We start from the raw sequence: 57345 nt of genomic DNA, 5'->3' as shown, positions 1-57345 counted from the left end.
GCAGGTCGCCATCTTCCTGAACAGGCTTTTCTACGTGCCAGTCGATGCCAAGGGCAATAATGGCTGGGACGTGCTGAAGAAGCTGCTGGACGAGGGCAAGGAGCGCGTGCGCGCCTTCTATCTGGCTGTTGCGCCCGGCATTTTCGGCGATATTGCCGACAAGATCCGCGAGCACAAGCTCATCACCCGCTCGACCCGCATCGTCGTTGAAAAGCCGATTGGCCGCGATCTGGCTTCCGCACAGGAACTGAACGACACCATTGGCCACGTCTTCAAGGAAGAGCAGATCTTCCGTATCGACCACTATCTCGGCAAGGAGACGGTGCAGAACCTGATGGCGCTGCGTTTCGCCAATGCGCTCTATGAGCCGCTGTGGAATTCCGCCCATATCGACCACGTTCAGATCACCGTTGCCGAAGCGGTCGGTCTTGAAGGCCGCGCCGGTTATTACGACAAGGCCGGTGCGCTGCGCGACATGGTACAGAACCATATCCTGCAGTTGCTTTGCCTTGTCGCCATGGAGCCGCCGGCATCCATGAATGCGGAAGCCGTGCGTGACGAAAAGCTCAAGGTTCTGCGCTCGCTGAAGCCCATCGACACCAGCAATGTCGAAAAGCAGACGGTTCGCGGCCAGTACCGCGCCGGCGCTTCCGCCGGTGGCCCGGTCAAGGGCTATCTGGAAGAGCTGGAAGGCGGCGTTTCCAACACCGAAACCTTCGTCGCCATCAAGGCTGAAATCGCCAACTGGCGCTGGGCCGGCGTTCCCTTCTACATCCGCACGGGAAAACGCCTCGCGACCCGCGTTTCGGAAATCGTCGTCACCTTCAAGCAGATCCCGCATTCGATCTTCGACGATGCGGCCGGCAAGATCGAAGCCAACAAGCTGGTCATTCGCCTGCAGCCGGATGAGGGCGTCAAGCAGTCTCTGCTTATCAAGGACCCCGGCCCGGGCGGCATGCGCCTGCGTCAGGTCTCGCTGGACATGAGCTTTGCCGAAGCCTTCAACGTGCGCAGCCCCGATGCCTATGAACGGCTGTTGATGGACACCATCCGCTCCAACCAGACGCTGTTCATGCGCCGCGACGAAGTGGAAGCGGCGTGGGACTGGATCGACCCCATTCTCAAGAGCTGGGAAGATCTGGGACAGGGCGTGCAGGGTTACACTGCCGGAACCTGGGGCCCGAGCGGTTCCATCGCGCTGATCGAGCGCGATGGCCGCACCTGGCACGATGCCGATTGAGGGCCTGGCGATGAGCGAAACGATCCACGTCTTCGACACCGCCGCCGAACTGGCAACCGCTCTTTCGGCGGAGGTTGCCAAACGCCTTGATGCGGCAACGAAGGATCGCGGTGCGGCAAGCATTGCCGTCTCCGGCGGTTCGACGCCCAAGCTGTTCTTTCAGGCGCTTTCCAAACACGATCTCGATTGGCCCAATATCAGCGTGACGCTGGTGGACGAGCGTTTCGTGCCGCCGGAAAGCGACCGTTCGAACCACCGCCTCGTTGCCGAGAACCTTTTGCAGGACAAGGCGAAGTCGGCCTATTTCGTGCCGTTGTTCCAGCCGGCGGCCTCGCCGGAAGATGCCGCGACGCTTGCGACCGTCAAGACCGAGGCGATCTGCGATCCCTTCGATGTCGTCATTCTCGGCATGGGAACGGATGGCCACACGGCATCGTTTTTCCCCGGTGGAGACAATCTCTACGAAGCGCTGGACCTCGATGAACCGCGCGGCGTTTTGACCATGGCGGCGGAGAATGCGGGAGAGGAGCGGTTGACCTTCAACTTCTCCAGCCTGCACGATGCCGAGTTTCTGGTGCTGCATATCGAAGGTGCTGCCAAGAAGGCGACGCTGGAGAAGGCACAGTCGGGCGAGGATGAGGATGAAATGCCGATCCGCGCCGTGCTGAACCGGGCAGAAACGCCCGTGGATATATACTGGGCGCCATAAGCCAACGCGGTTGCCGCCTCTGCGGCCCGCGAAAAGCGCCCCGACGACATGAAGACTGAAACACGACAACCGGCCGCTCACCTCCCGGAACGCCGGTTGCCGACCAACGAACAGGATGAACGCCCATGTCCGCCGATTCCCGCATTCAGGCCATCACCGCCCGCATCGTCGAACGTTCCAAGCCTTACCGCGAGACCTATCTCGAGCGGCTGCGGCTGCAGGTCTCAAAAGGCGTTCACCGCTCTGTGCTTTCCTGCGGCAATCTTGCGCATGGATTTGCGGTCTGTTCCCCCGCCGACAAGGACATCCTTGCCGGCGACCGGGTTCCCAATCTCGGCATCGTCACCGCCTATAACGACATGCTCTCGGCGCACCAGCCCTATGAAACCTTCCCCGCGATCATCCGCGATGCTGCCAAGGAAGCGGGCGGCATAGCGCAGGTGGCAGGCGCGGTTCCCGCCATGTGCGACGGCGTGACGCAAGGGCAGCCCGGCATGGAGCTTTCGCTGTTTTCCCGCGACGCCATCGCCATGGCGGCCGGCATCGGCCTGTCGCACAACATGTTCGACGCCGCCGTCTATCTCGGTGTCTGTGACAAGATCGTGCCCGGCCTCGTCATCGCAGCCCTCGCCTTCGGCCATCTGCCCGCCGTCTTCGTTCCCGCCGGCCCGATGACATCCGGCCTGCCGAATGACGAGAAATCCCGCATCCGCCAGCTTTATGCCGAAGGCAAGGTCGGCCGCGCCGAGCTTCTGGAAGCGGAATCGAAATCCTATCACGGCCCCGGCACCTGCACCTTTTACGGCACCGCCAATTCCAACCAGATGCTGATGGAAATCATGGGTTTCCATATGCCCGGCTCCTCCTTCATCAATCCCGGCACGCCGCTGCGTGATGCGCTGACGCGCGAGGCAACGAAGCGGGCGCTGGCGATTACCGCGCAGGGCAACGAATTCACGCCGGCAGGCGAGATGATCGATGAAAGGTCCGTCGTCAACGGCGTCGTCGGCCTGCATGCGACGGGCGGCTCCACCAACCACACCATGCATCTGATCGCCATGGCGCGCGCCGCCGGCATCATCCTCACCTGGCAGGATATTTCCGATCTTTCCGACATTGTGCCGCTGCTCGCCCGCGTTTACCCCAACGGTCTTGCCGATGTGAACCACTTCCACGCCGCCGGCGGCATGGGTTTCCTCATCAAGCAGTTGCTGAAACAAGGCTTCGTGCATGACGATGTGCGTACCGTCTTCGGACAGGGCCTCGAGGCTTACACCGTGGATGCCATGCTTGACGAGAAGGGCGCGGTTGTACGCCAGCCCTCCCCCGAGCAGAGCCACGACCCGAAGGTGCTTTCCAGCATCGAGACCCCGTTCCAGCCGACCGGCGGTCTGAAGATGCTGACCGGCAATCTCGGCAAATCGGTCATCAAGATTTCCGCCGTCAAGCCGGAACGCCACATCATCGAAGCGCCGGCTATCGTGTTCCACGACCAGCAGGAGCTTCAGGACGCGTTCAAGGACGGCAAGCTCAACCGCGACTTCATCGCCGTCGTCCGCTTCCAGGGACCGAAGGCCAATGGCATGCCTGAACTGCACCGCCTGACACCGCCGCTCGGTGTGCTGCAGGATCGCGGTTTCAAGGTGGCGCTGGTGACGGACGGGCGCATGTCCGGCGCTTCCGGCAAGGTGCCGGCCGCCATCCATGTCACGCCGGAAGCCTCCGACTGCGGCCCGATCTCGCTTATCCGCGATGGCGACATCATCCGTCTCGATGCAATCTCAGGCACGCTGGAAGTGCTCGTTTCCGCCGCCGAACTGGCGAAACGCGAACCGGCGCGCGCCGATCTTTCCGGCAATGAATGGGGCATGGGCCGCGAGCTTTTCGCCCCCTTCCGCCGCAATGCCGGTCCGGCCGATCAGGGCGCGAGCGTTCTGTTCCATTGATTTTTGAAGGGCGAAGGCCGGATGCGGCTTTCGCCTTTCAACCCCACTTTGCGGCATCGCCTGAATGCACGCCTCATCACCGAAAGCTGGCGCAGAAACCGCTTTATTTCCCACGTCTTAAACGTCAGACTTGTCATGCGGCTGTGATGATCGCCCTTTAGGGCCTTCTCAGCCGGCCGCGGGACGGCGGCGCAGTTTCGGATGATGGGGCCTGACATGACGATTTTCTCAAGCAAACGCCGCGATGTGCTGAAGCTTATGGCGGGCACCGCCCTGCTGCCGCTGATGGTGGCGGCAACGCCGGCTATGGCGCAGGACGTGGCGCTGCGTGCAATCGTCATCTCCGACCTGCATTCGGCCTATGAGCGCATCGGCCAGCTTCTCGCGGCCATCGAAACGCGCATCGCCGCCGACAAGGCGCCCCATATCATCTTGCTGAACGGCGATCTTTTCGAAATCGGCAATGCCGTGGCCTCCCGTTCGGCCGGCGAAATCGAATGGACCTTCCTGGCGGCGCTCGCAAAGCTCGCCCCCACCGTCGTCAATATCGGCAATCATGAGTCCGATATCGACAACGACCTTTCCAATTTCGTCACCCGCGCGCAGACCCTCGGCATCACCGTGCTTTCCAACATCATCGACAAGCGCAGCGGAAAACCCTATGCGGCGGCCAGCACCGAAGTAAGCGTCGGCGGACGGAAGATCGTTGTGGCGGGTCTCGCCACCAATGCGATCAACACCTATCCGAAGGCCACGCGCGAGATGCTCGATATTCCGCAGCCGGTCGAATGGGCGAAGGCCAATCTGCCTGAGATTGTCAAACCGGATGCGATCAACATCGTTCTCAGCCATGCCGGCGTCGTCGCCGACCGCGATATACTGCCGCTGCTGCCGGACGGCACCCTCTTGGTCGGCGGCCATGACCATCTGAACTTCGTGCATGAACAGGGTGCTACCCGTTATGTCCATACCGGCTCATGGTGCACCTCCATGACGGTGGCGACGATTGCGGCTCCCGGTAAGGCTGCGGCCATCGAGACCGTTACGATCAATCGCAGCGCTCCCAGCTCATCGGCCCTCAAGACCCTGATCGAACAGACGCTCGAAAAGCACCTCACGGCCGAAGAACGGGCCATCGTCGGCAAATCCGCCAGCGCGATGACCGTCGACGAGGCCGGCCGCCGTGTGGCGCAACTCATCGCTGCAAAAACCGGTGCGGATGTCGGCTTCATCGGCCATACTTCGTTTGGTGCCGGCCTGCCCGAGGGCGATATTCGCCGCTACGATTTCAACGCCTCGCTGCGTTTCGACGGCAAGCTGATGGTGGCGGAAGTGAATGGCGAGGCTCTCGCTCAAATCCTCAAGCGCTGCAATCAGGATGGCGACATTCCGCTCGCCGCGCGCACCGGCGACTATCTCTACGCCATGCCGGAAAAGCCGGAAAACAAAGAGCGCTACAAGCTGGTCTGCAACGACTGGTCCGCCACCAACCAGAAATCCTATTTCGGCCGCAGCGACCTTGCGTTCACCGAGGTGCCGGATGTGAAGCTGAAGCAGACGGTTCTGGGCGGGCTTTCTTAAGGTCGCATATGCCGCAAGTGGTGACAGTCCTCCTCAATGTTCCACAGACGACTGATTCTTGGCCGCGCGCGATTGTGCTACGATTTGAGGGTACGGCACGAATTAGGACTGCGGGAAGAGAATGGATTCGTAATCCTGAGCACTATTCAGAATGTGCAAAATCTCCACACGCGTTTGGGTGACGCGATAGAAAACAAGATAGTTTTCATGGGGACGACGGCGAATGCCGCTTTGCTCATAACGGGGTATCAGAGGATAGGCTTGCGGCATTTCCGCCAGTCTTAGACAGCGGTCCAGCAGTTCGGCGATGAATGTTTCCGCCCGTCGCGGATTATCGGCCGCGATAAAATCGCCGATACGCTCCAGGTCTGCCTTGGCTTCGTTGGTCAGAACAACGATCACAGTCCGCGTTCTTCCGCCATCTTCCGGTATTTGGCGCTGAGTTGAGAGGCAACATCGTCTATTGGTGTAGTCCGTCCGGCATCTGCATCGGCGATACCGCGCGCAATCGCTAAATCGAGAGCCGCCAGCCTCTTTTCACGCTCTTCAACCAGCCGAACGCCCTCCCGCAGTACTTCACTGCGCGAGTTGTAGCGTCCCGACTTCACAAGATCGGAAACATAGCCTTCAAGGTGACGGCCGAGATTTGCACTGCTTGCCATGCCGATATCCTCTCTGCCTTCACCTATACCATCCGATGATAATAGTTAGCAACGACAGGAGACGGCCACGACAACGCAAACCGTTAAAACAACCGGTCAGACCATTTTTGCCAATGATCGGGAGGACTTCAGAACGACCGGATATCGAGCTTCCGGTCTCTATGCGCCGGATGCGTGCTGAACACGAAAATGCGGTCCAGCTCCTTCTGCGTCAGCATGCGCAGGAAGCGGACGTGGATGGTGTTGTTGGCGTTGACGCGCAACATCACGCAGCCGATCTTGGTGATGCGGGCGTCGGGAATATCGAGATAGAACTGGTTCGGCAGGTTATATTTCGTCAGCAGCGCCAGCACCGCTTCGGTCTGGGAGATGCGGATGACATCGCAGCGGCGCGCCGCCATGTGCATCACGGCCTTTTCGGTATATTCGATGCGTGCGGCGTTCATGGTATCTTCCATGCGAAACCGGCTTTCGCGATCATACATGAAGGATTCTTCCTTGCTCAGGTAATGGTTCCTGATGACACCCGTACCGCTCTGCACGCCCAGACTCCCATGCTCGATCAATGGATTGAGACTAGGTCATAGTCTTTAACAATTCATATCAGCGCAGGCTTAAACAGACCGGAAGCGGGACATTTCCGACATTTTTCCACAGCGGCAAAAGATCAGGAAAAACCCCGGAACGAGGAGGTTCCGGGGCACGGTTTCGGTATCGGCGGCGACTAGCTGCGATAGGTCTTGCCCTCGGCGTCGAAGAGATGAAGCTTTTCCTGCGGTGCGGCAAAACGCAGGGTTTCGCCCTTGCCGACGGAAACGATGCCCGGCACCTTGACGATGATCGGCTCCTGCCCCTTGGGCGCTTCGAGATAAAGCAGCGTCACTTCACCGAGCGCTTCGACGATCGCGACTTTTCCTTCGAAAAGATAATCTTCCCCGGTGACGATGCTCAAATCTTCCGGCCGGACACCGAAGCTCGCCGCCTTGCCCTTTTCGGTTGCGGGCGTCGGAACATAAACGGCGAGCGTCTTGCCGCCGGCAAGTTCGATGGAGGTCCTCTCACCGGTTCCGGTGACTTTTGCAGCGATGATGTTCATGGCGGGCGAGCCGATGAAGCGCGCCACGAAAAGATTGGCCGGTCTTTCGTAGAGTTCGAGCGGCGCACCCACCTGTTCCACACGGCCCGCATTCAAAACGACGATACGGTCCGCCAGCGTCATCGCCTCCACCTGGTCGTGGGTAACATAGATCATCGTGGTATCGGCCATCTGCTCGTTGAGCTTGGCGATCTCAATGCGGGTAGCAACGCGCAGCGCCGCATCGAGGTTAGACAAGGGCTCATCGAACAGGAAGACTTTCGGATTGCGGCATATGGCGCGGCCGATGGCGACGCGCTGACGCTGGCCGCCGGAGAGCGCCTTGGGCAGCCGCTCCAGATATTGCGTCAGCTGCAGGATTTCGGCAGCGGCGCGAACGCGGCGGTCGATCTCCTGCTTGTTCTCTTTCGCGATCTTCATGCCGAAGGCCATGTTGTCGTAAACCGTCATATGCGGATAAAGCGCATAGGACTGGAACACCATGGCAATACCCCGCCGCGAGGGCGGGATTTCGTTAACGAGCTGGCCGTCAATATACATCTCGCCACCGGTGATTTCCTCCAGACCGGCGATCATGCGCAGCAGCGTCGATTTTCCGCAGCCCGAGGGGCCGACGAAAACGATGAATTCGCCCTGTTCGATCTGCAGATCGATGCCGTGCAGGACCTTCACCTGCCCGTATGATTTGCGGATATCCTTGAGAACGAGACTTGTCATGGGTGTTCCTCCCTCATCTGTCAGGCGTAACGGGCGAAGAATGCGCCCCATGCCGGAAGTTCTACGCTTCTGCCTTCAAGGCCGCCTGCAAAGCCGTGGCCTTCGAGAACCTCCCAGTTCCCTTCCGGCAGCGTCGCCTTTGCGGGTGTCGCGGACAGATTGAAGAGGCAAAGCACGGTTTCGTTGCCGAGCGTGCGGGTGTAGCTCAGCACCTCGCCCTCAACCGGCTGGAATTCGATGCCGCCCTTGGCAAAAGCGGGGTGCTTTTTGCGGAAGCTCAGGAAACGGCGGTAATGTTCCAGCACCGAAGCCTCGTTGCCCTGCTGGGCGCTGACGGCACGCTGCTTGTGCTCGGCCGGAATGGGCAGCCACGTCTTTTCCGACGTCGAGAAGCCCGCCTGTGCATGACCGGCATCCCACACCATCGGCGTGCGGCAACCGTCGCGGCCCTTGAATTCCGGCCAGAACTGGATGCCGTAGGGATCCTGCAAATCTTCAAAAGCGATGTCCGCTTCGGTGAGGCCGAGTTCTTCGCCCTCATAGATGCAGACGGAGCCGCGCTGTGTCATCAAGAGCGCCGAAAGCACCTTGGCGAAGGCGTCCTTGTCCTCGACATGCTCACCCCAGCGGCTGACATGGCGCACGACATCGTGGTTGGAGAAGGCCCAGCAAGCCCAGCCTTCCGGTGCGGCTTTCGCAAAATCCGCCTGCACATCGGCGACGCGCTGCGGGGTGAGCGCGTCGGGCGCGAGGAATTCGAAGGCGTAGCACATCTGCATCTTGTCATCGCCGGATGTATATTCGCCGACGATTTCGAGACCGCGCTGGCTGTCACCCACTTCGCCGACGGCGGCGATATCAGGAAACTCGTCCAGCACCGCGCGGAAGCGCTTCAGGAAGGCGATGTTTTCCGGGCGGTTCTTGTCGTAGAGATGTTCCTGGAAATTATAGGGATTGACCGCCGGGGCGGTGGAGGCATTGCGGCGCTCCGGCGCCAGCGCCGGGTTGTCGCGCAGCTCGAGGTCATGGAAATAGAAGTTGATGGTGTCGAGGCGGAAACCATCGACGCCGCGCTTCAGCCAGAAGCGGGTGATGTTCAGCAGCTCTTCCTGAACTTCCGGATTGTGCAGGTTGAGGTCCGGCTGCGAGGTCAGGAAGTTGTGCATGTAATATTGCATGCGGGTCGGATCCCACTGCCAGGCGGAACCACCGAAGATCGACAGCCAGTTATTGGGCGGCGTGCCGTCCGGCTTGCTATCCGACCAGACATACCAGTTCGATTTCGGATTGCTGCGGCTGGCGCGGCTTTCCACGAACCATGGGTGCTGGTCCGAGGTATGCGACATCACAAGGTCGATCATGACGCGGATGCCAAGGCGATGGGCCTCGGCGATCAGGCCGTCGAAATCGGCAAGCGTACCGAACATCGGATCGACATCGACATAATTCGAGACGTCGTAACCGAAATCCTTCATCGGCGAGGTGAAGAAGGGCGAAATCCAGATCGCGTCGGCACCCAGATTGGCGATATGCGCCAGACGGTCGGTGATGCCCTTGAGGTCGCCAATGCCGTCGCCATTGGAGTCCTGATAGGAGCGCGGGTAGATCTGATAGATAACAGCGCCGCGCCACCAGTCCTTGTTGGGCGTCAAAGCGGAAGTCACCGAAGCGGTCATGGAAGTGTCCTGTCTGGTATGGGCGTTCATGGAATGGTCAGCCTCCCTTGACGGAGCCTGCCAGCAGGCCACGCACGAGATAACGTTGAAGGGCGAAGAAAACGCAGAGCGGCACAACGATGGTGACGAAGGCCGAGGCGGTGAGGATTTCCCAATTGCCGCCGCGCGAACCGAGCAGCGCATTGAGCGCGCCGGTCAGCACCAGCTCGTCCTTCTGCGTGCCGAGGAAGACCATGGCGACAAGCAGGTCGTTCCAGGTCCACAGGAACTGGAAGATGGCGAAGGAGGCGAGCGCCGGAAAAGAGAGCGGCAAGATGATCTTGACGAAGATTTCAAAATCGCTCGCGCCATCCACACGCGCACTTTCGATGATCTCCTTCGGCAGGCCGGAAATATAGTTGCGCAGCAGATAGATGGCGAGCGGCAGGCCGAAGGCGGTATGCGCCAGCCAGATGCCGGCATAGGTCTTGGACGGCACGCCGAAGATGGTGCCGATTTCATTATAGAGCCTGAGAAGCGGGATCAGCGACATCTGCAGCGGCACGACGATCAGGCCCACCACCATGGCAATCAGGAGATTGCGGCCGGAAAAGCTCATCCATGACAGCGCATAGGCAGCAAAGGCGGCAATGAGGATCGGGATGACGGTTGCCGGCACGGCGACGGTCAGCGAGTTGACGAAGGACTGGCCGATGCCTTCCGAGGTCAGAACCGTGCGATAGTTGTCGAGCGTGAAGACGGGCGGCGTCGCGACGGAGATGTAAACGCGCTTGCCGCGAGAGCCTTCAAAGCTGGATGCCTTGCTGTATTCATAGGTGCCGTCCGTATTGACGAGCAATGTTTCGCCGTCACCGATATCGGCCGCCTCGCCGGCTTTGAACGCCGTGGGCTCCTGTACGCGAACGCCGAAGGCCGCAACCTTGCCGCCCTGTCCGTTTTCGAAAACATTGCCTGATATCACATAGCGGCTGCCATCCTGCTTCTGCACGGAAGCATCGGCGAGGCGAACCGCCGAAGTCTGTTCGGAACTGGAGAAGGCCGTCCACCAGCCCGACACGGTGATCTGGTCCTTGTCGCGCAGCGAGCTGACGAGAATGCCGAGCGTTGGCAGGAGCCAGAGCAGCACGACGACCAGAACGCTGGCATGGACGATGAGGCGCGGCAGGCCGACGCGGCGAAGGCGTTTGAAAATATTCATCTCAGCGGCCCTCCATCTCGCGGTTCGCCTGGCGGATGTTCCAGACCATGATCGGGGTGACGGCCGCCATGATGATGAGCGCGATGACCGCACTTCGGCCGCTGTCGCCACCGCCGCGGAACATCCAGTCGAACATGAGATTGGCGAGAACCATGGTGTTCCATTGCCCGTTGGTCATGGTCAGTACGATATCGAAGACCTTGAGCACGAGAATGGTGATCGTCGTCCAGACGACGGCGATGGTGCCCCAGATTTGCGGCACCATGATCTTCCAGAAGATCTGCCAGCCATTGGCCCCGTCGATGACGGCCGCCTCGATGGTCTCTTCCGGAATACCGCGCAGCGCCGCTGACAGGATGACCATGGCAAAACCGGTCTGGATCCAGATGAGGATGATCATCAGGAAGAAATTGTTCCAGAAGGGCATGGAAATCCAGACCTCGGGATTGCCGCCGAAAAACTCGACGATGGCGTTCAAGAGGCCGATCTGTACCTGACCTTCAGCGCGGTATTCATAGATGAATTTCCAGATGACGGAGGCACCGACGAAGGAAATCGCCATCGGCATGAAGACGATGGATTTGGCGATGTTGCCCCACCAGATGCGATCGGTCATGACGGCGATGACGAGGCCGAAAAAGGTGCAGGCGGCCGGCACGACGGCGAGCCAGAGGATATTGTTGAAGATCGACTGGCGGAAACCGGCATCGAAAAACGCCCAGCGATAATTGGCGAGACCGACGAATTCGCTACCGGTCCGGTCATAGAAGGACAGGATCAGCGTGGCGATGACGGGGTAGACCAGATAGACCAGCAGGAGGATCAAAGCCGGGCCGATGAACAGCCAGGGCCGGACCGCCGCGCGGCGATTGAGGTTGCGGGATGCCTGCAGCACGTCTCCCGAGCGGACCGGAAAGATCGCCTGAAGCACCTTGTCGGATAGCCAGTAATAGGCAGCGCAGGCAAAGACCCCCGCCACCATCACGCCGATGGCCGAAACGAGTTGTTGAGCCATGTTCCCTCCCTTGATCCTCTCCGCGCCGCGCTGATTTATGCGGTCGTCGGGCAGCGCCGTTGGTAAGGGCCCGGCAGCAAACCGCCGGGCCTGGTCCGATATCTTTACTTCAGGCCGTCCCAGGCCTTCTGGATATCGCTCGCGACCTGATCGGCGGACTTGCCGCCGACGAAGTCGATCATGCCGGTCCAGAATGCGCCGGCACCGATCTTGCCGGGCATGAGGTCGGAACCATCGAAGCCGAAGCTTGTCGCGGTCGTCAGGATTTCGCCCTGTCGCTTCATCTGCTCATTGGCATAGGCATCGACATTCACACCCTTATAGGGTGTCAGGAAGCTGGACTGAGCCATCCAGACTTCATGGGCGATCGGCGTTTGCAGGAATTCGACAAAAGCCTTGGCAGCCGGCGCTTCCTTGGTGATGGTGACCAGCGTGCCAGCGCCGAGAACCGGCTTGCCGAGGTCAGGCTTGGACGCGTAAGTCGGCATGTAGAAGAAATCCGCATCCGTTCCGACCTTGGTGCCCTCAGGGAAGAAGGACGGAATGAACGACGCCTGATGATGCAGGTAGCACTTCGGCGGAATGTCGAAGAGGCCCTTGGGGCTGTCGCGGAAGTCGGTGGAGGCCACAGCCGCGACGCCGCCGCTCACATATTTTTCGTTCTTGGCGAATTTGCCGAACTCGTTGATCGCCTCGACCACGGCCGGATCGGTGAATTTGACCTCGTTGGTCGTCCATTTCTGGTAGACGTCGAGCGGCTGCGTGCGCAGCATCAGATCTTCCACCCAGTCCGTTGCCGGCCAGCCGGTCGCACCGCCGGAGCCAAGACCGATGCACCAGGGCGTGCCGCCATCGGCAACGATCTGGTCCGTCAGCTTGAGCAGGTCTTCCATGCTCTCGGGCACCTTGTAGCCCGCTTCCTCGAAGTTCTCAGGCACGTACCAGACGAGCGACTTCACGTCCGCCTTGAAGGGGAAGGCGAAATAGGCCTTGTTGCCGTCCTTGCCCTTGTAGCTGCCGAGATCGACCCAGGACTGGCCCGCGCCGTAGTTTTCTTTGACCCAGTCGGCGGTCTTGTCGCCGAGCGGCACGAGGAAGCCCTTGGCGGCCAGATCGGCCAGAAGACCGGGCTGCGGCAGGATGGCGATATTGGGTGGCGAACCCGCCTGCGTATCGATGACGATCTGCTGCTCGTAATTTTCCGACGAGGAATAACGGACGTTCACGCCGGTCGCATCGGCGAAATAGGCGAGCACCGACTGGAACAGGGCCTCGTCTTCACCGCGCCACGGGCCGAAAATCGTCAGCGTCTGGCCTTTCAGGTCGGCATGGGCCGCCTTGAAGTCTTCGTAGCTTTTCCAGTTGAACTTGGCGTCGCCGCCGGGTGCAAACTTCAGGTCGGCGGCAAAGGCCGCACCGGACAGCAAAGCCATGACGGCAGCCGTCGCCAAAAGAGTCTTCTGCATGTGATTTACCTCCCATCACATAAAAGGCTCAAAGCGTCCTCTCCAATCAAAGCGCTTTGGCTGCCTATTCATCTCATTGTCATTAAGACGGAGTCAAGAGGCTCTTTCTGCGGAAACGTTGCAGTGCCTTATGAATAATCATATTTAATTCGGAAGGCGGCTATCCTTTTCGATTGAGAAATACGGTGGAGGCTGGTAAAAATCTAAAGCGCTTTGGGAATTGAGGAGAGGCTTTGCCGTATTCTCGGGCGCGCGCATGGAGGAAATGAGAGACATGAACCTGAAACAGTTGTCGCAACTGCTTGGCATTTCGCAGACGACCATCAGCAGGGCGCTCAACGGCTATCCCGAGGTCAGCGCCGAAACGCGCCGCCGCGTCATGGAGGCTGCCGAAAAGACGGGCTATCGCCCGAATGCCGCGGCACAACGACTGGCGACGGGCAAGGTCGGCTCCATCGGGCTTGTCATGCCGATTGGCGAACACCATCGTTCCGACGTGCATTTCGGCGAATTCCTGAGCGGTCTCGGTGAGGAAGCATCGCGCAGCGGCTTTCATCTCGTCATCATGCCGACAGAGCCGGAAAAGGAACGCGAAGCCCTGCGGGGGCTTGCCGCAAGCGGCAGCGTCGATGGCATCTATCTCGCCTATATGAAAAAGAACGACCCGCGCATCGCCATGATGCAGTCGCTCTCCCTGCCCTTCCTCGTGCATGGCCGCTCCGTCGGCGTGGAGGAAGATTATCCCTATCTCGACGTGGACAACGAGGGCGCCTTCCGTGATGCGACCCAGCTTCTCCTCCAGCTTGGCCATACGCGGATCGGGCTTCTGAACGGCCCGGAAGGCTATGACTTCACCTACCGGCGATGTCTCGGGGTGGAAAAGGCGCTTTCGGCAAATGGCCTGACATTGCATGCGAACAACAAAAGACACAGCAGCATGACCGACGAGGAAGGTTATCTCGGCATGGAAGCCTTGCTGTCACGCCCGGAAAAGCCGACCGCCATCCTCTGCGCCAGTACCGCGCTTGCGCTCGGCGCGATCCGTTCGCTCAACCAGCGCGGCCTGAAACCGGGTAAGGATATTTCGCTGATCGCCCATGACGACGTGCTGCCGCTTTTGAAACCGGATAATTTCTCCGTGCCGCTCACCACCACCCGTTCGTCGCTCCGGGCGGCGGGGGTGCGCGTGGGCCAGCGCCTGATCAACCGGATCAAGCTCAACCAGACGGAACCGCATCAGGAACTCTGGAAGGCGGAACTGGTGGTGCGCGCTTCGACGGGGCCGGCTCCGAAAACGTAAAGGCTGGCCTCCATCCCCCGGCCGTCATACCGGCCTTGAGCCGATATCCAGCCAGCCCAAGTCCTTGGGCTGAAAAGAGTCGTCTCGCCGCGCAGACGCGCGTCGGCTGGATTCCGGCTCAAGGCCGGAATGACGGAAGTGAGCGGGCAGCGCACAAAAATTCCTGTGCCGCGTAGTTCGATTGAACGCGACAGGCTTAAAACTTCGGCGCGGTCAGACCCAGTGCGCGATGAGCAGCGATGACGGTGTTGGCCATCAGCATGGCGATCGTCATCGGGCCAACGCCGCCGGGAACAGGCGTGATGGCGGCGGCGACGGCGCTCGCCTCGTCATAGGCGACATCGCCCACCAGCTTCGACTTGCCTTCGCCCTTTTCCGGCGCGGGAATGCGGTTGATGCCGACATCGATGACCGTCGCGCCGGGTTTTACCCAATCGCCCTTCACCATCGCCGCGCGACCGACCGCCGCGACCAGAATATCCGCCGTCTTGCAGATACCGGCCAGATCCTTGGTGCGGGAATGCGCCATGGTCACCGTGGCATTGGCATTCAGCAGAAGTTGGCCCATCGGCTTGCCGAACAGGTTGGAGCGGCCGATGACCACGGCGTTGAGGCCGGAAAGGTCTTCGCCGTGAATGCCGCGTACCAGAAGCATGGCGCCGGCAGGCGTGCAGGAAATGAGACCGGTTGCGAGATCGCCGGTCGCGAGCTTACCGGCATTCAGCACGCTCAAGCCATCCACATCCTTCTCGGGCAGGATCGACTGGATGATCTCATCGGAATTGAAGTGCTTCGGCAGCGGCAGCTGCACCAGAATGCCATGGATGGAGGCATCGGCGTTCAATTCGCTGACCAGCTTGAGGAGTGCGGCCTGCGTGGTTTCCTCCGGCAGCGTGTGCTGGATGGAGTTGAAACCGCATTGCTTGGCCATCTTGCTCTTGGAGTTCACGTAAGCGTGGCTGGCCGGATCGTTTCCGACGATGACAACCGCGAGACCGGGCTTTACGCCCTTTTCCGCCTCAAGCGCTTCTGCCGATTTGCGGACCGCCTCCGTTACCGAAGCCGCCTTCGCCTTCCCGTCAATCACAACTGCCATGCGTCCTGCTCCTGCTGGGTTACGTAGGCTCCGTATGGTGCCCCCTTCGCAGGAATGCAAGCGAAAATGCGGCGTTTTCAGGCTGTTTTGCGGTAGTCTTCGCGGCGATCGGCGTAATCGGCAAGACGCTCTCTCAGGAACGCCAGTTCGCGCCGCAATTCCATCAGTTCCTCAGCTTCGGCCTGGGCATGGTCGAAGTCTCCGGCGAGGGCTTCGGCCAGAAGCGGTGGAAGTCCGGAAGAGGCCGGATCAGCACTCCTGACCGTGCGGTTGCCCATCAGGACCTGCCGCACGCGCTCGTCCAGCGGCATGTCGTCGTCGTCATTGACGGCCTCGCCGTAATAATCGGCAAAGCCGTCTTTCTCCGGCTCGATGTTGTCCTCTGCGGCAAGATCCGGCAGATCGTCGAACACAGCCGGTTCGATCGGTTCGAATTCGGAAATCTGCAGAGACTGGACCGGCGGCTCGACGGAGGACGGAAGTTGCGCGTCCTCTTCAATGAGCAATGCACCCTCCTCTTCCTCGTCATGGCGACGGTAGCTCAGGAGATAAAGACTGCCCAGCAGGCCGATCAAGGCGCCGCCGCCAGCCAGCATGGCGGCCTGCGTCAAGTCGCGGGTCAACTCGCCGGGTGCGGCCTTCTTCGCCAAACGGGTTTCGACCGCGGGCGTGGCGGAGGCGGAGAGGTCGCGGCGTTCGCTTGCCTCGAGATAGGCGTTTCGCGCCGTTTCAGCTCACCCTGCAATCTGGAGAATTCGCCGGGGGCGAGACCGAGTTCGTTCAGGCGGCCGAGATACTTCTTTCGCTCGCCATTGGCGGTCGCGATCTCCTGAGAGATACGCTTTTCATCCGCCCGCAGACCTTCCAGCAATTGCCGCAATGCTGGGGCGGCAAGCGCCTGTGCGGCATCCACCGCATTCTGGGCGGCGATGCGGCGGGGATGTTTCGGGCCGTAATCGACCGAAACCGCAGCAAGCGCCATGCTGGCGGTCGAATGCTTCTGCCTGATATCCTCAAGCGCCGAAAAACCCACGCCAGCCGGCAGAGGCTTCGCAAAGACATCATTCGGCTTCAGCGCCGAAGCCGCCGTCAGATCGGCCTGAATGGACAGTTGCTGGCGGGTGGTTCGCGCCAGATTGTCGTTTACGTCGCGCAGCTGCTGTTCGAGTTGCTGCGCCTCGGCCATCACGGTGTCACCGTGGCGCATCTGGAAACCGTTCAGCGCCGCTTCCGCCTCATCGAGCCTTGTCCGCGCCCTCTCCGTCTCGCGCATGGCGGGCGTCATGGTGCCGGCCTTGCCATCCGCGATCACGCGCATCGAGAGATAATCGGTCAGCCGCATGGCGGTTTCCGGCGTTGCGGCCTTGCCGGTCACGATCAGCGTATTTTCATCCGGGGTCAGTTCCAGCCGGATCGCTTCGCCCACCGCACCGTTCAGCGCCTCACGCTCAGACAGCGGACGCGCATCCGCGCCGGTCAGAAGGTCAAAAAGCAGGCCAAGCTCGCCCTGATTGCGAACGCCGACCATATCGGCGGACTTCAGCTTGAGATCGGCGGTTATGCGGTCGAGCCCGGAGGATGAAAGCAGGGTACGACGCGCCATCGCCAGAAAGCGGGCGGCGTCGGGGGCATCGTAAGCGGTCTGGGAGACCTCGATCCGGGCCTGCGAAACATAACCGCGAAAGCCCGAATCGACGAGCAGAAGCGGAAGGGCAGCCCCGGCAACGGTGGCGGCGGCGATGCAGCCGGACGTCAGGAGCCGCCGACAATGTCTGCGCCATTGCGATACGGGCGCAGCGACATCATCCTCGTCAGGGCGGATCGCCATCATGTCCGGATTGTCATCAACCATCTGAAGCCGTCTACCGCCCTCGGTGCCGCCCGCAACGGGCGACTGTCAAAACCTTACGAGAGGTTAAAGGATCGTGGCAAACAAATGGTTAACGCAACGCCTGCGAGAACGGCCTCAGCTCTTGCCGAGCGCGATGTGCCAGGGTTCGGCGCAGAGGCTGTAGAGCCAGCTCATATGAAGCTTGCGGAAAATTTCCGGCATGCCGGCCACTTCCGACGACAGAACCTTGAACAGAGGGCCAACCGCGATGGTGACCCGTGCATTCTCACGGCTGACGGTGCGGTGCAGCCATGTCTCCTGGTTTTCCTTCAACATTCCCGCGAGCAGAACATCCACCTTAACGCCCGATGCATCCCGGTTCAGCATGACGAAATCGTGCCAGGGCGCGTGCGCCCGCAACCTGGCGAGAACCTCGCCGATCTGCGCCGCATCATCTCCCGCCACACCGATACGCTTCGGCACGGCCATATAGGTCAGAAGCGCCATGGTGAAGGCGACGCCATCGATGGGCGCAGGCAAAGGCTCACCATTCTCGCTGCGCGCGGCGGCCCTCATTGCCTTGCCCTGCGGCAGAAGCAGGCAGCTTTCCAGAATCTGCCGGTAGGCGTTGTCCTTGAGCGAAAGCTTCGCCTTCTCGATTGTGAGAAAGGACAGCATCGTGTGTCCTTCACAGGCAGACGCCCTGCCGCTGACCAATTCCAGCGCCCCATTCCAGTCGAGATCACAGACGCGCAGTCCGTGGATATTCCGTTGCGATTCCGGCCGCGCGAAACCTGACGCGAAACTCATTACCAACCCCCAAATGTCAAACCCATCGCCACCGATCCGACACATGGTCTGCGGGACGGTGGTTCATGGGTTTGTTATACAGGTGCAGGTTGAATTTAGCTTGAAAGCAATCTCTAGAATGCCTGGGGATACGGCAAGAGACAATTAACCAGAAGGATGCTCCGCATCCCCTGTCCCACCGACGCCCCTCGCCTCCTGATCGTCAGTGGCTTGGCGCCGCTTCTTTCCCGGCTTCGGCCTTCTCGCCCTCGACGAGCTTGACCGAGCGGGGCGTGCCATTGCCGTTCTGCTCGCGGATGTCGGCTTTCGACAGATAATCGAGCTGTTCGATCAGCACGTCCTCGACCACCTCGTCATCGAGCCTCTTGTTCAGCCCCTCGCGGATGCGCTGCTTGAAGGCTTCGGGATCGAAGGTGGAAATATTGGCGATATTGACCATGGAAGAACCCGCAAGCAGCGTGAACAATTCATCGGTCATCAGCTGCGTTGCCGGCAGCTCGATCTTCGCCATCTTGGTCTTGTCGACACGCAGCGAAATACGGCTAAGGAAATAGCCGTTCACCCCGCCATCATTGATGACGGGGATCGTGATGCTTTCGCCCTTGACCAGTTGCAGATTGGCCTTTTTTGCCCCCGCCTCATCCGGCGCGGGCGCCGTCGCCAACTGGACGGAGAAATACACCGCGCCGAGCGTGACGGCGCAAACCCAGACACCGGTGAGAAGAAGCTTCAACATCAGGAGGCTGCGCCGTACATGAACTGTTCCTGCGAATAGGTGCCGTCCGTATCGGCTTCCTGGATGGCGTTCTTCAAGAGGTCCGCGACCGCGCGAACCGCATTCAGATGCGCCTCGACACGGCTGGCATTGGTGGCGAGCTTGGACTTGATGCCCTTGACCTGCTCCATGTAACCGGCGGCGATTTCCTCGCGCGGGGTATCGCGGAACAGCATCGTCAGCTCATAGAGGCAACGGCTCTTGTGGGCGTTGGAGACCTTGAAGTCGAACTGGGGGTCCTTACCGATATTGTCGTTCTCGTTGTCGATGATCATCTCAAGGCGGCCGAGAACGGATTGGATACGGTGGTCGTTCGACATAAGGTCCATGCTTGTCTCCTCGTTAAGGTTTTTCATTCTCAAGCCTCGTCCGTTTTCTCATTGGAAACGCCGAGGACCTGCCGCTCGAACTCCGCCACCATCCGAATTGCAGCATTATTGTCTTTTTCATTCATCGATACGTCGGTAATGCCTTTGCTTTCAGCCTTCCGAAGCGCATCCTTGTAAGCCTGCTCCGCGATGCCGACGCCGCCATTTCTGGAAATCGTGTCGGCAAACTGTTCGGCCATCATGCTCTTCCAGATCTCGCCGGCATTGCCCTTGCCGTAAACTTCCTCGCTATCTTTCGGCAGCATGTTGGCCACGAAGGTCTGGAGAACCGAGGCTTCATATTTGCGGTATGTTTCCGGGATTTCGGTGCGGGCCGCGCGAATATTGGTGTCGCCGAGACCAGCCTTCGAGGAGGCGCCATCCAGCATCTCGACCGCGGCGCCAAAACCCTTGCCGGCATCGGCAAGGCTGGTTGCGGCAAAAGCCGCCTTGTTCGCCTTGAGTTTTTCCTGGGCGACCTGAACTTCCTGGGGGTCCGCAGCGCGAACTACATCCATCACCAGATCACTTATCACCGATATCGCCACGTCCAGATCTCCCGAGCTGACGAATGGGCGGCACAGAAAGCCGGCGCATTCGCTCAATCAAGAAACATCGCCGGAGACGTCCTCAAAAACGCCCGCGATGCAACAATGGGACAGACTATGGATCGCCAACCTTGCTGGAGGCTGGTGTGTGGGAAACATTCGTAATTTCTAACAAATCATAGATTGCATTATCGTCGGCCTCGCGGTCCTCAAGATCGCGCGCAAGGTGCATCCTGTCCTCCAGCCGGTCAGCCTTGGTCTTTTCCTTCAGGACCTTGTTTTCCTGAAATTGCTGAACGCCTTCAAGCTGGCGGTCCTGGACGACGAGACGGCCGTAGCGGTCCGAATAGTGCCGGGAAAATGTCTGGTGCACCGGCTCCATGGAACTCATGGCCTCCAGCACGTTCTCCATGGATTGCGCAACTTCCGCCCGTGTGCGGGTGGTGTCGGCCAGTTCCACCTCGGCCATTTTTTCCATGTGCCGCTGGACGGTTACCAGACGCTTGAGTTTGGCAGAGCGCTTGTCCGAAGCCATCGCATTTCCCCCGATCAAAAGCCGATGAAGACCGGGCCGAAACCATCCACGAATTGGCGGATGAGGGCCGCGACCGACAGGTAAAGCATGAAAAGCCCCCCCGCGAGAACGAAGGGAGTCGAGATAAAGAAGACCGGAATCTGCGGCGCGAGCTTGTTGATGAGGCCGACCGCGACGTTGAACATCAGGCCGTAAATCACGAAGGGGCTGGCGAGCCGAAGCATGATCGAAAAGGAGGCCCTGAGCGTGTCGGTCAGCGTAATCAGCATCTTCTGGCCGCTGATCAGTGCGCCGACCGGCGTGGCGGTGTAGGAATCCACCAGCGCCTTGAGGACGATGTGGTGGAAATCGAATATGAACAGAACCAGCAGGCCGCCGAAGGTGATGAAGTTGGATATCTGGTTTTCCTGCACGTCTTCGATGACATCGGCACCGCCCGGCGCACTGAGACCGATGGAGGCCCCGATGAGCGCACCGGTGAACTGGAAACCGAGCGTGTAGAACCTCGCGATCAGGCCATACATCGAACCGATGACGACCTCGGTAAAGATGAGGCCGACGACCGTGCCCTGGCTTGCGCCGGAAACTTTCGGATAGATCGTGTCCCACAGCACGGGCAGAAGCGCCATGGACACCGCGACGCACAGAAGCATGCGAATCTGCGGCGAAATGCGCGAGCTTGAAAAGCCCGGCATGGTCATGAAGCATGCGCCGATACGGCAGATGGCAAGGAACAATGCAATGATTGTCCCCTGCGGGTCGGTTATCATGAAATGGCGCCCAGAATCTTGATCTCGAGACCCTTGGCCAGTTCCACATGCGAAAGAACCGGCAGGGTCGCAAAGAGTCGCTCGATAATCATGCGCACATAGGACCGCGTTTCCGGCGAGGTTACAAGGACAAAGGGCAGGCCGCGATCCATGAATTCACGGATAACTTTCGACGCCTGCTCGGAAAACTCCTCGAGATGGCGCGGATCGATGTCGAATTCGACGATTTCGCCCTTCTGGTCGCGCTTCAGCGCCTGATGGAAGACCATGTCCCACTTGTTGCCGAGGCGCAGGACGCGCAACACGCCATTGTCGGCAAGATCGCCGCAGAGCTGCTGCGACATGCGCACCCGCACATGTTCGACAATCTGTTCCGTCTTGCGCACATGCGGCGCAAGTTCGGCGACGGCTTCGAGAATGAGATGCAGGTTGCGGATCGATACGCGTTCGGCGAGCAGCAGTTTCAGCACCGCCTGCAGGCCGGAATAGGACATGTGCGACGAGCAAATCTCGTCGGCCAGCTTCTTGTATTCGGGATCGAGCCTGTCGATGAGGATTTTGACATCCTTGTAGGACAGGAGCTGCGGCAGGTTGTTGCGGATGACTTCGCTCAGATGCGTCAGCACCACGGAGACGTTGTCGATCGGGTGGAAGCCTTCACGCTTCAGATCCTCGGTGAAGGTTTCGAGGATCGAGACGGCGGGCATGCCGAAAGCGGGTTCGCGGATTTCGTCGCCGGGAATGCTCGGCTTGCGCCCTGCCCCGGTCACGACAAGAACGTCGCCGACGCGCAGGTTGCTGGAGGCGATGGTCGTGCCGTGAACGCGGATCTGATAGGCTTTTTCCGGGATCATGATATCGTCGGAAACCTTGATCTCGGGTACGACGAAACCGTATTGGGTCGCGAATTTCTTGCGCATCTTGCCGACACGGAAGGCCAGTTCCTGATGCGCCCCGAGAAGGCGGGTGGAAACCTGCTTGCCGAGCGCCAGTTCGATCTCGGCCGTCTTCAGCACCTGCTTGACCGAATCCTTTTCCGCCTCGGTGGTCTGGAGAACCTTGTTCTCCTCTTCCTGACGCCGCAGCGCGCTTTCGGCCTCCGCCTGGCGCGGAATATACCAGCTGCCGAAGGCCATGATGCCGCCGAGGAAGATGAAGGGCAGGAAGGGAAGGCCCGGAATGATGGCGAGCAATCCCATCAGCATGGCCGAGACCATCAGCGCGCGCGGATAACCGCTCAGCTGGTTGACGACCGCCTGGTCCGTCGAGCCGGCGGTGCCGCCGCGCGAGACCAGAAGGCCGGCGGCCAGCGATACGATCAGGGCCGGGATCTGCGAAACGATACCGTCACCGACCGAAAGCTTGACGAAAACGTCGGCCGCTTCGCCAATGGGCATGCCGTGGCGGAAATAACCGATGATGATGCCGCCGAAAATATTGATCGCGGTGATGATGAGGCCGGCAATGGCGTCGCCGCGCACGAATTTCGAGGCGCCGTCCATTGAGCCGAAAAAGGAGCTTTCCTCTTCCAGCTCGCGGCGGCGGCGCTGCGCTTCCTTTTCGTCGATGATGCCGGCGGACAGATCCGCATCGATCGACATCTGCTTGCCGGGAATGGCGTCCAGGGTGAAACGCGCGCCGACTTCGGCGATACGCGTCGCACCTTTGGTGATGACGATGAAGTTGACGGTGATCAGGATCAGGAAGACGATCAGACCGATCACGAAATCGCCGGACATGACGAGGCTGGAGAAGCCCGCAATCACGCCGCCCGCCGCCGTCGGCCCTTCATTGCCGTGGGAAAGGATAACGCGCGTCGTCGCGATGTTCAGCGACAGGCGGATCATCGTCGCGATCAGCAGCACGGTCGGGAAGGACGAGAAATCCAGCGGCCGCTGAATCCAGAGCGCCACCATGAGGATGAGGACCGAAAGCGCAATCGAAAAGGCCAGACCGATATCCACCAGCATGACCGGAATGGGCAGGAAGAGAACGCAGAGGATCGCCACGATGCCCAGTGCGAAACCGATGTCACGCGTGCTCGGACTGACCTTGGGCAAGGAGATGACTGGTGGTTGCGCCATAAATTCGTCCTGTCTCTTCATGAGAAGGGCGACGGAAAAGCCGCCGCACGGTTCCGTAGCAACGGTTTTCGAAAAGCGCACGCAATTCGGCCCGATGCTTTCCGCCTATCCCTAGCGGCTGAAGCTTGCGCGAAGGTGGCATCTGCAGCGGACGGCGTCAGAAGCCGGACTGGATGCGGGAGAAGACGAGATTGGAAAAGAGCGATATCTGCGCGCCCACGAAGGGGGCGGCAACGCCGAGCACGAGCATGATCGTGACGATCTTGGGAACGAAGGTCAGCGTCATTTCCTGAACCTGGGTCAGGGCCTGAATGAAGGCGATGACGACACCGACGATCATGGCGGCGAGAACCGCGGGACCGGCCGCGACGAGAACCGTCCAGACAGCCGCCTGCATGATGTCAAGCGCATCGGCCTCGTTCATCGTCGCATCCTCAATCCGGAAAGGCGGCGTCATGCCGCCTCTTCAATGTCAGGAACCGGTCGCGCTATCCGAATCGGTTCCGCTATCAGATGTACTCGTAATCGGGCCGTTGGAGAAGGTCACGCCGGCCTGCAGCAGCACCTTGTCACCAGCTTCGGTGATGGCGACAACGCCGTCCGAATAGACCTCGACTTCCTTCACCACGCCGGTGACGGTGTCGTCGGCGCTCTTGACCGTCTTGCCGACCAGATCGGAGGCGCGCGTCAGGGCTTCCGCCTGCAGCATGCTCTTCAGATGGGTGTTGGTCTTGATGGTCTGCTCGACCTGCGAGAAGCTTGCGAGCTGCGACATCTGCTCGCCGGCATCCATCGGGCTGGTCGGATCCTGGTTCTTCATCTGGGCGATGAGAAGCTTCAGGAAGCTGTCGTAGTTCAGCGACGCCGCGCTGCTGTCGGAGCTGCTCGCCCCGGCATTGGCCCAGGGATTTGACGCTGCCGAAGTGACTGCATCTACCGCCATGGTGCGATCTCCTTGCGAATCTGTTCGATCGTTGCGGGGGTCATTTCCTGATTGTTGAGGATTTTTTCCTCGATCGGGTAGAGACCGCGAATGGCCTTCAGCGCTTCGAAAGCCTTGCCCGAGGCAACCAGCCCGTCGATCCGCTTGAGTTCCGCCAGAACCTCGTCATGCTGGAAGCAGTTCAGCAGCATGCTGACCGACTTGCGGAACATGTTGGTGGACTGTTCGCGCCCTTCCGGGTTGATGAGGATCATCTGCGCGATGAAATAAAGTTGTCTGAGCGGCGTCGTCGCCTGATCGGGCTGCAGAACGTGGTTTTCAAGCAGGAACGTGACATCGTTCAGGAATTCGAGCGCCACCTTGCGATCCACACGCAGAACCGCGCCGTTGATAAAAATCTTTTCGCCCGATTTCAGCGAAATCCGAAGTGTACTTTTCATTTCAGTCCATCCCTGATGATGGTTGTCACGTCAATTATGCCCTGGAAATTCGTCGACTGACGTTTCCGGATCAGTTCGCACTCTTTCAATATCCAGATCGCGATGGAAATCAGATTCGCCCTGAGCTCCATGGCAAGCTGGTTGTCGGGTTGCTTGAGATCCTCAATGAAGCGGATCCAGACCCGTCGAGTGTAAAAAAGCGCTTCGATCGTGTGGCGCTGCGAAGAGGAATCCCTTGCCTCCACCAGAAGGTCGATCGATTTTGTCAACGCCTGCCGCTCGCGATCCTTCGCGTTGGCGACACCATCCTCCATGATTTCGGCGTAGGAAAACTGGTACATTCATGTATCCTTTATCTGCCGCCACCCCTGTTCATCAGAGGTAGTTCACCAGACTCATTTTTTGCAGACGCGACGTGAGGCTGTATGCGATTTCAATCTGCTGCTGCAGCAGATCGAGGCGGGTCTTCGCCTCGTAGGTATCGATCCCCTCAATATCCAGCAGATGCGTTTCGATGATCTTCTTCTGGGCCGCCAGCGAATCATTGGCCTTCGAAACGCGGCTTTCGGAAAGGCCGAGCTGGCTTTGCTGCTGGTTCAGGCCACTGATGGCGGTGCCGATATTGGTCACCGACTTGGTCGCCACCATTTCGCGAACGCCGCTATCCACCTTTTCGTCGAGGAAGGTCATCGCCGTCATCGCCGTCAGTGCAAAATAACGCATGCCCTGCGAATTGCTGTTGCTGGAGGTTTCCACGACCTCGTTCTGGCTGATGCGGCTCGTCATGTTGGTGTCGCTCGCCTTGGAGCCGAAGGTCGTCCAGAAATCGTAGTTCTGGCCGGCCGTCAGGCTGCTGTGGGGCGGGTTCGTTACCGTCGTGGTGCCGTTGAACACACCTTCGATATGGGTCATGAAGGCTTCGGCCTGGGTCTTGGACAGGCCGGTGATATCGCCAACCGCCGGCGTCTGCGCCGCCATGAATGCGTTCAGCTCGGTCTCATAGGCTTCCTTCAGGGTAGACCCTTCAGCGAAATAGTCATCGACGGGCTTCACATCCGTATTGATGCCGGAGAACAGAAACTCGCCATTGACCGCCGTATTGGCGAAGCTGGTGAAATTGTTGAAGGCATTCGAGATGGTTTTGGCGACCGTCGTCAGCGTCGGCGCTTCGCTGCTGGTATTGGGGACAAGAACCTTCTGAATTTCCTGTGCGGCCTGCGCCATGCCGTCCAGCGCCGTCTGCGAGGATTTGAGACGTTGCGTTGCAATCGAATTGACGCTGACCAGCGAGGTAATGCGGTCGATATCGCGATTGAGATCGAGGCTGCGGGCGGTGTTGGCGCCCAGCGTCACGCCGAGATCGGCATGCTTGCCCGTCGTCAGCTCGGTATTGAGATTGGTCATCTCGAGCTGAGCCTTGAGGATGGTGCTGCGCATGCTGTTCTGCATCGCCAGCGATGAAATGAATGACGTTTTCATCGTTTACCTCACCATGTCCATCAGGGACTTGAGCATTTCGTCAACGGTCGTCACCAGTTTGGTCGCGGCCTTGTAGGATTGCTCGATATCCATGAGCAGCGACAGTTCCTCGTCCAGGCTGACCGCCGTATTGTTCGAATAGGACGTGGCGGAGCGCTCATAAAGCGCGCTTTTCGCTTCGTTCGCAGAAGTCGCGCCGGAACGTTCCTGTTCGAGCCACCCCATCGAGTTGGTGCCGTATTTCAGGATGCTGGTATTCGTATCGATACGTGTCGACGCGGCAAAATTCATGGGCGCGTCGAAAGCAGTAACATAGCTGCGGATCAGCTCGGAGAAACCGGTTCCCCCCGACGCTGCGGTATTGATCACGTAATCGGTACCGTTGATACCGCCGTCACGCAACAATTCCGGATTGCCACCTTTGGAAATAATTAACGCCGGGTTGACGGTAATGCTGGCCGCGAGCCCGGGAGAGACAATCCCGTCTGCCGGAATGGTCGTCGCCGCCGGCGAGCCGTAGGTGAAGAGACCCGGCATATCCGGCAGGCCGCTGGTCGCGTCGGCCGGCTTTTCCGCAAACATGGTGATGAGGCCGCGGGCGATTTCGTCGAGCTGGCTCTGCATCGTGAGCGCCAGATCGTCACGAACCTGCATCAGGCCCTGAAGCGACCCCTCAGACGTCGTGTTGCTGCCGCTTCCTGCCTTCAGCGCTACGCCATCGACATAGATTGCGTTGCCCGTGGTCGTCGCATCAAAGCCCGGCTGCGTCTTGAAGGTGACGCTGCGCGGCACGACTTCGAACAGCGTCGCGCCATCCGTCGTATAAAGCGCCACGTCGTTGTTGGGACGATTGACGACATTGATGCCGATGATGGAGGAAATATCCTTCAGAAGCGTCTCGCGCTGATCGAGAGCGTCGCTTGGATCGCCGCCGATCGCCGTCTGCGCCTTGACCTCGTTATTGGCTTCCTCGAACTTCGCAAGCAGCCCGTTCAGCTTGTCGACCTGAAGGGCGATTTCCTTGTCGGCGCGCAGACGCATCGCCTGCAATTCGTTCGAGGCCTTATTCAGGGAACTGGCGACATCGGTAGCCGAGGTGACGGCCGTTGCGGCCAGAGCGGCATCGCTCGGCTTGGCGGCGTAAGCGTCCAGGCTCTTCAGCAGTTCCTTCATATAGGTGGCCGGCGAACTCTCATAATCGTTGCCGCCGAAAATGCTCTTCATTTCCTCAAGACCGGTCAGAACCGTGCTCTGGCCGGAAGCGAGAGAAGAGCTGGAAATCGTCTGCCTGAGAAGACTTTCATTCTGGGCACGGCCGTTGGAGACGATACTCGCTCCAGCCGTGGTCGTGCCGAGAATGGCGGTTCGCTTGACGTAGTTAGCATTGCCGACATTGGCAATGTTCTTGGAGGTAACGTCCGTCTGCTTACCTGTATTATTGAAAATCGACTGCGCAGTATTCATTGCTGACGTGAGCGACATTCATCTGTCCTCGTGAGAAGTATTATCTCTTCAGATTGATCAGGACGTCCATCAAATCCGATCCAGTCTGGAAGACTTTCGAATTCGCTGTGTAGATACGCTGGGATTCAATCATGTCGGTGAGTTCGCTGGCGATATCGACGTTCGAGCCTTCCAGCGCACCCTTCTGGATGTAACCGAAGCTGCCCGTCTGCGCGAAACCGATGGTGACGACACCCGACTCGTTGCTCGGCAGATAGACGTTACCGTTCTGCGGGCTGAGATTGTCGACACTCGGCACCGTGGCCAGCGCCAGCTGGTAAATGTTGCGGCGACCGCCATCCTGATAGACCGCCGTCACCAGGCCATCCTTGCCGATTTCGACGTCCTTGATCTGGCTTGGGCCGTTGCCGTTCAGGATCGCGTCACCCGGCGTGAACTTCGAGGAGAACTGCGTCATCTGCGACAGGTCGATCTCAATCGCCTGCGCCACGCCGCTGTTGCTGTCGTTAATCGTGATCGAACTATCCGATCCGCTGGTGAGCTTGTTGGTCGCAGGATCGAAGGTCAGGGTGACCGTTTCCTTGACGAGCGTAGCCGGTGCGGTTGCCGTATAGGGGAAGCCGCCATCCGTCGACTGATCCTGACGATAAACCGACACTTCCCACTGCGGATTGCCGGACGCATCGTTGTCAATGCGCGTGTAATAGAAGTCGTAAAGAACCTTGGCACCGCCGCTGTCGAAGGCCGTCAGCGACGTCTTGCTGCCCACCGTCGACGTCGCGACGTTGTCACTTGGACGCGATCCAGCGGCAACGATTGCCTCATCACGGTTAAGGTTGGCCGGGAAGCTGCCCTGTGTCGAGGGCGATGCCGTCAGACCGAAATTGTTGACGTTGATGGCCTCAAGACCGGTAAAGCCGTTAACGACGGCAGCCGGTGGGTTGGACCCATAAGGGTAACCCATCAGCTGGAAGCCCGCTGCGTTTTCCAGATAGCCTTCGGAATTCTTCACGAAGGAACCGGCTCGTGTGAGGTAGGGCGTGCCCGAACCATCCTGAACCACGAAGAAGCCGTTGCCCTGAATGGCGAGGTCGGTGCTCGAGGTGGTGTAGGAGAGGTTGCCCTGCTCCGAAATGCTGTAACGAACGTTGGACTGCACGCCGCCGGACGCATAGCTGCCCGACGAGGAGGGCAGAACGAGCGAGGAGAACGACGTCGATGCGCGCTTGTAGCCGGTGGTGCTTGCGTTGGCGATGTTGTCGCCCACGGTCCCCAGCTTGTTCGCCTGTGCATTCATGCCGGACACACCGGTTCGCATAGTGCCGAAAATACTCATTCAAAAACCCTCGTGGTCATCTTTCAGGGAGAAGGTAAAGCGTTTGGCTTGCGTGAAGCTGTCGGAAATACCGCGTTTGAAAAAGACCACGCGGGTCAATGAAAATCATTGCCAATCAATGCTGTAGCCAAGGAAACGTTTGGAATCGACCGGATCGTAGCCAAGCTTCTTGCGCAGCTTCTTGCGCAGCTTGCTGATGTGGCTTTCAACGACGTTTTCTTCGACGTCATCATCGAAGATGCCGTAGATGGCATTGAAAATCTGCGCCTTGGAAACGCGGCGTCCGCGATTGGCGATCAAATATTCGAGGATGCGGCGCTCACGGCGCGGCAAGGGGAACACTTCACCACCCACTTCCGGGTCGCGGCCATCGGAGAAAACCCGGATCGGTCCAGCATCGGTGAAATTCGAGATAACCTGCAATCGGCGACGGATCGCCGCCGCACGTGCAAGAATTTCACGGGGGTGCACCGGCTTGCGCACGACGTCGTCGACGCCGCTGTCGAAAAGCGCCAGCGTCGATTCCAGCGAGGGCTGGTCGCTGACCGCGATCACCGGGGCCGTCGTGCGATCCCTGATCGCCTTCGGCAAAGAAAAGCTCCGGTCGCCCTGGCCGATCAGGAAGGCTTCCACAGCCGCAAGATCGCTTTCCGCCGCCGTCGAGACCCACTCCCCGAATTCGACCGGATCGAACCCGGTCGAGGGAATGCCCTCACGCCCAAATAGAGATGTATAGCCGTCTTTAACGAGCTCGCGCTCATCAACCACTACGATCATTCGTCCGCCTCCGAATCAGTGTGGTGTTTTCCAATGTGGCATTGGTACGAATCGGGCGATTCAGGGACAACTGTAGGAAATCATCGATAGATATTAATAATTGATTAACCATTTTGTGCCGATTTGATCTATATATAGTGGGTATTAACCATATATGGCACAAAATTTTTGTGTAGAAATTTCAAAATTCCGAAAAAACCGCTTGAAATGCCTTTTTTCGATCAATCTATCGCCACATTTCAAAATACGAGTCCTGCGGCGCCTGAAAGCAATTTCAGGTTGTCAACCGTCGCAGAAATTTTTCGCGTTGGCGGTCCATTTCCCGTAGCCCGTCGCCACCAGATTGGCGATGACACGGCAGACATATTTCTTCTGCGCCGGGTCATTGTTGGGGCCGGCATGATAGCGGGCGACCGCCATGGTCCAGGTTTCATGCCTGTTGTGAAGGTTGCGCAAAAACATGGCGGCATATTCCACATTGCGGCGCGGATCGAACATTTCCCGCGCGGATGCGAAGTTTTCGCCATGGAAATAATGATTTATCTGCATGCATCCGAGGTCGATCAGCTTGGCGCCGTTGCGCTTCGCCGCCTCAAAAGTGGTCAAAGCCTCCTCTGTGGAGGAGGCAAATACCGGTTTTCCCTCGATATTCATGGCGTTGGGGTCGAGACGCCCCTTGCGGCCCGTTTCGGTCAGCCCCACCGAATAGAGAATTCCCTCCGGCACGCCATATTTGCGGGCCGCCGACTGGATCTCTCTTTCACAGACACCTGACGTTGCCGAAGCGGACGCGTTCTCAGAGGTAGACGCCATTGTCAGCAGAAGAGCGGGCAGAGCCAGAAAAGCCATCCATCCCTTCATTATGCACCCCCAAATTATCGCCATTGCCTTGCCGGTCGCCCCGTGCTCCGGACTCGTCACGGTTGCGCCCGGCGGCGGCCTGCTGGCCCTGCTGCTGCGCCTGCTGATTTTGCTGATTGTTGCCTTGTGTGCCCGTTTGGTCACTCTTGTCGGAAGAAGCGATGCTGATGGTGATGTTATCGACCGTCAGACCCTGCGCTTTGAGACCATCGAGGATGCTCTTGCTGTCTTCCTGGAGCTTTTTATAGGCCGCAACACTCTCCACCGTCATGTGAACGGCAAGCTCGTCACCGGCAAGACGCAGCGACATTGTCACCGATCCAAGCTCGATCGGCGTCATGTGCAGCTTCAGCGTATGGACGACCTTGCCGGTGCTGCTCTGGGCGGCCGCATTGGAGAGCGACGAACCGGGCTGCATGGCGCTCACCCATTCCGGATCGTTGACGATCAGGCCGGTCAGGGCCGAAGCGTTGGTCGAGGGCGCCAGGCCGATGAACCGCCGAGAATCGAGAACCGTTATGGTGTCGGCCGCCTTGCCGGTGCTTTCGCGTGCATCGAACTCGACACGGCCTTCACGCTGAACGGTGCTCATATCCAGAGCCCGGGCCACGCCTGAGCGCGGAGACGAAAAACGGAATGCCGAGGCATCGCCCTCGTTTTCCGAAGCCGAGCCCGCCTCATTACCGGCCGGTGCGATCCCTGTCGGCATGTCCTTGACCGAATGCTCGACCTTGCCCCGGACAGGTTCAGCACGGTCTGATTTCACCGTGTCGGCCTTGCCGGCAATCGCCTGTGCAATTTCCTCAAGCGGTGTCTTGGCCGCCGCCATATCGGCAGCATTGGCCGTCACCAGCTGCAGTTCCGCCAGCTTCGGATCGATCGTATCATCCGTCACCTCGGCGTCCTTGTCGGCGTCGTCCTTGAGCTTTTTGCCGGTCTTGCCGTTTTCCGGCGTTGTGCGGGCCGTTTTCACCGCGCTCTGAAACTCGGCCACCGTCTCCTGGGCACGACCTTCGCCGGCATGCTCGTTGACGATCACATTGAGGAATGTTGCGGGCCGCTTGACCGGGACATCCATCTTTTCCGCCTCGCCATCGGGCTGCGCCTGCTGTTCTTCAGCCGGGTTCTCGTCCTGCTGATGCCGCGAATGCAGCGCCTGCGGCGGGCGCTCGTCCCGAACGGTGGAAAGGGCATCGCCGAAACTGCCGCCCTTGGCGTCGTCCCTGACGCTGGCGCTGCCGGCGCGCGGATCGGATGGCGGCGCATTCATTATCGCGTTGATGGTTGCGTCGATCATGGTGCCCCCTCGCCTTTCTTCAACAGGCTGTCGATTTCATCGAGCTTGCTGCGACCGCTCGTCACGAGTTGCCGCACGTTGTCGCCCTCGTCGTCAGCCTTCTGGGTTTCGACCCGCCATATGCTCCTTGCATCGGCAGCGTTCGCTTCGTGTTCGGGCGCATTCCGCCCGGTGTCCTTCGTGGCCGCAGTGTCGGCCTCGACGCCGGACTGCGGGGAAGGAGGACGAACCACCTGCTCGGCAATCGCCCTTGCCGCCTCCCGCAAGGCTCTGTCCCGATCCGAAAGCTGCGCTTCGGGAATCTGCCCTATTGTCTCGATTGCGCTCACCACATCGGGCGTGCCGATGTTGGAAAGGCTTTCATAGAGATTTGCCTGTACTTCCGGCTCACCCGGCAGCGCAGGAGACAGCGCCTTCGCCTTCAAAGCCGCCATGCGCGCCAGCGAATCCTTGCCGCTGATCGCCGCGAGGCGGGAAAGCCGCAGATAGGCTTCCTTCTGCCTCTCTGTATCCATCATGGCGAAGGTTTCCTGTATCGCCTCCTCCCCGATGGAATCGGCGCGCTTGACCACCAGCGAGACCAGAAGGTCCGCAAACTGGCTGGCATAGGGCGAATGCAGGAACCGCCGCGCATAACGCTGCGCATAATCGACGCCGCGTGCCGCATCGCCGTCCTCGACCGCGATGGCGAGCGAACGGCGCAATGCCGCCTCCTCGACGATGGTGCCCGGCGCTTCGAGCCGGGCGATATCGTAAAAACCAAGCGCCGCCAACGGATCGCGCGGGATCGTCACATTGCCGCCGATCAGCGCCAGATAAGCGCCAATCCGCTTGCCGCGATATTCCGGCACCATGGCCGCAATACTCTGCGCGACAAGCGTTCCCTTGCCGGAGAGGTATTTGCGCAGGATATCGGCAACGCGGCTGTCGAAATTGCCATCCACATCGCGCGCGACCAGCAGTTCCAGCGTGGCCGGATTGCCGCCGCTCATCGCATAGATAAGCGCCGCATCGACATTGCGCGGATCCTTGAAGATCGCCGAAGGCGCGCTCTTCAGCCGCTCATCGATGGTCTGGAGTAGAAATCGCTGCATTTCCGAAGCGGAATGGTCGCCCATGGCGACCGAATCCTGCACGAATTGCAGGGAGCGCAGCATGGAATAGGGCATGAGATTGTCTTGCGACTGCGAAAACGCCCGGCCCGACTCGAAGCCGAGACCGCAAAGCGTCGCCGCAAGAAGAAGCCAGCGTTTCGAGGTTTTCGTCACACTCACCCCCGATCGGCCTCAAGCAGAATTTCGATGCGGCGGTTGGCGTCCGCCAGAGGGTCCGCCGGCACCTGCAATCTGCGGTCCGCAAAACCCGAGACCTGCTTTACCCGCTCTTCCGACAGGCCGCCGCGCACCAGCATGTAATAGGCGCTGTGAGCGCGATCCATGGAAAGCCGCCAGTTGTCATTGGCCTCGCCCTTGAACTGCCGTCCGTCGGTATGGCCGCGTATCACAACGCTGCCACCGCGCTCCTGAAGCAGTTTGCCGATTTTCTCCATGGCCAGAACCATTTCACGCCGGGGAACGGCCGATCCGATATTGAACATCGGCGTTTCCGTCTGGTCGGAAATGGTGAGCAGCAATCCGCCTTCGGCCGGCGTCACCACCAGACCTTCGGAAAGCTTGCCGGTAATGCCCGATATCTGCTTCTCGATCTCCTCGCGCAGCGTGTCGGCCTTTTCCCAGTCTGCGTCGCTGGCCTTTTGCTCTGCATCGCTCGCCTGGCGCGGCTCATCCGGCTTTGGCTGCGCGAGCGCAGCCTGCTCGGCCGCATCCGGGCGCTGCTGCGGTACAACGGCGGCGACTTCCATCGGTTTGCCGTCTTCCGCCTTGTCGGCCGGTGTCTCGGACGCCTTGAGCGCGACCGCCTGAGCGTTTTCGGCCGCATCCTCCTGTTTGCTCTCGGCGAGTTGCTGCTGTTCAACCGGTTTCTGCGGCTGATCGGCGCGGGTGATTTTCACCTGCTGGGTCCAGAAATCGGGATCGAACGGATCGCGATAGGCTTCACCGCCGCTAGCGCCCGTCGCCGGGCCGGAATCGGCAGCGCCACCCTCGCCCTTGGCGCTGACATTGGCCTGCTGGCCCACCTGTTGGGCGATTTCCGCCAGCACGGAATAGGGATTTTCGAAAAAGTCCGCTTCGGAGAAGTTCGACTGCTCACCGGTCTGCGAGGTCAGGTCTTCGCCCGTCGCCGCGGCCGAGCCTTTGGTGACCTTTTCCGCCTGGATGTTGGACTGGTCCTTCTTCTGGACGCCCTCTTCCTTGTCCACCGGCTTTTCCAGCCCCTTGGACGAGGGTTTCTCATCGGACAGCTTGATCGGATTGAAATAGCTGGCGACCGAGGCCTTGGTTTCCTCATTGGCGGCATTGACCAGCCACATGACGAGGAAGAACGCCATCATCGCCGTCATGAAGTCGGCATAGGCGATTTTCCACGCACCGCCATGGGCGCCGTCATGACCGCCCTTGTGGCGCTTGACGATGATGATCTCGTTTTTACCGTGGTGGTGATTTTCGCCTTCACTCATTTCATCACCTTGCGAAGACTGGACGCCCAGGCGGACATGCGCGTCACGAACACGCTTTCACCCAACTCGACGGAAAGATCGATATCGGTGGTCTCGGTAAATTTCATCGTTTCTTCTTCAAAGCCCGGCTGCGTCTTCAGCCGCTCGAACAAATCTTTCGGGCCTTTCACGACAAGCGTGATCCCTTCGCCATCCGGCATGGCGCTACGCACCACATCCGCCAGCGCCGAGACCGCCTTGAGCGACAGTTTTTCCGTCAGGAGCGGAGCAAGGATATTGGCGGTCTGTTCGCTGAGATTGGCCGCAATCGCGTCGATACCCTCGCGCAGACCATGGGACAGGGTAGCCGCGATTTCTTCGAGGTGTCCCGAACGCATGGCCTCCAGCTCGGCCGCATGGGCAGCGATCAGCTCTTCCCGCTCCGCCTGCATCTTCTCGGTGATCTCGCGGGTAGCATCTTCGCGGCCGCGGTCATAGGCCGCCTGTTTCTCGCTCTCCACATCGACGGGAGCAAATTCGTCGAAACCGGAAGCGCCGTCGGCAAAACCGGACAGGAAATCTGTGTCGGCCAACGGGTCGCCGAAGGCCTGCGCCGCCGGTTGCGGTTGCGCTTCACCGAAGTCCTTGAGAAACCGTGCAATGGACGCGCTCATGCCTGCCCCCGGCAAAACAGGAGAAAGGGGCCAGACATGTTTCGTTGCCCGCGCGAATCGCAAAAGCCTCGCCGCATTTCCGGACGGAAAACCGGGGTCCACTTTTCCTGGAAATGCTCTAAGCCGTTTGGCGGCACCACCGTCATCCTTGCTACCCTGCCCGTCTCTTCCACGTTTCCCGGCCGGATCACGCCATGCGATCCGCCCCATATTGACCCGACGTTAGGTGTTCAAACTTGTGCGAGGATGAAGGCGGGCTCGATCAGGAAGCCTGCGCCCATTCATCCCCGCGCACCCACGCCGGCCAGGCCCGTTACTTGAAGAGCTGGAGGATATTTTCCGCATTGGCGTTGGCGATGGAGAGCGCCTGGATGCCGAGCTGCTGCTGCGTCTGCAGCGCCTTCAGCCTGGTCGATTCCTCGTTCATGTCGGCATCGACGAGACGGCCGATGCCCTTGTCGATCACATCCATCAGGCTGGAAACGAAGTTATCCTGCATGCTGATGCGGCTCTGCAGCGAACCCAGGCTGGAAGCCGTGCTGGTCATCGCCTCAAGCTGCCCGTCGACGAAGGACATCATCATGTCGATGGCGTCTGCGTCGGTATAGGTCGTTCCGCCGCCGGCAAAACCGCCCATGGCTGCGGCAACGATATCGAGATTGCCGAGATCGAGGGTGGAGACGGAAAAGCCGAGGGAACGATCGGCGGAAGCCGCTCCGCTGCTGATATCGTAAAACCAGTCGTTGCTGCTGGTGTCGCGATAGGCGGGAGAAACGGTGGTGCCGCCGCTCGACGGATCCGTCCCCGTCACCTTGACCCATACATTTTCGGCAAGGCGGAGATAATTGGCGGTGCCGTCGCTGTAGACATTCGGATCCGTATTCGTATCCGTCGTCGCGGCATTCAGCGCGCCGATTTCTGCATCGGTGAGCTTCGGTACGACATAACCCGCCTCCGTCGCCGTGCCGGCGGTCGTTGACGTCTGGGTGACTTCATATTCCGTCTTGCTGACGAAAACGGCGTTTTTGTCGAGAATACCGAGCTTTCCGCCACTGAGGTCGAAAAGCACGGTGCTGCTGTCGAGCGTGTAGTCAACGGTGGTGACCCCGACATTGCCCGAGCCTGTGCGGGTGAAGGATGCAACGACCTTTTTGGTGATCGATTCTTCAACCGGCGGCGTGCCACCGTTGCTGATACTGGCCTGCAGCCAGTTTTCACCCGAGAAGGAAGCCGATTCGGAGATGCTTTTCAGCTGTTCCTGAAGCTGCTTGATTTCATCCTGAATCTTGCTGCGGTCGGCGCCCACGCCATAGGCGGCGACGAGCTTGGCCTTGATCTGCTTGACGACCTCGATCGTGCTTTCAAGCGCGTCATAGGCGGTATCGACCTTGGCCGCACCCAAACCCAAAGCATCCTGCACGGCCGAAAGCGCATTATTGTCGGAGCGCATCGTCGTTGCAATGGACCAGTAGGCCGCGTTGTCCGCCGCAGTCTCGACACGATAGCCGGAGGACACGCGCGCCTGCGTCGTTTCCAGATTCTTGTCGATCATCCGCAGGGTTTGCAGCGCGGCCATTGCCGCCGCATTGGTCAAAATGCTGGTCATGGGGTCCACCCAACTCAAAATTTAAGAAAAAATCCGGCGCTGTGCCGACAACGAGCAGGGGCATCATGCGCATCGGCAATGGTCTGAACCGACCACCGCGACCTGCCGTTCGTTAACAAATCGTTAATGCGATAGGTAACAAACAACGAGACTGATTTGCAAGGCGTTCCTCGCTTTCGCAGCCGGGTTTCGCATAAACCGGCAGGCTTCAGGCAAGCTCGGGTTAAAACGCACCGGAACGAGGCCGTTGCGCCCGCGATTTCGGCGCGCGCAACGGACATGACGGAAATAGGGAGCGGGTGATCCGGTTAAGCCGCTTCGCCCTGACGGGTGGGCACGAATCGGGCAGCCGTCAGGCTTTGACGAAGAAACTCGGTGTTCTCGTCCGGATTTTCGGAAGGGTTCTGAAACGAGACGTGATTGATCTCGATCGCCGCATGTTCGTTGGCGAGCGTCAATCGCGCATAGACCGTGGCGCCCTTCGGCTTCAGTTCGAGATCGAGGACGATCTCCGGCGCGCCTTCCCATTCGAGCTTATATTCGCCGCCGGCGCCGAAATTGATCGTACCGGGATGATAATAAAGCTCCGCAGCCGATGAAACGAGGTCGGCGATACTGCCGTAGCACTCGAATCTAAGCAGCGAAATCAGGTCTGCCGGGTCTAACAATCGAAGTTCGGTGGCGATCGGGTTGATCGCCTCTGCGACGATCATTTCCCGCTGTTCGGAATAGGCGGATTTTTTCATTGGTTTTATTGAACCCGTATTTTCGATGACTTCATGGCGTAAACCCGGTGAACGAGCTCAGCCACAGCCTTGTAAAAGACTGGTGGAATCACACTATCTACCGAGACTTGCGCAAACATGGAGCGTGCAAGCGGCGGGTCTTCAAAAACGGGGATATTGTTTTCTTCCGCAATCTCGCGGATTTTCAATGCGATAAGGTCCTGACCCTTGGCGACGACAACAGGTGCGTCGCCTTCTTCGCGAACATAACGCAGCGCCACCGCAAAGTGTGTCGGGTTGGCGATGACGAGTGTGGCGCGCGGCACATTGTTGATCATGCGGCGGCGCGCGCGGTCGCGGGCGATGGAGCGCTGGCGCGATTTGACCACGGGGTCGCCCTGCGACTGCTTGTATTCTTCCTTCACCTCATGCTTCGTCATTTTCAGCTGGCTGAACCAGTGATGGCGCGTCCACAAAACGTCGACGGCGGCAAGCAGCGCGGTCGAAAGCAGAATCACGACCATCATCTTTTTGACGATCTCGACGACGCGAACGAAAATCACCTGCGGATCGGAGAACATCAGATCGATGAGGCTGTAAAAGTCGCCACGCAAAGCAAGGAACATGATGACCGAGACAATCATGATCTTGAATACGGATTTGCCGAATTCAACGAAACCCTGCTTGCTGTAGATGCGCGTGAAGCCCTTCGCCGGCGAGACGCGCGACCATTGCGGACGCACCCGCTCAAGCACCGGCGACGGCAGGTTCTGGAAAAACGACGAGGCCAGCCCGAAGACGATGAACATGATCATCGCCGGCATGAGCAGATAGGCCATCGAGGTGCCGAGAAAATACAATAGCGACAGGGCATCCGGCCGGGTGCTGAGGTCCCACTGTTCGGGCTGGCCGAACAGGTCCTTCAATGTGACGCCAAGACGACCGGCGCCATCGGGCAGGAAGAAGACCAGGTAACAATAAAAGGCAAGCGACGAGGCAAAGATCGGCACTTCGCGGGAAAAGGGAAGATTGCCCTTTTCCGCCGCATCGCGGAGTTTTTTCTCCGTCGGGGCTTCTGTTTTACTGTCCTTGTCCTGATCGTCTGCCAAGGCACGTCCCCGGGATCAAAAAAAGGCCCGCCGATCCCGGCAGGCCGTCATCCCCGAAACTAGCGTCCGTGACCGGCCATCGCAATGGCCGCTTCCGCCGTAAGGGCGGGTTATCAACCGGCTTCCGCTTAAGCCGCGGCCGGTTGTTCCTCCGCGGAGGCTTCCTTCAGCTGGATCTGGCCGGAATTGGCGAGCCGGATCGCTTCCTGCGCGACGGCGCGGCGTGCAATCGCCACTTCGCGGGTGTTGATCGAGGCCTGCGGCACCGCAAGATCCGATTCGATCATGCGGCGCTGGCGGGGGCTGATGCTGGAGAGCACGCATTCCTTGATTTCCATCGTGGCGCCGCGCAGCGCCATCGTCAGAACATCGGCCGAAACATCGTTGAGCAGCAGGACGCGGCTGCGCTGCGGCATGAACATGAGGTCGTCGAAGAGGAAGATCTTCGGCTTGACCTTGTTTGCGGCTTCCTTGCTGAGCGTCTCGAGCGAGCTGAGCAGCGTATCGACCTGCGGCTTGTCCAGTTCGTTCATCAGATCGGCAACCTTCGTGGAACCGCCGGCATTGCGCTCGGCTTCGATTTCGTTGATGAGGTTGACCACACGCTTCTCGATGATCTGGGCAGCCGTGGGGCTGACTTCCTTCATGTTGACGGTGCGGTTCATGATATCGGCGCGCTGCTCTTCCGGAATGGTCAGGAGAACCTTCGCACCGAAGGACGAGGGCAGCATGGAGAGAATATAAGCGATGGTCTGCGGATGTTCGCGCAGCAGGAACTTGCCGACGAATTCCGGCTCGGCTTCCTGCAGGCGGTCCCAGATCGATGCTTCATAGGCCTGGAAGGCGGCGCGGCGGCCGAGAAGGCTGTCCACCTCTTCAGGGGTGAGGCCCTCTTCGAGAATGCTCTCGATTGCCTTGGCATTGTCCATCAGACCCGTTCCTTCGGTGAACAGGTCCTCGAACTCGGCTACGATCTGGGCAAGCTCATCGGGAGGAATGACGCGCAGGGTCTGGGCCGAGGAAATGATCATCTGCAATTCGTGCTGCGTGAAAAATTTGAGCAGCTTGCCGGCGACGCCCTTGCCCATGGCAAGAAGCACCGCGGCCGCCTTGTCGGCCTGAGACAACGGTTTCCCTGCCAGGGGGTTACCGAAATCCTCGAAGTCCATCATGGTCTTTCCTCTCCGTCCCCACAGGGATCAGGCTTTTCGCGTACTCAGTACTTCAATCAATTTTACGCCGAAGCGCGTATCGTCGTCTTCCAGAACCGTTATTTCACCGCGCGCAATACGGCGGCCATTCACCATGATTTCGACCGGCTCGCCGATCTTGCGGTCGAGTGCGATCGTCGCTCCTTCTTCAAGGCTCATCAGCCCCGAAACGAGCATTCTGCTGGTGCCGAGAACGATCTGGACATCGATCGGGATGTCCATGATCATTTCCATGTTTTCGGACAATCCGCTGCCAAGCGGCGCCTTCACGCCCGCAACCTGCGGGGCGGCGGCAAAATCATCCATCCCGAAATCGGCCGTTCCGCCACCGAAAGCGGAAAGGTCGGTATCCGTCGAAACCTCGTCCGTGCTTCCGAAATCGCCGAAGTCGCCGAAATCGGAGAGCGAACCTTCCGCATCCGTCTTGAGGACGCCACGCAGATCGCCGATAGCCTGGTCGAGGTCGCCGCCGTCTTCAAACGACGGCAGCGCCGCATCATCGGTCACAGGTGTTTTCTTCGTAGCCATGCGCTGATTATTCCCTTTGAAACTTGCGTCAGCCTGCCCAAATCCCCGAAGGCCGGGCAGGATTTTAACCCATCAAATGTCGTAAGATCTCGTCGTCCGTGCTGACATTGTTCTTCACCCGAACCATGTAGCGGTCGCCGGACTTGCCGAATTCGCAATTGTAGAGCTTGGAGCCGTTGGCGCTGACCTCGACGCCGATATCGTCCTGCTTCAGAGACTGGAACGGAATGACGTCGCCGGCCACCAGCTTCGAGATCGTCCGCAGCGTCAGCGTTTCGAGCTTGATGCGCGCCTCGAGCGTGACCTGCGATCGCTTCACCTGCTCCGAAATCATCTCCATCCATTCCTCCTGTTTCTTCAGCGCCTGGGCTGAAGCCTTGGGGGCAACGATGGAGGTCTTGAGCAGGGGTCGCTGCGGCACGATCAGCGAGAATTCCGACGATACCTTGCCGATATCGATCTTCAGGCGGATGGTCACGCCGTAAAGGCCGGCGATCATCTCGTCGAAGGCGCTTTTACCGTTGGAATTGAAGGGCGGATCGATGGCCGCCTCAAAACCGCCCGGCGCGTTGACACCGGAGCGCAGGACACCGGCGATGCGGCCGAGAACCATGGCCGCGAGGTCGAGCTCGATATGGGACAGGCTGCGCTCGTCCGGTTCGCCGATCATGTCCGGCGACGCGCCCAGCATGCGCTCCATGAGCGCGATGACGAAGCCGTTGCCGACCGTCATCATGAAATTGGGGCACCAGTTGCGCAGGGAACAATCGGCAACCGCGACATTGCGTCCGACATTGGCGATGAGGTCGGTCATCAGTCCCGATTCGGAACCGACATATTCGACGTCGATCGCGATGCCGGTCTCGCTGTGGAAGATATCAGGCAGGAATTCGCTGTAGAGATGGCCGATATCGGAACCGATCTTGGCGATCGTCTTGCGGTCGGACAGCCCTCCCGTCAATTTTGCGAGAAGGGCGGTGTCGATGGCGGGTGCTTGTTGCGCTGCAGCTTTTGCCATCGTCATGCCGCCTTGTTTTCGCCGCCGGGGTTCATCATCTCCTGCTCGACGGCGTCAATCGACGGCCGCTCGTAGTTGGAGATGGTCTTGCGGCCGTATTCGAGCGCGACCTGCGGCACCGAGCCGTTCATGTAGGCGATCAGCGTCTGCTTGACGATGATGTAGAGGCGGTGCTGCTTGGTGCGGACGATCTTGACCTGCGACGCCAGCGGGTTGCAGATCGAATAGGACAGGATGATGCCGAGCATGGTGCCGACGAGTGCGGCGCCGATCAGGCCGCCCAGCACTTCCGGCGATTCGTTGATCTTGCCCATGGCCTTGATGACGCCGAGAACCGCCGCGACGATACCGATGGCGGGGAACGAATCGCCCATGGTGGTGATCGCGTGGTAAGGTTTCAGCTTGTCGTTCAGGATGGTCTCGATTTCCTCGTCCATCAGCGCCTCGATTTCGTGGCTGCGGGCGTTGCCGATGATGATGAGGCGGACGTAGTCACAGATGAACGAGGTCAGTTCCTTGTTTTTCAGAACCGAGGGCGCGCTCTGGAAGATCGAGGATTCTTCCGGATTGTCGATATGGGCCTCGATCTCGTTGCGCGATTTCGTGCGCAGATCGCGCATCAGCGAATAAAGCACGCCGAGCACGTCGAGATAGTTTCGCTCCTTCGGGACCGAATGCTTGAAGGCCTCGCCGAGCGCCTTGCCCGAGTCCTTCACGACCTTCATGGGGTTCGCCATGATGAAGCCGCCGAGACCGGCGCCGCCGATGATCATCAATTCGAACGGCTGAATCAGCACGTCCAGATGACCGCCCATCGCCATATAGCCGCCGATGATGCAGCCGAAGGTGATTATAAGTCCAATTACAATATTCATTGATCGACCACGCCCGAACAGTGTTCCATGCCGCCATGTCTAAAAAATGTGGCTTGCGTGAACCTGTCCGCAAAGCCTCTCCCGCGCTGCCGCCTCCAGCCAGTTTCGCACAAGCAAGCCACGGCACTATGCCGGCAAAGGCGGACGTGCGCCTTGAGATCGGGATCAAACGAGAGCGGCGGTTCAGTGACTTCCACCTACACCAGCTACAGACTGATCAGTCAGGATATCGGCAAATCGCTTGAGCGGGTGTCGGAGCAGCCCGACGTGGCGCGCGAGACCGAATATTACCGCGCGAAGATCGGCGATGTGAAATCCATCGACGACTTCATGGCCGATACGCGCCTTTACAATTACGCGCTGAAAGCCCACGGGCTCGAGGATATGGCCTATGCGAAGGCCTTCATCCGCAAGGTGCTGACGGAAGGCACCTCGGACAAGGACGCCTTCGCCAACAAGCTTTCCGACAGCCGCTATGCGGATTTTGCGAAGTCGCTGGATTTTGCCGGCCTGGGGGCCGCGGCAACCTCCACCGACGCCGCCAAATCGGGCGTCATCGGCAAATACACCCGCCAGACGCTGGAACAGGAAGCGGGCGACGACAATAACGGCGTCCGGCTCGCCCTTTATTTCGAACGCAAGGCGTCAACCATTACATCCGGCCTCGACTTTCTGGCGGACGATGCGCTCGCGCAGGTGTTTCGCACGGCCTACAACCTTCCCGACGAGTTTGCCGCCGCCGATGTCGACAAACAGGCGGCGCTCATCGAAAAAACCATCGATATCAAGGATCTGCAGGATCCCGAAAAGGTCGGCAAGCTGCTCGAGCGTTTCACCATCATGTGGGAAATGCAAAACCCCTCGACGACCTATGACCCTCTCGCCGTTTTCGGCTCCTCCAGCGGCTACGGCATTTCCCCCGACCTGCTGATCTCCATCAACTCCCTGAAACTCGGAGGCAAATGATATGCAATCCGGACTATACGTCGCCCTGTCCTCGCAGATCGCGCTGGAGCGCCGTCTCACCACCATTTCCGACAATATGGCGAATGTGAACACGGTCGGCTTTCGCGGCTCCGAAGTGAAATTCGACGAAATGGTCGCCAAGAACCACAATGACATGAATGCCCGGGTGGCCTTCGTTTCGCAGGGCAACGACTATCTTTCCACCCGCCAGGGCGCTTTCGAGCAGACCGGCAATTCTTTCGATTTCGCCATCAAGGGCGACGCCTGGTTTTCACTGGATACGCCCGATGGCCAGATTCTGACCCGTGACGGCCGCTTCACCATGCGTCCGGACGGCGCGCTCATCTCCTCGAACGGTTATCCCGTTCTCGATGCCGGCGGCGGTCCGATCCAGCTCAATCCGAATGGCGGCCCGATCACCGTCGGTCTCGACGGCGCCATCCGGCAGAACGAAAACATCGTCGCTACCCTCGGCATCTTCCAAGCGGATTTCTCGCAAGGGTTCTTGCGTCATCCCAATAGCGGCGTGAAGCCGGTGGCCCAGCCGGTTCCGGTGGTCAACAATCATGAAGTCGGCGTCGTTCAGGGCTATCTCGAACAGTCGAACGTCAACGGCATCTCCCAGATGACCCAGCTCATCCAGGTCAACCGCGCCTTTGAAAGCATCTCCTCGCTGATGCGCGATACCGAATCGACCTTCGGCGAAGGCATCAAGACGCTTGGCGGCGCGCGTTGAGGAACTGAGTAATGACAATGCCGGAATCCATGCTCTCGGCTGATGCCATTTCACCGAAGCTCGCACAGCTCGCCAGCCTTGCCGGGCATTATGCCGATCCGGAGTTTTCGGTGGCGCATGGCGGCCATGTCCGCACCATCGCCGCCGGGCACTATACGGTTTCCGGCCTGTCGCGGCATGTGCGGCTCGGAGAATTCGTCGCCCATCGCAGCGCGACCGGCATTCATCTCGGCGAAGTGGTGCGTGTGGAACCGGACATCTGCTATGTCTGCCCCATCGAGCCCGGCGAGCCGATCGGCATACACGATACCGTCATTCGCAAGGGCGCCTTCCGCGTCTCGCCCGACGATAGCTGGTGCGGACGCACCATCAATGCGCTCGGCGAACCCATCGACGGCCAGGGGCCGCTGGCTTCCGGCATCGAGCGCCGTTCGATTTCCAACAATGCGCCGCCCTCGATGACGCGCAAGCGGGTGGAGACGCCCTTTAAAACCGGTGTGCGGGCAATCGATATCTTCTCGCCGCTTTGCCTCGGCCAGCGCCTCGGCATTTTCGCCGGTTCCGGTGTGGGCAAATCCACGCTGCTGTCGATGCTCGCCAAGGCAGACGCCTTCGACAAGGTGGTGATTGCGCTTGTCGGCGAACGCGGCCGAGAAGTGCGCGAATTCATCGAAGACACGATGGGCGAGAATATGAGCAAGTCCATCGCCGTCGTCGCGACAAGCGATGAAAGCCCGATGCTGCGCAAGATGGCGCCGCTTTCCGCCGTCACCATCGCCGAACATTTTCGCGATCAGGGCGACAATGTCCTTCTCATCATCGACAGCGTGACGCGCTTTGCCCATGCGATCCGCGAAGTGGCGGTCGCTTCGGGCGAGCCGCCGGTGGCGCGCGGCTACCCCGCCTCGGTCTTCACCGAACTGCCGCGCCTTCTCGAGCGGGCGGGACCGGGCGCGGAAGGCACCGGCACCATCACCGCCATCGTCTCCATTCTGGTGGATGGCGACAATCACAACGACCCGATTGCCGATTCGACGCGCGGTATTCTCGATGGCCATATCGTGCTGGACCGCAGCCTTGCCGAAGAAGGCCGTTACCCGCCGATCAATCCGCTCGCCTCGATCTCGCGTCTCGCCAAGAAGGCCTGGACACCGGATCAGGAAAAGCTGGTGTCGCGCCTCAAGGCGCTGGTGCATCGCTTCGAGGAAACGCGCGATCTTCGCCTCATCGGCGGTTATCGGCCCGGCACCGATCCTGATCTCGACATGGCGGTGAAGCAGGTCCCGATCATCTATGAAACGCTGAAACAGCTGCCGAGCGAACCGGCGGCGCAGGATGCCTATGCCGATCTGGCGACCGCATTGCGCGGGGGAGCACAGAATGGCCAGCCCCAGGTAAACCCGAGAATGAGAGGCTGACCCGTGAACAAGAAGCGGAACGACACTAGCCACGATGAAGACGTGCTTCCCAGGCCCGTTTTCTTTACGCCCGACCGTATTCTCGCATGGACGGGCATCGGGCTTGCCGCTGCAGCAGCCTTTTTCCCCTGGTACGTGTTTTTCAACGAAGAAAAATTCGGCATGAAGGTGGCGGGCGGCGACCGCACCCGCGATCTGCCCCATACCGGCCCGCGGGAGGTCTTCAGCGTTTCGCCGATGGCCATGACCAACCGCAACAAGGAAGACACCCCGCCGCCGGCGGATCTGCCCGACATGCTGACGACGGCGACCGTGAACGCAGGCGGCAAGGAAAAACAGAACAATCTGGCAGCCGGGATCGAGGATCAGCCTTTCCCCGGCCAGACCTCCTTCCGTCTGCTGCATGTTTCCAACGGGCGCGCCCTGATCGAGGACGGTTCGGGCATGTATATGGTGAGGGTCGGCTCTACCCTGCCGGACAATGCGTTGCTGACGAAGATCGAGCAGCGCAACGGCGAATGGCTGATAGAGACGTCTTCCGGGAAAACCTATCGCCCTGAAAAATAGAAGATTTTTCTCTGGTTCGAAAGGCGCGCCGCATCTGCCGGCGCGCCTTTTTTTGTTTGGGTAGGCCGCATCCATATCCGCGTCTTGCGCCGTTCCGCGCCTTATCCCCTCCCCGCAAGTCTGACGCAAGATTAGCCCCGTAGGTTCGGGCCATACGAGATGGAGAAGTCTATGCAACCGATTCAACTGTTCGATCTGGCATCCCGCCAAGCGGAATGGCTGAGCGTGCGGCAGGAAGTCGTGGCGACCAACATCGCCAACGCCAACACACCCAAGTTCCGCGCCAAGGATGTCAGCCCTTTCGAAGCGGTCATGCAGGCCACCAGCCAGCAGGTCGGCATGGCGAGGACCAACCCTGCCCACTTCGGCGAGAGCACCCTCAGCGACAATATCGCGGTGCGCGACAACCCGGTCAATAACGAGATCGGCATGCAGGAATCGGGCAATTCGGTCGCGCTTGCGGAAGAAATGACCAAGACCGGCGAGATCAAGCGGCAGTACGAGCTGAACGCCAATCTCGTCAAATCCTTCCATCGCATGATGCTGATGACGGTTAAGAGGTAAGCCATGGATCCCTTGAGTGCGGCGAGCAAGATTGCCGGCAGCGGCCTGGAAGTGCAGTCCACGCGACTGCGCATCGTCTCCGAAAATATCGCCAACGCCAGATCAACCGGCGACACCCCCGGCGCCGACCCCTATCGCCGCAAGACCATCACTTTCGGTTCCGAGCTCGACCGTGTCAGCGGCGTGGAGCGGGTAACGGTGAAGAAGCTCGGCGTCGACCGTGGCGATTTCGTCAACGAGTACGATCCCGGCAACCCGGCCGCCGATAGCAACGGCATGGTGAAGATGCCGAACGTCAATATCCTGATCGAAATGGCTGACATGCGCGAAGCAAACCGCAGCTACGACGCCAATCTTCAGGTCATCCGCCAGACACGCGACCTCGTCGCCTCCACAATCGACCTTCTGAAGGCATCGCAATGATCGACGGTATCAAGCAAGTCAGTTCCCTTTCGCTCACCCGCGGCGCAAGCGGCATTTCCTCACTGACGGAAAGCGTTTTCGGCAGCGAGCAGACGACGCCCGCCCAGCAGACGGGCGCCAGCTTCGCCAGCGTTCTCGGCAATATTTCGGTGGATGCGATGAACAATCTGAAGAAGGCGGAAGTCGCTTCCTTCGAAGGCATTCAGGGTAAGGCGAATACGCGTGAAGTGGTCGATGCCATGCTTTCGGCCGAACAGTCGCTGCAGACCGCCATCGCGCTCCGAGACAAGATCGTGTCGGCCTATCTCGACATTACCAAGATGCAGATCTAGCCCAGCAGGAATATTGACATGAGAGCTCTTGCCATCGCTGCCACCGGTATGGACGCCCAGCAGACCAATCTGGAAGTCATCGCCAACAACATCGCCAATATCAACACCACCGGTTACAAGCGCGCGCGTGCGGAGTTCACCGATCTTCTTTACCAGACCGAGCGCATGCAGGGCGTGCCGAACCGCGCCAACCAGGCGATCGTGCCGGAAGGCGCCAATATCGGCCTCGGCGTGCAGACTTCGGCCGTGCGCAACATCCACACCCAGGGCAACCTGATCGAGACCGGCAACAAGCTGGACGTCGCGATCATCGGCCAGGGCTGGTTCCAGATCGAGGCGGCGGACGGTTCGACGCTCTACAGCCGCGCCGGCGCCTTTAACAAGAATGCCGACGGCAATCTGGTGACGATCGATGGCTATAACGTCATTCCGAACATCAATATCCCGACCGATGCGCAGGACATCACCGTTACCCGCACGGGACAGGTGACCGCCCGTATCGGCAATGCCACGGAATTCACCGAACTCGGCCAGCTCACCATCGCCAACTTTGCCAACGAAGCCGGCCTGAAGCCGCTCGGCGACAACCTCTTCGCTCAAACGCCGGCCTCCGGCGACGCGGTGATCGGCGTGCCTGACGATCCGAGCTACGGCTACATCAAGCAGTCCTATCTCGAAGGCTCGAACGTCGACGCCGTCAAGGAAATCACCGACCTGATCACGGCGCAGCGCGCCTACGAGATGAATTCCAAGGTCATCACCACCGCTGACGAAATGGCTTCGATTGTCAGCAAGAACCTGAAGTAAGAACGGAAAGGCAGGCGAACATGAGGTTTGGCCGGAAACATAGCAGCAGCAGAACGGCGCTCGTCCGTATATGCCTTGCGTCTGCCTTTTCACTGGGCGCCCTGACGCCCGCTCTTGCCCAGGCGCCGATGGCGCTGGTTCCCACCCGCACGATCTATCCGGGCGAGACGATCACGCCCGAACAGGTGAAGCCGGTGGAAGTGACCAATCCCAATATTTCCTCGGGTTATGCGAGCGATATCAGCGAAGTGGAAGGCATGATCTCCAAGCAGACCCTGCTTCCCGGACGCACGATCCCCGTTGCCGCCCTTCGCGAACCCTCGCTTGTGGTGCGCGGCACCAGCGTCAAACTCGTCTTCACCATCGGCAATATGACGCTGATGGCTTCGGGAACGCCGATGACCGACGGCTCGCTCGGCGAAATCGTGCGGGTGCGCAACATCGATTCCGGCGTCATCGTCAACGGCACGGTCATGAAGGACGGAACCATTCAGGTGATGGCGAAATGAGAGTGCTTCGTATCCTGGCCGCGGCCATTCTGTTTTCGGCCCAGCCCTTCCTTTCCGTTCCGGCAGCCCACGCGGATACATCCCGCATCAAGGATATCGCATCGCTGCAGGCGGGGCGTGACAACCAGCTGATCGGTTACGGTCTCGTGGTCGGCCTGCAGGGCACGGGTGACAGCCTGCGCTCCTCGCCGTTTACCGAGCAATCCATGCGCGCAATGCTGCAAAATCTCGGCATCACCACGCAGGGCGGCCAGTCGAACGCCAAGAACATCGCCGCCGTGATGGTGACGACCAATCTGCCGCCCTTCGCCAGCCCCGGCAGCCGTGTCGACGTGACGGTCAGCTCGCTGGGCGACGCCTCGTCGCTGCGCGGCGGCACGCTTATCATGACCTCGCTTTCCGGCGCGGACGGGCAGATTTACGCAGTCGCCCAGGGTGCGCTGATCGTCAATGGCTTTTCCGCGCAGGGCGATGCCGCGACGCTGACGCAGGGCGTCACCACCTCCGCCCGCGTGCCGAACGGCGCAATCATCGAGCGGGAGCTGCCTCCAAGTTCAAGGATTCGGTCAATCTGGTCCTTCAGCTGCGCAATCCCGATTTTTCAACGGCGGTGCGCGTTGCCGATGTCGTCAACGCCTTTGCGCGCGCCCGTTATGGCGATCCCATCGCCGAGCCGCGCGATTCGCAGGAAATCGCGGTGCAGAAGCCCCGCGTCGCGGATCTCACCCGGCTGATGGCGGAAATCGAAAACCTGACCGTGGAAACGGATACGCCGGCCAAGGTCGTCATCAACGAGCGCACCGGCACGATCGTCATCGGCGCGGATGTGCGCATTTCCCGCGTCGCCGTCAGCTACGGAACGCTGACCGTGCAGGTGACGGAATCGCCGCAGGTCATCCAGCCGGCGCCCTTCTCGCGCGGCCAGACGGCCGTGCAGCCGCAGACGGATATCATGGCATTGCAGGAAGGCAGCAAGGTCGCCATCGTCGAAGGGCCTGACCTTCGCACGCTGGTTGCCGGTCTCAACAGCATCGGGCTCAAGGCGGACGGCATCATCGCCATTCTGCAAGGCATCAAATCCGCCGGCGCCCTTCAGGCGGAGCTTGTGCTGCAATGATGGAAACTCGGAAGAACAACGCTTTCCCGAATGGCCTTGTCCGCTTCGCGGCCGTCGCCTCGCTGCTTTTCCTGCTTCCCGCTGCTGGCGCCGAAAGCCAGCAGAACGTGGTTTCGGAACTCAGCACGCAGGATGAAATCCAGAAATTCTGCACCAACATCGCCGATGCGGCCCGCGACCAGCGCTATCTGCTGCAAAAGCAGGAGCTGGAAAAGCTGCAGTCCGACGTCAACGAGCGCATTGCCGTGCTGGAAGACCGCAAGGCGGAATATGAGGACTGGCTGGCCCGCCGCGAACACTTCCTCAATCAGGCGAAAAGCAATCTCGTCGATATCTACAAGACGATGAAGGCCGATGCCGCCGCACCCCAGCTCGAAAAGATGCATGTGGAAATAGCGGCCGCCATCATCATGCAGCTGCCCCCGCGCCAGTCGGGCCTCATCCTCAGCGAGATGGATGCGCAGAAGGCCGCTGTCGTCGCCGGCATCATGTCGCAGGCAACCGATAAAAACACTTCGAAGGATCCTTCATGAGCACGCGTCGTCTTCCGGCCCTCCTCCTGCCGCTCGCTTTGCTTGCCGGCTGCCAGAACAACCAGACCCTGAAGGAAATCGGCAACGCACCCGCGATGAGCCCGATCGGCAGCGGCCTGCAATTCAGCCAGACGCCGCAAATGGGCATGTATCCGAAGCAGCCGAAACATATGGCGAGCGGCTATTCGCTGTGGAGCGACAGCCAGGGCGCCCTGTTCAAGGATCTGCGCGCCCTCAACATCGGCGACATCCTGACCGTCAATATCCAGATCAACGACAAGGCCGATTTCGACAACGAGACCGAGCGCAACCGCACCAATTCCAGCGGTTTGAACTGGAAGGCGGATGCGCAGGTGTTCGGCTGGAACCCGAAGGCCGATTCCAGCATCAATTACGGTTCCGACACCGACACCCAGGCAAAGGGCAAGACCAAGCGTTCTGAAAAGCTGACGCTGCTGGTGGCCGCCGTGGTGACCGGCATTCTGGAAAACGGCAATCTCATCATCAGCGGTTCGCAGGAAGTGCGCGTCAACCACGAAATCCGCATCCTCAATGTCGGCGGTATCGTCAGGCCGCAGGATGTCGATGCACAGAACATGATCTCCTACGAGCGCATCGCCGAAGCGCGCATCTCCTATGGCGGTCGCGGACGTCTGACGGAAGTGCAGCAGCCCCCGGTCGGGCAACAGGTCGTCGACCTGTTCTCGCCGCTCTGACCTCGGCACACGGGAACGGGACTGACCCATGGAAAACGAACAGGCTGAGGGCAAGAAAAAATCCTCCCCTCTGGTCATGACCATCGCAGGCGTTGCGATCCTCACCCTGCTCGGCGCGGGCGGCGGCTGGCTGGTGGGCGGCATGATCGCACCGAAGATCGCCGGCGCGGAGGCGCATGCCCCGGCTGCCGCCGGCGGACACGGCGAGAAAAAGGAAGAGGGTATCGAGAAAATCTCGGCCGAGGCGAACGGCATCGTCCAGCTCGATCCCATCACCACCAACCTCGCCTATCCCGCGACGAACTGGGTGCGGCTGGAAGTGGCGCTGATGTTCAAGGGGCCGGTCGAGGTGGGTCTGGCGGAAGATATCCACCAGGACATCATGGCCTATGTCCGCACCGTTTCCCTTCAGCAGCTGGAAGGGCCGCGCGGCTTTCAATATCTTAAGGATGACATTCAGGAACGAGTTGACCTGCGCTCTCAAGGGCGCGTATCCAAGGTCATGTTCCGGACCTTTGTCATCGAATGATTCGATTTCTTGTAACCATCGCCGTCCTCCTTGCCTTGCCGGGTCTTGCCAGTGCCCAGCAATTCCCGTCCGATCTGTTCAACACGCAGATAGACGGCTCCGTCGCGGCATGGATCATCCGCACCTTCGGCCTGTTGACGGTTCTCTCGGTCGCGCCGGGCATCCTGATCATGGTCACGAGCTTTCCGCGCTTCGTGATCGCCTTTTCGATCCTCAGATCCGGCATGGGACTGGCTTCGACCCCTTCCAACATGATCCTGCTGTCGATGGCGATGTTCATGACCTTCTACGTCATGTCGCCCACCTTCGACAAAGCCTGGACCGACGGCGTGCAGCCGCTTCTGCAGAACCAGATCAACGAACAGCAGGCCGTGCAGCGCATCGCCGAGCCCTTCCGCACTTTCATGAACGCCAATACGCGTGACAAGGATCTGAAGCTTTTCGTCGACATCGCCCGCGAGCGCGGCCAGGAAGTGATGACCGACAATGTCGTCGATTACCGCGTGCTCGTTCCGGCCTTCATGCTGTCGGAAATCCGGCGCGGTTTCGAGATCGGTTTTCTCATCATCCTGCCGTTTCTGGTCATCGATCTGATCGTCGCCACCATCACGATGGCGATGGGCATGATGATGCTGCCGCCGACCTCGATTTCCCTGCCGTTCAAGATCCTGTTCTTCGTGCTGATCGACGGCTGGAACCTGCTGGTCGGCAGTCTCGTCAGATCGTTCAACTGACGGCCTCTGTGCCTGATTGACACCCGTTAACCCTGTTTTTTAACCCCGCGTGCCCAGGTACGCGGGTTTTGCGCGTTTTTACGCTTTGGTTACCAGTTTTTCTGGCGACTTGGTAACTATCTTTTTAAATAAAAAAATTACCATTTAACTAAATCAAAAAGTAACCATAAGTATTTTCCAATATTTCTTGGCCACCAAATTAATAATTGGGCAATTTTTCGCTGCGAATTTCTTTCTACACGCAGCGGGTTTGGTTTCTGAAACTAAGCATTTCCGAACCGAGTGGCATGAAGCCGAAACGTTGCGACCGGTAATACCAAACCCGGTATGTCCCCACTCCAGTATCTCGTAAAAACAAGGGACACATTTATTATGGCAAGCATTCTCACCAACACCAACGCAATGGCCGCTCTCTCGACCCTGCGTTCCATCGCTTCCGACCTGTCGACCACGCAGGACCGCATTTCTTCCGGCCTGAAGGTTGGTTCGGCTTCGGACAACGCTGCTTACTGGTCGATCGCGACCACCATGCGTTCCGACAACAAGGCTCTCGGTGCAGTATCTGACGCACTGGGCATGGGCGCTGCCAAGGTTGACACCGCATCTGCCGGTATGGAAGCCGCTATCGATGTTGTCACCCAGATCAAGGCCAAGGTCGTTGCCGCAAAGGAAGAAGGCGTCGACAAGACCAAGATTCAGGAAGAAGTTACCCAGCTTCTCGATCAGCTGAAGTCGATCGGCACGGGCGCTTCGTTCAACGGTGAAAACTGGCTCGTTTCCACCGCCAACGCCACCAAGACGGTCGTATCCGGCTTCGTCCGTGACGACAACGGCAATGTCAGCGTCAAGACGACGGACTATGCGCTGGATGCATCGTCCATGCTCTACACCGAAGCGACGCCGGGCACGATCGATGCCAACTCCGGTATCCTGAACGCTACCGGTGCAACCACCACCGTCGGCGCCAAGACCTACACCCAGATTTCCGTTCTCGACCTCAACGTCGGCACCGATGACCTGGACAACGCTCTTTACTCCGTTGAAACGGCCCTGACGAAGATGACCAGCGCCGGCGCCAAGCTCGGCTCGCTGTCTGCACGTATCGACCTGCAGACCGACTTCGCCGACAAGCTGTCCGACTCCATCGAAAAGGGTGTTGGCCGCCTCGTCGACGCCGACATGAATGAAGAGTCCACCAAGCTGAAGGCTCTGCAGACGCAGCAGCAGCTGGCAATTCAGGCTCTGTCGATCGCCAACAGCGACTCGCAGAACATCCTGTCGCTCTTCCGCTAAGAGCTGAGCTTCTCATAGCCCTTCGGGGCTGGGGGACCCATTTTCTTCCCACATGCATTCGGGGGCTGACCAAATGCATATCCGGGCAGAAAGCATAAAGGTTCGATAGGCTGAATCGAACCGAATGCACCAGACAGGCCGCATCCCGAATAAGGATGCGGCCTTATCTTTTTTTTAAATATTTCGGGATACGCGCGCGCACGCGCGAGAGTTGTAATTTTGAATTTTCATAATGCTGATTTTCTTTTCCCGCTTATCAATTCATTAACCAAACTGGCGTTACCTAAGCTCATCGAAACGGCGAGCTAACGTTAAAAATCAGCCAGTTAGCAGGCATGATGCTGTGCGCCGTTCCCGGTGAAACCGGAATGTCCCTTCTTTAATCAGCCATTCAAGGGGCACACTACTATGACGAGCATTATTACCAATGTCGCAGCAATGTCTGCGCTCCAGACTCTGCGCACCATCGGCCAGAACATGGAATCCACCCAGGCACGCGTTTCCTCCGGCCTCCGCGTTGGCGAAGCTGCTGACAATGCTGCCTACTGGTCGATCGCGACCACCATGCGCTCCGACAACATGGCGCTTTCCTCGGTTTCCGACGCTCTCGGCCTCGGCGCTGCCAAGGTAGACACCGCTTCTGCCGGTATGGAATCGGCAATCGAAGTCGTTAAGGAAATCAAGGCAAAGCTGGTCACGGCAACTGAAGAAGGCGTCGACCGCACCAAGGTTCAGGAAGAAATCGATCAGCTGCAGAACCAGCTCGTATCGATCGCACAGGGCGCATCCTTCTACGGCGAAAACTGGCTCGTAGGCGCTTCGACGCTCGGCGCTACCACGCCCGGTACGGACCCGGACAAGTCGGTCGTCGCTGGCTTCGTTCGCTCCACCGGCGGTGCCGTTAACGTCACGACCACGAAATACGCCCTCGACAACACCGCTACCGGCAATACTCTTTTCGGTTCGGTCGACTCCGCAGGCGTCCCCGATACGACCGGCATCCTCGGCACGACCGGAACGTTCACGACCGTCGCCGCCCAGTCCGTCTACACACTGGACATCACCCAGTATGCAGCCGCAGACCGCGCCACCAACATGGCCGAAGCACTGACGCTGGTTGAAAACTCCCTGAAGGCAATGACCAGCGCCGCAGCCAAGCTCGGCTCGCTCTCCATGCGTATCGGCCTGCAGGAAGACTTCGCTTCCAAGCTGTCCGACTCCATCGACAAGGGCATCGGCCGCCTCGTGGACGCTGACATGAACGAAGAGTCCACCCGCCTCAAGGCCCTGCAGACCCAGCAGCAGCTCGGCGTTCAGGCTCTCTCGATCGCCAACAGCAACTCCGAAAGCATCCTGTCGCTCTTCCGTTAATCGAAGACCGAAAGCGAAAAAATCAACCGCGCCGAAAGGCGCGGTTTTTGTTTGTGCAATTGATTGCAAAATTCATGAATTTCTTGATTAAGACTTCATTAACCAAATCACCGCTAAATCAAGCCATCGAAACGACTCGTTAACCAAGACGAAAAAGAGGTTAACAGGCATCACGCCGCGTTGTCGTTTCCGGCGATCCCGGAATGTCCCTTCCCATTTAGCCAGCTCAGAGGGGCAATTATGACAAGTATTCTGACAAACACCGCCGCCATGTCGGCGCTTCAGACACTGCGTGCAATCAGCGGCCAGCTCGAAGACACCCAATCCAGAGTTTCTTCCGGGCTGCGCGTTAAAACGGCTTCCGACAACGCCGCTTACTGGTCGATCGCGACCACCATGCGTTCGGACAATATGGCCCTTTCCGCGGTTCAGGATGCACTGGGACTGGGTGCGGCGAAGATCGATGTCGCTTATTCCGCAATGGAAAGCGCCGTCGAAGTCGTGAAAGAAATCAAATCGAAAATCGTTGCGGCAACCGAAGAGGGCGTCGACAAGACGAAGATCCAGGAAGAAATCGACCAGCTGAAAAAGCAGCTGGAATCGATTGCGCAGGGCGCGTCTTTCAGCGGTGAAAACTGGTTGCTGGGTACCGGCGCAAAGACCGTCGTTTCCGGCTTTGTCCGTGACGGCAGCGGTTCCGTCAACGTGACGAAAACCGACTATACGCTTATCGATACGACGACCGCGACAGAAACACCCAATGTGATTTTTGGCCTGACCGGCACGCCCGCGACGCTCGACACCACGAAAGGCATCATCGGAGAGGCCGGCGTAGCCTCGGGCATTTCAGTATGGGACATCGATCTCAAGCTTTTCGATAGCGCAACGCCGCCGACCTACACGATCGGCAATCTTCTCACCGATGTCGAAACCGCGTTTCAGTCGCTCAGCAGCGCATCTTCCGCCCTCGGCTCCATCAAGATGCGCATCGGCCTGCAGGAAGATTTCATCTCCAAGCTCACCGACTCCATCGACAGCGGCATCGGCCGCCTAGTGGATGCGGACATGAACGAAGAATCGACCCGCCTCAAGGCATTGCAGACACAGCAGCAGCTGGGCATCCAATCGCTTTCCATCGCCAATACCAGTTCCGAAAATATCCTGTCGCTATTCCGTCAGTAAGCGGCGCCCGATGGCTACGGGCGGTTTCGTCCCGCTCTGGCAGCAACAGAATATTCGGATATGGAAACCGCGCTTCGCAAGGGGCGCGGTTTTCATGTTTGCCTAGCTACACGGTGAACTTAGGACAACAGGCAAGTATTTACTTTACTGAGCCTGCCGGAGATTGCCGTTTCGACCTGACTGACGCTCGCTGTCTCACCGTCAAAACTCGCTCATTTCGGTTCGCGCAGTCAGAATGCGGATTTTCTTCACCCTCCCATCGGCGGCCCTTATACAAGTATATCTAATGGCAACCGCTGAACGTAAGTTGTCACCGAGCCTTCGCCTCCTTGTGTACAGAGAAATACTAGTCAAGAGAGTATCTACTGTTTGCCGATCAGCCTCTGGTGTCAGATCGAATGGAATAGAGCGCCCCTCTTCCAAATCAAAGGCTCGCCCGGTGCCTTGGTTTGCATTGAAGCTCGCAATACTGAAAAGCTTGATCCTTATTTGGTCATCGATAACGCTTTCCCACATGTACTCCTTAGTCTGCCGGTTTAATCGAGCGACCGGAGCACCCGTTGCACCGTATTGATTGATAGTTATATTCATAACGCCATGATTAATGACGGTGTGTCCTTGCCTAAGTCCCGGCTCAATGGCGTCGACGAGCGCTGCCATGTCTCCACTCCTGTCCTCATCCAATTCGGCAACGCGCGTCGGTGTACTTGTTTCTTCTTCTCCAGTAGCCCGCTTAAACACGGTCTTGATGAGATCAGTGAGAAGATTGCTGGCGACACTTCCAGCAATTTCGGACGCTAACGGGGCACCTATTACCGCTGTCGCATATGCAATTTCCAGAACTGTCTGGAAGCTGCCAGGCTGATGCGCCACGATGTTGAAAGTCAAAGGAACGTTGCCGAAATCTCGTCGTCTAACTTTTCCTTCGACAAGGAAGTTTGTGACGATAAGCACAGATCGCGTCAGGCCTTCCAGCGATTTCGCGCCGTCGTAGGCAGGTAGTTTGTGAGCGTCTGCCAGCCCGCCTTGGAAACTCAAATCTAAGAGCATTTCCCAACCCTAATCTATTTACCCCAGCGCAGAGTATATTGGAAATTGCAATCTGCAACCCCAGGACAGTCGTTGAGGATTGGCAAACGCTAGAGCACGGATCAGAGGGAGTAACTAATGCGTCGAATATTTCTCTACGTACTGCGGCTACGATGATTACGACGGCGAACGAAGA

The 57345-nt window shown here is 59.2% G+C and carries 58 protein-coding genes and 2 pseudogenes (1 of these 60 cut by a window edge); 22 read left to right on the top strand and 38 right to left on the bottom strand.

Features of this window, described 5'->3' with window-relative positions; genetic code table 11:
• From zwf to L901_RS23480, 4 genes are all read left to right on the top strand, one after another.
• Positions 1-1240, top strand: partial view of a glucose-6-phosphate dehydrogenase gene (gene zwf, locus L901_RS23495; protein ID WP_035260679.1) — the 3' portion only. The gene continues 236 nt to the left of window position 1, outside the view; only the last 1240 of its 1476 coding nucleotides appear in the window; its start codon lies off the left edge, out of view; its stop codon occupies positions 1238-1240.
• Positions 1241-1250: 10 nt separating this feature from the next.
• The gene (pgl, locus tag L901_RS23490) at positions 1251-1949 is read left to right on the top strand and encodes a 6-phosphogluconolactonase (protein WP_020812896.1); all 699 of its coding nucleotides are present in this window, start codon (positions 1251-1253) and stop codon (positions 1947-1949) included.
• A 125-nt stretch (positions 1950-2074) separates the two neighbouring features.
• The gene (edd, locus tag L901_RS23485; protein WP_059760593.1) at positions 2075-3895 is read left to right on the top strand and encodes a phosphogluconate dehydratase; all 1821 of its coding nucleotides are present in this window, start codon (positions 2075-2077) and stop codon (positions 3893-3895) included.
• A gap of 216 nt (positions 3896-4111) precedes the next feature.
• Positions 4112-5476: a metallophosphoesterase gene (locus L901_RS23480; RefSeq protein WP_059760591.1), complete on the top strand. Its 1365-nt coding sequence runs from the start codon at positions 4112-4114 to the stop codon at positions 5474-5476.
• Between the two features lie 102 nt (positions 5477-5578).
• Here the strand turns inward: L901_RS23480 and L901_RS23475 are convergent, their stop codons facing one another.
• The 8 genes from L901_RS23475 to L901_RS23440 all read right to left on the bottom strand — a co-directional run bounded on the left by L901_RS23475 (position 5579) and on the right by L901_RS23440 (position 13306).
• Positions 5579-5878, bottom strand: coding sequence for a type II toxin-antitoxin system RelE/ParE family toxin (locus tag L901_RS23475; RefSeq protein WP_059760589.1), 300 nt, complete (start codon positions 5876-5878; stop codon positions 5579-5581).
• On the bottom strand, positions 5875-6138 hold the full coding sequence (locus tag L901_RS23470; protein ID WP_059760587.1) for a type II toxin-antitoxin system ParD family antitoxin: 264 nt from the start codon (positions 6136-6138) through the stop codon (positions 5875-5877). The genes L901_RS23475 and L901_RS23470 overlap by 4 nt, the downstream gene beginning before the upstream one ends.
• Before the next feature lie 128 nt (positions 6139-6266).
• The gene (locus L901_RS23465) at positions 6267-6623 is read right to left on the bottom strand and encodes a hypothetical protein (protein ID WP_035236048.1); all 357 of its coding nucleotides are present in this window, start codon (positions 6621-6623) and stop codon (positions 6267-6269) included.
• 239 nt (positions 6624-6862) lie between these two features.
• Positions 6863-7951 carry an ABC transporter ATP-binding protein gene (locus L901_RS23460; RefSeq protein ID WP_059760585.1) on the bottom strand — a complete coding sequence of 363 codons (1089 nt, stop codon included), beginning with the start codon at positions 7949-7951 and terminating at the stop codon, positions 6863-6865.
• 20 nt (positions 7952-7971) lie between these two features.
• Positions 7972-9627 carry an alpha-glucosidase family protein gene (locus tag L901_RS23455; RefSeq protein WP_059760843.1) on the bottom strand — a complete coding sequence of 552 codons (1656 nt, stop codon included), beginning with the start codon at positions 9625-9627 and terminating at the stop codon, positions 7972-7974.
• 37 nt (positions 9628-9664) lie between these two features.
• Positions 9665-10825 (bottom strand): carbohydrate ABC transporter permease, encoded by a 1161-nt coding sequence (locus L901_RS23450; protein WP_059760583.1) that lies wholly within the window; start codon positions 10823-10825, stop codon positions 9665-9667.
• 1 nt (position 10826) lies between these two features.
• Positions 10827-11840: a carbohydrate ABC transporter permease gene (locus L901_RS23445; protein WP_004432574.1), complete on the bottom strand. Its 1014-nt coding sequence runs from the start codon at positions 11838-11840 to the stop codon at positions 10827-10829.
• Positions 11841-11944: 104 nt separating this feature from the next.
• Positions 11945-13306, bottom strand: coding sequence for an ABC transporter substrate-binding protein (locus L901_RS23440; RefSeq protein WP_059760581.1), 1362 nt, complete (start codon positions 13304-13306; stop codon positions 11945-11947).
• A gap of 274 nt (positions 13307-13580) precedes the next feature.
• Here L901_RS23440 and L901_RS23435 point away from each other — a divergent pair, with 274 nt between their 5' ends.
• Positions 13581-14606 carry a LacI family DNA-binding transcriptional regulator gene (locus tag L901_RS23435; protein ID WP_020812905.1) on the top strand — a complete coding sequence of 342 codons (1026 nt, stop codon included), beginning with the start codon at positions 13581-13583 and terminating at the stop codon, positions 14604-14606.
• A 196-nt stretch (positions 14607-14802) separates the two neighbouring features.
• On the opposite strand, the gene folD is transcribed toward L901_RS23435, so the two are convergent.
• From folD to motA, 29 genes and pseudogenes are all read right to left on the bottom strand, one after another.
• The gene (folD, locus tag L901_RS23430; RefSeq protein WP_059760579.1) at positions 14803-15702 is read right to left on the bottom strand and encodes a bifunctional methylenetetrahydrofolate dehydrogenase/methenyltetrahydrofolate cyclohydrolase FolD; all 900 of its coding nucleotides are present in this window, start codon (positions 15700-15702) and stop codon (positions 14803-14805) included.
• Between the two features lie 77 nt (positions 15703-15779).
• Positions 15780-17554: pseudogene (locus L901_RS23425) on the bottom strand (hypothetical protein).
• A gap of 114 nt (positions 17555-17668) precedes the next feature.
• Positions 17669-18343, bottom strand: coding sequence for a WecB/TagA/CpsF family glycosyltransferase (locus L901_RS23420; RefSeq protein ID WP_059760577.1), 675 nt, complete (start codon positions 18341-18343; stop codon positions 17669-17671).
• A 202-nt stretch (positions 18344-18545) separates the two neighbouring features.
• Complete coding sequence (locus L901_RS23415) at positions 18546-19079, bottom strand: flagellar basal body-associated FliL family protein (RefSeq protein WP_004432561.1); 534 nt, start codon at positions 19077-19079, stop codon at positions 18546-18548.
• The gene (locus tag L901_RS23410) at positions 19079-19447 is read right to left on the bottom strand and encodes a hypothetical protein (protein WP_026363659.1); all 369 of its coding nucleotides are present in this window, start codon (positions 19445-19447) and stop codon (positions 19079-19081) included. Before L901_RS23410 ends, L901_RS23415 begins: the two co-directional genes overlap by 1 nt.
• Positions 19448-19476: 29 nt before the next feature.
• Positions 19477-20034 carry a rod-binding protein gene (locus L901_RS23405; protein WP_035236043.1) on the bottom strand — a complete coding sequence of 186 codons (558 nt, stop codon included), beginning with the start codon at positions 20032-20034 and terminating at the stop codon, positions 19477-19479.
• A 115-nt stretch (positions 20035-20149) separates the two neighbouring features.
• Complete coding sequence (locus tag L901_RS23400; protein ID WP_004432556.1) at positions 20150-20569, bottom strand: hypothetical protein; 420 nt, start codon at positions 20567-20569, stop codon at positions 20150-20152.
• Between the two features lie 14 nt (positions 20570-20583).
• Positions 20584-21339, bottom strand: coding sequence for a flagellar biosynthetic protein FliR (gene fliR / locus L901_RS23395; RefSeq protein WP_020812910.1), 756 nt, complete (start codon positions 21337-21339; stop codon positions 20584-20586).
• Entirely contained in the window at positions 21336-23423 is a 2088-nt protein-coding gene (flhA, locus tag L901_RS23390) for a flagellar biosynthesis protein FlhA (RefSeq protein ID WP_004432552.1), read from the bottom strand. Before flhA ends, fliR begins: the two co-directional genes overlap by 4 nt.
• Before the next feature lie 157 nt (positions 23424-23580).
• Complete coding sequence (gene fliQ / locus L901_RS23385; protein WP_003503352.1) at positions 23581-23847, bottom strand: flagellar biosynthesis protein FliQ; 267 nt, start codon at positions 23845-23847, stop codon at positions 23581-23583.
• A 48-nt stretch (positions 23848-23895) separates the two neighbouring features.
• Positions 23896-24366, bottom strand: a complete 471-nt coding sequence (flgD, locus tag L901_RS23380) for a flagellar hook assembly protein FlgD (protein WP_020812913.1) — start codon at positions 24364-24366, stop codon at positions 23896-23898.
• Positions 24357-24806: a flagellar biosynthesis repressor FlbT gene (gene flbT / locus L901_RS23375; protein ID WP_004432543.1), complete on the bottom strand. Its 450-nt coding sequence runs from the start codon at positions 24804-24806 to the stop codon at positions 24357-24359. The genes flgD and flbT overlap by 10 nt, the downstream gene beginning before the upstream one ends.
• The gene (gene flaF / locus L901_RS23370; RefSeq protein WP_004432537.1) at positions 24803-25147 is read right to left on the bottom strand and encodes a flagellar biosynthesis regulator FlaF; all 345 of its coding nucleotides are present in this window, start codon (positions 25145-25147) and stop codon (positions 24803-24805) included. The genes flbT and flaF overlap by 4 nt, the downstream gene beginning before the upstream one ends.
• 34 nt (positions 25148-25181) lie before the next feature.
• Positions 25182-26285: a flagellar hook-associated family protein gene (locus L901_RS23365; RefSeq protein WP_004432535.1), complete on the bottom strand. Its 1104-nt coding sequence runs from the start codon at positions 26283-26285 to the stop codon at positions 25182-25184.
• Positions 26286-26288: 3 nt separating this feature from the next.
• Positions 26289-27767: a flagellar hook-associated protein FlgK gene (gene flgK / locus L901_RS23360; RefSeq protein ID WP_059760575.1), complete on the bottom strand. Its 1479-nt coding sequence runs from the start codon at positions 27765-27767 to the stop codon at positions 26289-26291.
• Positions 27768-27789: 22 nt separating this feature from the next.
• Positions 27790-29085 carry a flagellar hook protein FlgE gene (locus tag L901_RS23355; protein WP_059760573.1) on the bottom strand — a complete coding sequence of 432 codons (1296 nt, stop codon included), beginning with the start codon at positions 29083-29085 and terminating at the stop codon, positions 27790-27792.
• A gap of 105 nt (positions 29086-29190) precedes the next feature.
• The gene (locus L901_RS23350) at positions 29191-29862 is read right to left on the bottom strand and encodes a response regulator transcription factor (RefSeq protein ID WP_004432529.1); all 672 of its coding nucleotides are present in this window, start codon (positions 29860-29862) and stop codon (positions 29191-29193) included.
• A 282-nt stretch (positions 29863-30144) separates the two neighbouring features.
• Positions 30145-30711, bottom strand: coding sequence for a lytic transglycosylase domain-containing protein (locus L901_RS23345; RefSeq protein ID WP_059760571.1), 567 nt, complete (start codon positions 30709-30711; stop codon positions 30145-30147).
• A complete protein-coding gene (locus L901_RS23340) occupies positions 30659-32020 on the bottom strand; it encodes a flagellar hook-length control protein FliK (RefSeq protein WP_059760569.1) in 1362 nt (453 codons plus the stop codon). Before L901_RS23340 ends, L901_RS23345 begins: the two co-directional genes overlap by 53 nt.
• Positions 32017-33294: a chemotaxis protein MotC gene (gene motC, locus L901_RS23335; protein WP_059760567.1), complete on the bottom strand. Its 1278-nt coding sequence runs from the start codon at positions 33292-33294 to the stop codon at positions 32017-32019. The genes L901_RS23340 and motC overlap by 4 nt, the downstream gene beginning before the upstream one ends.
• The gene (locus L901_RS23330; protein WP_059760566.1) at positions 33291-34598 is read right to left on the bottom strand and encodes a MotB family protein; all 1308 of its coding nucleotides are present in this window, start codon (positions 34596-34598) and stop codon (positions 33291-33293) included. The genes motC and L901_RS23330 overlap by 4 nt, the downstream gene beginning before the upstream one ends.
• Positions 34595-35251: a hypothetical protein gene (locus L901_RS23325; RefSeq protein ID WP_059760564.1), complete on the bottom strand. Its 657-nt coding sequence runs from the start codon at positions 35249-35251 to the stop codon at positions 34595-34597. Before L901_RS23325 ends, L901_RS23330 begins: the two co-directional genes overlap by 4 nt.
• A gap of 313 nt (positions 35252-35564) precedes the next feature.
• Complete coding sequence (locus tag L901_RS23320; RefSeq protein ID WP_059760562.1) at positions 35565-36857, bottom strand: flagellin; 1293 nt, start codon at positions 36855-36857, stop codon at positions 35565-35567.
• Positions 36858-37165: 308 nt separating this feature from the next.
• Positions 37166-37603 (bottom strand): hypothetical protein, encoded by a 438-nt coding sequence (locus tag L901_RS23315; RefSeq protein ID WP_004432518.1) that lies wholly within the window; start codon positions 37601-37603, stop codon positions 37166-37168.
• Between the two features lie 5 nt (positions 37604-37608).
• Complete coding sequence (gene flhB, locus L901_RS23310; RefSeq protein ID WP_004432517.1) at positions 37609-38691, bottom strand: flagellar biosynthesis protein FlhB; 1083 nt, start codon at positions 38689-38691, stop codon at positions 37609-37611.
• 128 nt (positions 38692-38819) lie between these two features.
• Positions 38820-39863, bottom strand: a complete 1044-nt coding sequence (gene fliG, locus L901_RS23305; RefSeq protein ID WP_020811423.1) for a flagellar motor switch protein FliG — start codon at positions 39861-39863, stop codon at positions 38820-38822.
• Positions 39864-39890: 27 nt separating this feature from the next.
• Positions 39891-40430 (bottom strand): flagellar motor switch protein FliN, encoded by a 540-nt coding sequence (gene fliN / locus L901_RS23300; protein WP_035263929.1) that lies wholly within the window; start codon positions 40428-40430, stop codon positions 39891-39893.
• Positions 40431-40494: 64 nt separating this feature from the next.
• On the bottom strand, positions 40495-41454 hold the full coding sequence (locus L901_RS23295) for a FliM/FliN family flagellar motor switch protein (protein WP_035263931.1): 960 nt from the start codon (positions 41452-41454) through the stop codon (positions 40495-40497).
• The gene (gene motA, locus L901_RS23290; protein WP_004432509.1) at positions 41451-42323 is read right to left on the bottom strand and encodes a flagellar motor stator protein MotA; all 873 of its coding nucleotides are present in this window, start codon (positions 42321-42323) and stop codon (positions 41451-41453) included. The genes L901_RS23295 and motA overlap by 4 nt, the downstream gene beginning before the upstream one ends.
• 186 nt (positions 42324-42509) lie before the next feature.
• Here motA and L901_RS23285 point away from each other — a divergent pair, with 186 nt between their 5' ends.
• From L901_RS23285 to L901_RS23205, 17 genes and pseudogenes are all read left to right on the top strand, one after another.
• Positions 42510-43289, top strand: a complete 780-nt coding sequence (locus L901_RS23285) for a DUF1217 domain-containing protein (protein WP_004432508.1) — start codon at positions 42510-42512, stop codon at positions 43287-43289.
• A 1-nt stretch (position 43290) separates the two neighbouring features.
• Entirely contained in the window at positions 43291-44025 is a 735-nt protein-coding gene (flgF, locus tag L901_RS23280; RefSeq protein ID WP_004432506.1) for a flagellar basal-body rod protein FlgF, read from the top strand.
• Positions 44026-44036: 11 nt separating this feature from the next.
• Positions 44037-45443, top strand: coding sequence for a flagellar protein export ATPase FliI (gene fliI, locus L901_RS23275; RefSeq protein ID WP_020811273.1), 1407 nt, complete (start codon positions 44037-44039; stop codon positions 45441-45443).
• A 42-nt stretch (positions 45444-45485) separates the two neighbouring features.
• Positions 45486-46010, top strand: coding sequence for a hypothetical protein (locus tag L901_RS23270; protein ID WP_245289691.1), 525 nt, complete (start codon positions 45486-45488; stop codon positions 46008-46010).
• A gap of 171 nt (positions 46011-46181) precedes the next feature.
• Positions 46182-46574 (top strand): flagellar basal body rod protein FlgB, encoded by a 393-nt coding sequence (gene flgB, locus L901_RS23265; protein WP_004432502.1) that lies wholly within the window; start codon positions 46182-46184, stop codon positions 46572-46574.
• A gap of 3 nt (positions 46575-46577) precedes the next feature.
• Positions 46578-46997: a flagellar basal body rod protein FlgC gene (gene flgC / locus L901_RS23260; RefSeq protein ID WP_004432501.1), complete on the top strand. Its 420-nt coding sequence runs from the start codon at positions 46578-46580 to the stop codon at positions 46995-46997.
• Positions 46994-47329 (top strand): flagellar hook-basal body complex protein FliE, encoded by a 336-nt coding sequence (locus L901_RS23255; protein ID WP_020811276.1) that lies wholly within the window; start codon positions 46994-46996, stop codon positions 47327-47329. Before flgC ends, L901_RS23255 begins: the two co-directional genes overlap by 4 nt.
• A gap of 18 nt (positions 47330-47347) precedes the next feature.
• Positions 47348-48136, top strand: a complete 789-nt coding sequence (gene flgG, locus L901_RS23250) for a flagellar basal-body rod protein FlgG (protein WP_004432499.1) — start codon at positions 47348-47350, stop codon at positions 48134-48136.
• 20 nt (positions 48137-48156) lie between these two features.
• Complete coding sequence (flgA, locus tag L901_RS23245; protein ID WP_059760559.1) at positions 48157-48645, top strand: flagellar basal body P-ring formation chaperone FlgA; 489 nt, start codon at positions 48157-48159, stop codon at positions 48643-48645.
• Positions 48646-48671: 26 nt separating this feature from the next.
• A pseudogene (locus L901_RS23240) lies at positions 48672-49762 on the top strand (flagellar basal body P-ring protein FlgI).
• Complete coding sequence (locus L901_RS23235) at positions 49759-50295, top strand: MotE family protein (RefSeq protein WP_004432496.1); 537 nt, start codon at positions 49759-49761, stop codon at positions 50293-50295. The pseudogene L901_RS23240 and the gene L901_RS23235 overlap by 4 nt, the downstream one beginning before the upstream one ends.
• Positions 50292-51011, top strand: coding sequence for a flagellar basal body L-ring protein FlgH (gene flgH / locus L901_RS23230; RefSeq protein WP_020810646.1), 720 nt, complete (start codon positions 50292-50294; stop codon positions 51009-51011). Before L901_RS23235 ends, flgH begins: the two co-directional genes overlap by 4 nt.
• A 28-nt stretch (positions 51012-51039) precedes the next feature.
• Positions 51040-51540: a flagellar basal body-associated FliL family protein gene (locus L901_RS23225; protein WP_059760557.1), complete on the top strand. Its 501-nt coding sequence runs from the start codon at positions 51040-51042 to the stop codon at positions 51538-51540.
• On the top strand, positions 51537-52274 hold the full coding sequence (gene fliP, locus L901_RS23220) for a flagellar type III secretion system pore protein FliP (protein WP_059760555.1): 738 nt from the start codon (positions 51537-51539) through the stop codon (positions 52272-52274). The genes L901_RS23225 and fliP overlap by 4 nt, the downstream gene beginning before the upstream one ends.
• A gap of 372 nt (positions 52275-52646) precedes the next feature.
• Complete coding sequence (locus L901_RS23215) at positions 52647-53567, top strand: flagellin (protein ID WP_020810649.1); 921 nt, start codon at positions 52647-52649, stop codon at positions 53565-53567.
• A gap of 408 nt (positions 53568-53975) precedes the next feature.
• Positions 53976-54938: a flagellin gene (locus L901_RS23210; protein ID WP_059760553.1), complete on the top strand. Its 963-nt coding sequence runs from the start codon at positions 53976-53978 to the stop codon at positions 54936-54938.
• 240 nt (positions 54939-55178) lie between these two features.
• On the top strand, positions 55179-56120 hold the full coding sequence (locus L901_RS23205; protein WP_059760551.1) for a flagellin: 942 nt from the start codon (positions 55179-55181) through the stop codon (positions 56118-56120).
• 201 nt (positions 56121-56321) lie between these two features.
• On the opposite strand, the gene L901_RS23200 is transcribed toward L901_RS23205, so the two are convergent.
• On the bottom strand, positions 56322-57170 hold the full coding sequence (locus L901_RS23200; RefSeq protein ID WP_147401564.1) for a hypothetical protein: 849 nt from the start codon (positions 57168-57170) through the stop codon (positions 56322-56324).
• Between the last annotated feature and the right edge of the window lie 175 nt (positions 57171-57345).

This window comes from Agrobacterium sp. D14 (genome assembly GCF_001526505.1).
GTDB classification, from domain to species: domain Bacteria; phylum Pseudomonadota; class Alphaproteobacteria; order Rhizobiales; family Rhizobiaceae; genus Agrobacterium; species Agrobacterium leguminum.
Note: the sequence above shows the minus strand (reverse complement) of the source record. Positions and strands in the feature narration are given on the sequence as shown.

Bases quoted from the DNA above. Each gene is read 5' to 3' on its own strand.
- pgl (WP_020812896.1), top strand. From the start codon at position 1,251: ATGAGCGAAACGATCCACGTCTTCGACACCGCCGCCGAACTGGCAACC.
- edd (WP_059760593.1), top strand. From the start codon at position 2,075: ATGTCCGCCGATTCCCGCATTCAGGCCATCACCGCCCGCATCGTCGAA.
- L901_RS23480 (WP_059760591.1), top strand. From the start codon at position 4,112: ATGACGATTTTCTCAAGCAAACGCCGCGATGTGCTGAAGCTTATGGCG.
- L901_RS23470 (WP_059760587.1), bottom strand. From the start codon at position 6,138: ATGGCAAGCAGTGCAAATCTCGGCCGTCACCTTGAAGGCTATGTTTCC.
- L901_RS23465 (WP_035236048.1), bottom strand. From the start codon at position 6,623: ATGTATGATCGCGAAAGCCGGTTTCGCATGGAAGATACCATGAACGCC.
- L901_RS23460 (WP_059760585.1), bottom strand. From the start codon at position 7,951: ATGACAAGTCTCGTTCTCAAGGATATCCGCAAATCATACGGGCAGGTG.
- L901_RS23455 (WP_059760843.1), bottom strand. From the start codon at position 9,627: ATGACCGCTTCGGTGACTTCCGCTTTGACGCCCAACAAGGACTGGTGG.
- L901_RS23450 (WP_059760583.1), bottom strand. From the start codon at position 10,825: ATGAATATTTTCAAACGCCTTCGCCGCGTCGGCCTGCCGCGCCTCATC.
- L901_RS23445 (WP_004432574.1), bottom strand. From the start codon at position 11,840: ATGGCTCAACAACTCGTTTCGGCCATCGGCGTGATGGTGGCGGGGGTC.
- L901_RS23440 (WP_059760581.1), bottom strand. From the start codon at position 13,306: ATGCAGAAGACTCTTTTGGCGACGGCTGCCGTCATGGCTTTGCTGTCC.
- L901_RS23435 (WP_020812905.1), top strand. From the start codon at position 13,581: ATGAACCTGAAACAGTTGTCGCAACTGCTTGGCATTTCGCAGACGACC.
- folD (WP_059760579.1), bottom strand. From the start codon at position 15,702: ATGGCAGTTGTGATTGACGGGAAGGCGAAGGCGGCTTCGGTAACGGAG.
- L901_RS23420 (WP_059760577.1), bottom strand. From the start codon at position 18,343: ATGAGTTTCGCGTCAGGTTTCGCGCGGCCGGAATCGCAACGGAATATC.
- L901_RS23415 (WP_004432561.1), bottom strand. From the start codon at position 19,079: ATGTTGAAGCTTCTTCTCACCGGTGTCTGGGTTTGCGCCGTCACGCTC.
- L901_RS23410 (WP_026363659.1), bottom strand. From the start codon at position 19,447: ATGGACCTTATGTCGAACGACCACCGTATCCAATCCGTTCTCGGCCGC.
- L901_RS23400 (WP_004432556.1), bottom strand. From the start codon at position 20,569: ATGGCTTCGGACAAGCGCTCTGCCAAACTCAAGCGTCTGGTAACCGTC.
- fliR (WP_020812910.1), bottom strand. From the start codon at position 21,339: ATGATAACCGACCCGCAGGGGACAATCATTGCATTGTTCCTTGCCATC.
- flhA (WP_004432552.1), bottom strand. From the start codon at position 23,423: ATGGCGCAACCACCAGTCATCTCCTTGCCCAAGGTCAGTCCGAGCACG.
- fliQ (WP_003503352.1), bottom strand. From the start codon at position 23,847: ATGAACGAGGCCGATGCGCTTGACATCATGCAGGCGGCTGTCTGGACG.
- flgD (WP_020812913.1), bottom strand. From the start codon at position 24,366: ATGGCGGTAGATGCAGTCACTTCGGCAGCGTCAAATCCCTGGGCCAAT.
- flbT (WP_004432543.1), bottom strand. From the start codon at position 24,806: ATGAAAAGTACACTTCGGATTTCGCTGAAATCGGGCGAAAAGATTTTT.
- flaF (WP_004432537.1), bottom strand. From the start codon at position 25,147: ATGTACCAGTTTTCCTACGCCGAAATCATGGAGGATGGTGTCGCCAAC.
- L901_RS23365 (WP_004432535.1), bottom strand. From the start codon at position 26,285: ATGAAAACGTCATTCATTTCATCGCTGGCGATGCAGAACAGCATGCGC.
- flgK (WP_059760575.1), bottom strand. From the start codon at position 27,767: ATGTCGCTCACGTCAGCAATGAATACTGCGCAGTCGATTTTCAATAAT.
- L901_RS23355 (WP_059760573.1), bottom strand. From the start codon at position 29,085: ATGAGTATTTTCGGCACTATGCGAACCGGTGTGTCCGGCATGAATGCA.
- L901_RS23350 (WP_004432529.1), bottom strand. From the start codon at position 29,862: ATGATCGTAGTGGTTGATGAGCGCGAGCTCGTTAAAGACGGCTATACA.
- L901_RS23345 (WP_059760571.1), bottom strand. From the start codon at position 30,711: ATGGCTTTTCTGGCTCTGCCCGCTCTTCTGCTGACAATGGCGTCTACC.
- L901_RS23340 (WP_059760569.1), bottom strand. From the start codon at position 32,020: ATGATCGACGCAACCATCAACGCGATAATGAATGCGCCGCCATCCGAT.
- L901_RS23330 (WP_059760566.1), bottom strand. From the start codon at position 34,598: ATGAGTGAAGGCGAAAATCACCACCACGGTAAAAACGAGATCATCATC.
- L901_RS23325 (WP_059760564.1), bottom strand. From the start codon at position 35,251: ATGAGCGCGTCCATTGCACGGTTTCTCAAGGACTTCGGTGAAGCGCAA.
- L901_RS23320 (WP_059760562.1), bottom strand. From the start codon at position 36,857: ATGACCAGCATTTTGACCAATGCGGCGGCAATGGCCGCGCTGCAAACC.
- L901_RS23315 (WP_004432518.1), bottom strand. From the start codon at position 37,603: ATGAAAAAATCCGCCTATTCCGAACAGCGGGAAATGATCGTCGCAGAG.
- fliG (WP_020811423.1), bottom strand. From the start codon at position 39,863: ATGATGGACTTCGAGGATTTCGGTAACCCCCTGGCAGGGAAACCGTTG.
- fliN (WP_035263929.1), bottom strand. From the start codon at position 40,430: ATGGCTACGAAGAAAACACCTGTGACCGATGATGCGGCGCTGCCGTCG.
- L901_RS23295 (WP_035263931.1), bottom strand. From the start codon at position 41,454: ATGACGATGGCAAAAGCTGCAGCGCAACAAGCACCCGCCATCGACACC.
- motA (WP_004432509.1), bottom strand. From the start codon at position 42,323: ATGAATATTGTAATTGGACTTATAATCACCTTCGGCTGCATCATCGGC.
- flgF (WP_004432506.1), top strand. From the start codon at position 43,291: ATGCAATCCGGACTATACGTCGCCCTGTCCTCGCAGATCGCGCTGGAG.
- fliI (WP_020811273.1), top strand. From the start codon at position 44,037: ATGACAATGCCGGAATCCATGCTCTCGGCTGATGCCATTTCACCGAAG.
- flgB (WP_004432502.1), top strand. From the start codon at position 46,182: ATGCAACCGATTCAACTGTTCGATCTGGCATCCCGCCAAGCGGAATGG.
- flgC (WP_004432501.1), top strand. From the start codon at position 46,578: ATGGATCCCTTGAGTGCGGCGAGCAAGATTGCCGGCAGCGGCCTGGAA.
- L901_RS23255 (WP_020811276.1), top strand. From the start codon at position 46,994: ATGATCGACGGTATCAAGCAAGTCAGTTCCCTTTCGCTCACCCGCGGC.
- flgG (WP_004432499.1), top strand. From the start codon at position 47,348: ATGAGAGCTCTTGCCATCGCTGCCACCGGTATGGACGCCCAGCAGACC.
- flgA (WP_059760559.1), top strand. From the start codon at position 48,157: ATGAGGTTTGGCCGGAAACATAGCAGCAGCAGAACGGCGCTCGTCCGT.
- L901_RS23235 (WP_004432496.1), top strand. From the start codon at position 49,759: ATGATGGAAACTCGGAAGAACAACGCTTTCCCGAATGGCCTTGTCCGC.
- flgH (WP_020810646.1), top strand. From the start codon at position 50,292: ATGAGCACGCGTCGTCTTCCGGCCCTCCTCCTGCCGCTCGCTTTGCTT.
- L901_RS23225 (WP_059760557.1), top strand. From the start codon at position 51,040: ATGGAAAACGAACAGGCTGAGGGCAAGAAAAAATCCTCCCCTCTGGTC.
- fliP (WP_059760555.1), top strand. From the start codon at position 51,537: ATGATTCGATTTCTTGTAACCATCGCCGTCCTCCTTGCCTTGCCGGGT.
- L901_RS23215 (WP_020810649.1), top strand. From the start codon at position 52,647: ATGGCAAGCATTCTCACCAACACCAACGCAATGGCCGCTCTCTCGACC.
- L901_RS23210 (WP_059760553.1), top strand. From the start codon at position 53,976: ATGACGAGCATTATTACCAATGTCGCAGCAATGTCTGCGCTCCAGACT.
- L901_RS23205 (WP_059760551.1), top strand. From the start codon at position 55,179: ATGACAAGTATTCTGACAAACACCGCCGCCATGTCGGCGCTTCAGACA.
- L901_RS23200 (WP_147401564.1), bottom strand. From the start codon at position 57,170: ATGCTCTTAGATTTGAGTTTCCAAGGCGGGCTGGCAGACGCTCACAAA.